The organism is Variovorax sp. Soil_C_39, from assembly GCF_057656815.1.
The window spans coordinates 57,100-114,075 of record NZ_JBDGJQ010000002.1 but is presented as its reverse complement, the minus strand read 5'-3'; the positions used below and the strand labels follow the sequence as shown (position 1 = coordinate 114,075).

The following is a 56,976-nucleotide window of genomic DNA, read 5'->3' as shown; positions in this document are numbered from 1 at the left end:
CGAAACCATCGAGCACCTCTCGGCCGCCTGGGATCTCCAGCCCGGCGACCTGATCTTCACCGGCACGCCCGAAGGCGTGGCGGCGGTGGTGGCGGGCGACACGCTGGTGGGCGAAGTGGCGGGGCTGCCCAAGCTCACGGTCAAGGTCGTCTGAACCCGACGGTCGGCCTCGCATGATCCTGCGCGTACCCATCAAGCACTGCAAGAACTGCGGCACCGCGGTGGTCTACCGCGTCCCCGACGACGGCGACACCAAGGAGCGCGCCGTCTGCCCGGCCTGCAGCACCATCCACTACGAGAACCCGCTCAACGTGGTGGGCACCATTCCCGTGCTCGGCGACAAGGTGCTGCTGTGCAAGCGCAACATCGAGCCGCGCTGGGGCAAGTGGACCCTGCCCGCGGGTTTCATGGAACTCGGCGAGACCACGGCCCAGGGCGCGGCGCGCGAGACCGACGAGGAGGCCGGCGCCCACTACGAGATGGAAGGCTTGTTCGCGGTGATCAGCGTGGTGCGCGTGGGCCAGGTGCACATGTTCTACCGTGCCCGGCTGCTCGACGACCGCTTCGACCCGGGGCACGAGACCATCGAGGCGAAGCTCTTCACCGAGGAAGAGATTCCCTGGGAAGAGATCGCCTTCCGCACGGTGCGCGAGGCGCTCGAACACTATTTCGAGGATCGACGGCGCGGCAGTTTCGACCGCGTCCATGAACTCAGCATCGTCTGAGCCTCGGCATCGTTCAAGGGAGATAAAAAACAAATGTCGAAAAGAACCGTTCGCACCGGCGCCCTCCTCGGGCTCCTGCTCATCGCCGCCTCGGCGCGCGCCGAAGCCATCGGAGAGGTGGACACCGCGTTCAAGCTCATCGGCCCCGACCACAAGATCGTGGTCGAGGCCTACGACGACCCCAAGGTCAACGGCGTGACCTGCTACGTCTCGCGCGCCAAGACCGGCGGGATCTCAGGCGCTTTCGGGCTGGCCGAAGACACCTCCGACGCCTCGATCGCCTGCCGCCAGGTCGGTCCGGTGAGCATGCCGCAGCCCCTGCCCAAGCGCGAGGAAGTCTTCAGCGAGCGGCTGTCGATCCTGTTCAAGCGGCTGCGCGTGGTGCGCATGGTCGACCCGAAGCGCAACACGCTGGTCTATCTCACCTATTCCGAGCTCCTGATCGACGGTTCGCCGAAGAACAGCATCACCGCGGTGCCGATCGATCGCGGCACGCCGATTCCGCTCAAGTAGGCCGTCCCTCGGCGGCGCGTGCCGCCCCCCGCAGCAGGGCGACCAAGGCGGCTGGATCGGCCGGCACACGGTCGCCGCGCCACACCACGTGCTGGTCGGCACGGCACAGCACCAGGCGATGGCGGTAGGCGCGCGGAATTTCCCCGGCCTCGACGTCGAGCACCGACAGCGGCAGCCGCGCGGCATGCGCCGCCTGCGCGAGCGCCTGGACATCCGCGCGGCGGTCGAAGCGCAGCAGCGTGTAGCCGGGGCCGAAGGCGTCGTAAAGCGAGCGCCCGTCGCTCAGCCACAGATGCGGCGCGCGGCAGCCGGGCACGGTCGATGGCGTGAAGTCGCCCATGGTGTACGGGGGAGCCTCCTCGCCGTCCGCCACGATGATGGGCGAGCCCGTGTAGAAATAGCCGAAGTTGAGGCCGGCGCAGCAGAACTGCTGCACATTCAGCGCGTACGCCTCGCGCCCGACCTCCGCCCGCAGCGCGTCGCCTTCGAGGCCCGGCGCCTCGATGTCCGGCGGAACGGCGCGGCGCGCGCGAATCATCTTCTGCGCATGGTCCATCGCGAACTGCGAGACCTGCTCGGTGATCGGCTGGCGCTCGGCTTCGTAGGCGTCGAGGATGCGCTCGTCGGCCCAGCCTTGCACGCAGGCCGCGAGCAACCACGAGAGGTTGATCGCATCGGCGATGCCGGCGTTCATGCCATAGCCCGCATACGGTACCCACAGGTGTGCCGCGTCGCCGGCGATGAACACGCGGCGGTCTCGGAAGCGGTCCGCCACCAGGCGGCGGCCCACCCAGTCTTCCTTGCTGATCACCTCGTAGCGGAAGTCCTCGCCGACGCCGAGGATCTCGCGGATCGAGCGGTCGCGGTCCACCGAATCGAACTCGGGCTCGTCGGCATTCAGATGGTTGTGCACCAGCCAGGTCTCGTGCCCGTCGATCGCGAACATCGTGCCGCAGCGTCGCGGATTGACCGCGTAGCAGGACCAGGCCGGCTTGCCCGGAATCATCGCGCGCAGCTGCGGCGCGCGGATGTAGGTCGATTGCACGCGCTGGATCACGGGCGTGCCTTCCAGCTTGGCGCCCATGCGCTTGCGCACGCCCGAGCTGCCGCCGTCGCAGCCCACCAGGTAGCGGCAGCGGATGCGGCGTGTGTCGCCGCTGTCGAGGTCGGTGGCAAGGGCGGTGACGCCCTCCGCGTCCTGCTCGAAGCCGGTGAGCTGCGTGCGGTTGAGGAGCTTCACGTTCGGCAGCGCGGCCGTGTGCTCGAGCAGGATGGGCTCGAGGAAGAGCTGGTTGATGCGGTGTGGCGGCTCGGGCGTCGGCCACCAGGCGTCGGGCCCCTCGGTCTCCGTATGGCGGTCGCGCCGGCACGGGATGGGAATGCGCGTGAGCTCGATGCCCGTCGCGCTGGTGCGGAACACCACATCGTTCGGGTAGTCGGCCGGCAACCCCGCGTCGCGCAGCTTCTGCGCCACCCCCAGGCGGCGAAACTGCTCCATGGTGCGCGCCGCCACGTGGTTGCACTTGACGCTGGGCGGCTCGGCGTAGCGCCGCGTCTCCACCACGAGCACCTTCACGCCGCGCGAAGCCAGGTCCATGGCCAGCGTCAGGCCCACCGGGCCGGCGCCGACCACGAGCACGTCGGCCTTCAGTTCTTCCTTTTCCTGCATGTCGTGTCTTCAGTCCAGCTTGATGTTCGCGGCCTTGATGACCGCGGCCCATTTCTTCGTCTCCGCGCGGATGTAGTCGTCGAAGGCCTTCACCGTGCCGGGCGCGGGCTCCACGCCCAGGTTGCGCATGGCGGCCTGGATCTGCTCGTCCTTCAGCGCCGCGTTGATCTCCGCATTCAACCGCGCCACGATGGGCGTCGGCGTGTCGGCCGGCGCCACCACGCCGAACCACCCGGTGGAGTCGTAGCCGGGCAGGCCGGCCTCCGCCACCGTCGGCACGTCCGGCAGCATCGGCAGGCGCTGCGCACTGGTGACCGCGAAGGCAAGCAACTTGCCGGCCTTGATCTGCTGCAGCGCCGAAGGCAGGTCCACCACGGCCAGCGGGATCTGGCCCGCCAACGTGTCGACGGCCGCCGGCCCCGAGCCGCGGTAGGGCACCTCGACCAGCTTCACATCCGCCATCTGCGCGAAGAGCGCCGCCGAAAGGTGCATGGCCGTGCCGTTGCCTCCGTGGCCGACCGAGAGCTTGCCCGGCTGTGCGCGCGCCAGCGCGACCAGTTCGGCCTGCGTCTTCACGCCGATGGAGGGATGGCCCACGATCACGAAAGGGATGGCCGCCAGCAGGCCCACCGGCCTGAAGTCCTTCTGCACGTCGAAGGGCATCTGCGCATAGAGGCTGCTGTTGGCCGAGAGCGCACCGGCGGCGCCGACGCCCAGCGTGTAGCCGTCGCCCGGCGCCTTGGCGGCCAGGGTCAGTCCGACGTTGCCGCCCGCCCCGGGGCGGTTGTCCACCACGACCGGCTGCCCCAGCCTGTCGTTGAGCTTCGGCACCAGCATGCGCACCACGGCGTCGGCGCTGCCGCCCGGCGGGAAAGTCACGATCACACGAATGGGTTTCTGGGGGAAATCCGCAGGCGCCTGGGCGCGCGTGGGGCCGGCGAGCAGTGCGGTGGCCCCGGCCAGCAGGACCAGGGCGCGGGAAAGTGTCTTCATCGAGCTTCCTTGTGATGTCTCCGAAAACGGATTGAACGGCAGCGCCATTCATTCGTAAATCAATAAATTACGAACGAAATATGATGTGACCTGATGAATCCCGCGCCCAAGTTCAGCCCGACCATCCGCCAACTGCGCGCCTTCCTCGCGGTGCACCAGCTGCGCAAGCTCAGTGCAGCGGCGGAGAAGCTGTACGTCACGCAGTCAGCCGTCAGCATGCTGATCCGGCAACTCGAAGAGGGATTGGGCACGCGGCTCTTCGACCGCACCACCCGCTCGCTGCAGCCCACCGCCGCGGCCACCGACATGCTGCCGGCCGCCGAGCGCATCCTGCGTGACGTGGACTCGCTCTCGGCCGACTTCCGCGAGCTGGCGCAACTGCAGCGCGGCCGCATCTGCCTGGCGATCACGCCCACCCTCGCCGCCTTCCTGCTGCCGGCGGCGATCCGCGGTTTCGGCCAGGCGCATCCGGGCGTGCGGGTGGTGGTCGACGACTGCGCGCCGGACCAGTTCGTCTCGCGCGTCATCGGCGAGCATGTGGACTTCGGCATCGGCACGCCCGAGCGGCCGGGCGCCGAGGTCGAGACAGAGACGCTGATGCGCGACCACCTGAGCCTGGTGTGCGCTCGCGGCCACCCGCTGGCCGCGAGCGCCAAGCCGGTGCGCTGGGCCGACCTGGCAGGCCATCCAGTCATCACGATGCGCCCTGGCTACGGCATCCGGCCCCTGATCGACCGCACGGCCGCACAGGCCGGCGTCGCGCTCGACGTGGTCAACGAGGTCTCCTTCCTGTCGACTGCGCTTTGGATGACGGCCAGCGGCATGGGGCCGTCGATCATGCCCTCGGCATTCGCCAGGGCCGCAGGCGACGAGGCATTGGTGGTGCGCAGCCTGACGGCACCGCGCGTGTCGCGCGACGTCTTCGTGGTCACGAAGCGGGGCCGCTCGCTGTCGGCGGCGAGCCGCAGCTTCATCGAGACGCTGCGGCATTTACAAGTTTGCTAGCATGGCAACGGTGGCTCGCCCCGCGTGCCGACCGAAGGAACCCTCCGCAACGAACCCGTTCCAAGAGAGCCATGGACATCCAGACCCTTGTTTCCCGTACCGGCGCCGCAGTGCTCGTGGCCGCCGCCCTCGCCGCCTGCACCACGCCGCTGCCGCCGCCGCGCCCGGCCCCGACCACCCCGCCACCGGCTCCGCAGCCCCAGGCGCTGTTCATCCGGCCCGCGAGCGGCGCCATCATTGCGCGCTTCGACGGGGTGCGCAACAAGGGCCTCGACATCGCGGGCAATCTCGGCGACCCGATCGTCGCCTCGCGCGACGGGCGCGTGGTCTATGTGGGCAACGAACTGGCTGGCTACGGCAACATGGTGATCGTCAAGCACGACGAGACCTTCCTCTCGGCCTATGCGCACGTGCAGAACACCCTCGTGAAGGAAAACGCGGTGGTGCGCCAGGGCCAGAGGATCGCCGAAATGGGCAAGAGCGGCAGCGACCGCACCAAGCTGCGTTTCGAGATCCGCCGCAACGGCACGGCGGTCGACCCCGAGCCCTACCTGAGCGGCCGGCTGCAGCAATAGCCGGCGGGCCGGCGCCGCGCTACAGCAGGCTCTCGGGCACCAGTGGCGCAAGCAGCTCCAGCTTCCAGCGCGACCAGAAGTCGGTTTCCGGTTCGGTGTGCAGGATGGTGTCGGCGCCATCGCCCGACGCCGGGCTCACCCATTCGATGCCCCCATCGGGCCCGAGCTGCAGTTGGTAGGCGCCGTCCAGCCGCATGAACCCGATGAGGCTGGTGAGCTGCTGCGCAAGCTGCGGGCTGAAGATGAAGATGCCGATCTCGGTGTTGTGCAGCATCGAGCGCGGATCGAAGTTCATCGACCCGATGAACACCAGGCTGCGGTCGATCACGGCCGACTTGCCGTGCAAGCGCCCGCTCGCCGAGCCGTACATGCCGAAGCGCTTGGTCTCTTCCACCCGCTTGGGGCTCAGTTCGTAGAGCGCCACGCCGAGCTGCAGCATCTCGGGCCGGTAGCGCCGGTAGCCGATGTGAACCAGCGACTCGTCGGTCGCGGCCAGCGAGTTGGTGACGATGGTGTAGCTCACGCCCTTCTGCCGCACGATGCGCATCGTCTCCATGCCGCCGCGCCCCGGGATCAGGTAGGGCGTGGTTTGCAGGATCTCGTGCTCCGCGGCGCGCAGGTAGCGCCGCACGTTGTAGAGCACGCTGTCGGTCGATTCGTCGGCCGGCAGGCCGCGCGTCTCGTCGGTGCGCCCGAGCGCCTTCGCGGGCGCGTCGGCGTAGGCCTCGGCGCGGCCCCACACGAGCGACAGCGCGCCGGCGTCGAGGTCCTTCTCCAACGCGTTGTTGCCGAGCAGGTCGGTCGAGGTCAGCGGCTCGGGGTGCAGCGTGTCGGGCCCTGCGGTCAGCTGCTCGAAGCGCTCGCGCCATTGCGCCGGCGTGGCCACATTGGTCTGGACCAGCGACTCGAGCGGATAGACGTAGGGGCTGTTCCAGTACATGTCGAACAGCGACGACAACCGCGGCACCACCGTGCCGGCCACGAGCGTGTCGACGTCGATGAAGTTCGAGCCGCCGTCCCGCAGAAAGTACTCGTTCGCGATGTTGCGCCCGCCCATCACGGCCATCGTGTTGTCCACCACGAAGAGCTTGTTGTGCATGCGGCGGTGCGCGCGGTCGAAGTCGAGCAGCGACGCGGCCCAGCGCGTGCTCAGGCGGTCGCGGCCGGCCGGGAACGGATTGAACATCCGCACCTCGACGTTGGCATGCGCGGCCAGCCCCGCGAACAGCGGATCGGCACCCGCGGTGTAGAGATCGTCCACCAGCAGGCGCACCCGCACGCCGCGCTCGGCCGCATCGCGCAGCGTGCGCAGCACGTAGCGGCCGGTCTCGTCGTTCTGCACCAGGTAGTACTGCACGTCGATCGAGCGCTGCGCCCGACGCGCCAGCTCGATGCGGGCATGCAGCGAATACTGCGGCATCGGCAGCAACCGAAAGCCGCTGAGCCCGCCTTCCGGCGGCGCCGCCGCCGCTACGAGACGGCCGAGCACGGTGTCCGCGCCATCCGAGATGGCCACCGAGGGCCTGCGTTCCACCCCCGACGGCAAACCGGCGCAGCCCACCAGCAGCAGCAGCAGCAAGGCGGCGCCGACCAGCAGCCAGCGCGCACGCCCGCGCCCGGGGTTTCGGAGAACGAGGTCTTCTGCCATCGGTGGGAGGTGTCGGGGTGCGGGGGGTGCGGCATATGTCATGCGCGCGGCTGGCGGTTTCTACCATGCCAGCGGGCACGCCGCCGCGCCCGGCATCCTCCCGGCCCAGGCGGTTCCTCGTCGACCTTCAGGTCGCGCCTACGGCATGGCCACGGCCGCCCCCAATTCGCGTGCTGGATGGCGATGCAGCGCCAGCGCGCCCACGAAGGCACTCAGCGCGGCCTCGAAGTTCTCGGCGCCGCCCTGCAGCACCCCCGGATCGGCATCGCCCGAGGGCAGCCGGTCGGAAACCTTCGCATCGGCCAGCAGCGAAGCCGACGCGCCGAGCGCGAGGATGGTCTTGCCGTGCTGGTACTGGTCCTTGATGAACTGCTCGGTATGGAAGTCCTTCGAGAGGATCTGCACGGCCTGGGCGCCATCGGGCAGCACGAGCGCGTCGAACAGGAACCCGGGTTCGTTCTCCAGCGACGCGTCGGCCTCCATCGTCTCGCCCTCCGCGGTGCGGAACGGTCCGATGCGCGGCCCCACCAGCCGGCCCACCGCGCCTTCGGCCAGCAGCGCGGCCTGGATCGCCGCGATCTGACCGCCCTGCGCGCCGTCGGCCACGAGCAAGGCCACCTTGCGCGTGCGCACCGACCCGTCGCCCGGGCGCGCCATCAGCGACAACGCAGGCGACCGCGTCACCTCGGGCTTCGGCGGCTGCGGGAGTGCGCGCGGCAGTGCCGGCGGCACGGGAATGCCGAGCCCGTCGGCCACCTGCTGCGCGAGCGCCGGCGAGGCGTTGACGAGGCTCGCCACCACGCGCTCGCGCACGGCCGGCACGGTGCACTTCGACAGCTCGAAGCGGAACGCCGCCGCGATGTGCGCCTGCTCGGCGGGTGTCTGGCTTTCGAAGAACAGCGTCGCCTGCGTGTAGTGGTCGGCGAACTTCTCGGGTTTGCCGCGCACCTTGTCCTGGTCCACGATGCGCTGCGGAAAGGTCATGAAGCCGGCCGATGCCCCGGCCTGGAACGGACAGCCGCCGCCCAGCGAATTGGGCTCGTAGGCGACGCGTCCGCGGTGGATGGCCTGGCGGTGCATGCCGTCGCGCTGGTTGTTGTGCACCGGTGCGATCGGCGCGTTGATCGGCAGCTCGTGGAAGTTCGGTCCACCGAGGCGCGTGATCTGCGTATCGACATACGAATGGATGCGCCCGGCCAGCAGCGGGTCGTTGGAGAAGTCGATGCCGGGCACCACGTGCGCGGTGCAGAAGGCCACCTGCTCGGTCTCGGCAAAGAAATTGTCGGGGTTGCGGTTCAACACCATGCGGCCCACGGGCGTGATCGGCACCAGTTCCTCGGGCACGATCTTGGTGGCATCGAGCACGTCGAAGCTGAAGGCCTCGGCCTCTTCCTCGGTGAAGATCTGCAGGCCCAGCTCCCACTCGGGAAACTCGCCGGCCTCGATGGCCTCCCACAGGTCGCGCCGATGGTAGTCGGGGTCTGCGCCCGAGATCTTCACCGCCTCGTCCCACACCAGCGAATGCGTGCCGAGCACCGGCGTCCAGTGGAACTTGCAGAACACCGAGTTGCCGGCGTCGTTCACGAGCCGGAAGGTGTGCACGCCGAAGCCCTGCATCATGCGGTAGCTGCGCGGGATGGCGCGGTCCGACATCTGCCACATCAGCATGTGCGCCGACTCAGGCATGAGCCCGACGAAGTCCCAGAAGGTGTCGTGCGCGCTCGCGGCCTGCGGCATCTGGTGATGCGGCTCGGGCTTGACCGCGTGGACCAGGTCGGGAAACTTCATCGCGTCCTGAATGAAGAACACGGGCATGTTGTTGCCCACCAGGTCCCAGTTGCCCTCGTCGGTATAGAACTTGACCGCGAAGCCCCGCACGTCGCGCGCGGTGTCCTTGGAGCCGCGCTCGCCCGCCACGGTCGAGAAGCGCACGAACACCGGCGTGATCTTCCCGGCCTCGCGCAGCGGCGCCGCCTTGGTGAACTGCGGAATGCCTTCGTAGCTTTCAAAGTAGCCGTGCGCGCCCGATCCGCGGGCATGCACGATGCGTTCGGGAATGCGTTCGTGGTCGAAGTGCGTGATCTTCTCGCGAAGGATGAAATCTTCCAGCAGGGCCGGGCCGCGCAGGCCCGCCTTGAGCGAGTTCTGGTTGTCCGCGATCGGCACGCCCTGGTTGGTCGTGAGCCGCTGTCCGCCCGAATCCACGCGCACCCGGTCGAGCGACTCGATGGTGGCGTTCAGGCCGGGCATCGCCATGCCGCCGGTCTTCTCGGAGCCGACTTCCTCGGACAGCGTGCTGGCAGTCGCGGCCGGCGACAGCGGCGCGACCGACTGCCCCTGCGGCGGCCGCAGCGCGTTGGCATGGCCATGCTCGAGCGGCTTGCCGACATTGAACGGCATGCTCGCCGCCAGTGCCTGCGCATGTGCCGCTTTCTGCGAAGGCGGATCGCGTGGCTCGCCCGGCGGCAGGTTGGCGGCACCGCTGTCGGTGTTGCGGGCGGCTGCGGCTGCGCTGGTCACGGCGCTGTTGGAGGTAGGGGGCTGTTTGGAACGAGGCATGAAAACTCCGTAGGTAAGAAAAAGCCCGCGGCGCGAACGCAGCGGACAGCAGGAAGCGGTCGACCCCGATGTGCACCGGGGCCGACGCCTGGAGAAGCCAGCGATATCAATGCGGCGCGCTCATGCGCGCGCGTGCCTGCGCAGATGGCCGCTTCGGCGCGCCAGCAACAGGCCGGCCGCCGCCAGCCCGACCACCGCGATGGCGGCGGTATTGCCCGAGGCTGCGCGGCCCATGTCGACCGCGATTTCGCCCGAGCGGGGACCGACCAGCTGCAGGCGACGCTTGGTCATCTGCGCGCCAAGGTCGCCGAGCCGGTCGGCCAGCAGCGTCTCGGCCGCGGGCAGCACGATGGTTTCCTCGTCCGCCACGTGGTGCATCACGTCGCGCATCAGCGCGGCGAGCGTATCGTCGTAGTCGCGCGCTTCGGGCTCCATCGCGCGCAGCAGGCCGATGAGCCGCCGCATCTCGGCATGCTCTTCCATCGACTTGTTGATGCGCTCGTCGTCCGTCACCTTGCGCACCTCGGGATAAAAGATTTCTTCCTCGAGCTGCGCATGGATTTCGAGCGCGGTGCAGATCGTGTTGACCAGGCCCTTCTTCACCCGCGCCGACGCGCTCGGCTTGTACTGGTGATAGGTGGACATCACGTGCGTGTGATCCAGGCGAATCATGTTGGTCGCCGTGGGGAAAAGCCGGGAAACGAGACCGGTCATAGGACCTCCACAGGAAAGTGGGGAGGCACCAAGGGCGCCTCCGGGGGCGTCAAGCCGATGCGGTGAGCTCTTCCATGAGCTCTTCCTTGCGCGCGGTGAGCTGATCGCGCATGGCGACCAGGTCGAGGCCGCGCGCGGCGCGTGCCTTGACGAAGATCTCGTTGCGCTCTTCCTTCACGTGGTGGTCGATGTACTCGCCGAGAACGATGACCTTGGCGTCGAACATGTCGTCGACGTCGGCAGCGCCTTCGATCTGCGCGATCAGGTCCTTGGCGCTCGCGTGCTCGACCTCGGCTTCGTCGAGGAGATCGGTCTCGCTGAGCGCTTCGCGCAGCGCGGGATAAAAGATCTCTTCCTCGATCTGCGCATGAACGGTGAGCTCCATGCAGATCTGGTTGGCGAGCTCGCGCTTCTTCTGCTGCGCGCTGGCGGCGCGCGAATGGGTCAGCTCCTCGTACTCCTTGAACATCTTCTTGACGTTGCGGTGGTCGGTGTCGAGAAGGCTGCAGGCATCGGGTGCCGAGCGCTTGGTGGAAGTGGGCATCGTGGGCTCCGGTTTGGTTGAATGGGAACTCAACGATGGGAGGGCTGCCGGGCGCGCGACGTAGGAAAGCTCCTTGAGTGAACGTACTAGCCGCACTACGAACCGCACTGCGCGGCGGCCGTCAGCGTGCGCGGGCGCCGCGCTGCGCCAGCAGGCAGCCTGCGGCGAGCCCGATCGCGAACAGCCCGTAGACCACGCCCATCGACAGCGTCGAGAGGTGCCGCTCGAAGCCCGGCGTGAGGCGGCGCGGCGTGACGGTGTAGTCGATCGTGCAGGCCACCACGGTGGCCACGCCGGCACCGGCAAGGGCTTGCGACACGGTCCGTGGCGGATGCCGCTCGGCATGCAGCCAGGCATAGAGCACCGCCCAGAACACGGCGCTCGCATGGTGCGTGGCATAGCCGATCCCGGTGTGCCTGAGCGTGGGCCGCCGTGCGGCAAAGGCTTCGTCGTCGCCCCAGAGCCAGTGGCTGGTGGCGTTGGTGGGCGCCACCATGCTGCCGGCCTCGCGACGGCCGCAGAGCATCAGCGCGGCGGTGGAGGCAAGGCTGGCGCAGGTGCCGGCAACAAGGCCGGTGCGCAGCACCGGAAGCAGGCGGGGTGAGTCATTCGTTGCAAAGGTCATGTCGAGCCTCATGCGGGTGATTGGGAAACACGACGAGCCAGGCCGCCGGTCGCGCTTGCGCCGAGGGTCATCTCGGTCATCCACGACACCAGCAGCTGCCCGTAGGCCTGCCGGTGCGACTGCTTCGACAGCGCATGGTCGGCGCCGGACAGCACGCGGTAGGTGGCCGAGCGCACGCGCTTGAAGGCGCCCAGGTAGTTCTCGATCACCGGGTGCGGCACGATCTGGTCGTGCTCCGATTCGACGATCAGCACGTCGCCCGTGAACGCCTCGCAGGCCGCGAGCGCGCGGTTGTCGCGCGGGCCGACGAGCGTGCGCCGGTAGGCCACCAGGTCGGGCCTGCTGAGCTGCCCCTTGGGCGCCAGCCACTCGCGGTCGCGGTAGAGCGCGGGCGCGCGCAGCGCGAGCCAGCGCACCGGACGCATCGCACTGACGAGCGCGGCCAGGTAGCCGCCGTAGCTGCTGCCGACGATCGCGATCGCTTCGGGGTCGACGGTCGGATGGCTGATGAGCGTGTCGTAGGCGGCGAGCACGTCGCGCAGGTTGTCCTCGCGCGTGACCTCCTGGCGCAGCGAGGCATGGCGCGCATGGCCGCGCAGGTCGAAGGTCAGGCAGACGCAGCCGAGCGCGGCGATCTCGTGCGCCCGTGCGATGTACTGCTCCTGGCTGCCGTCCCAGCCATGGACCAGCAGCACGCCGGGCACCATGGTGGAAGCGGCGACGAGGGTGCCAGCGATGTGCTGGCCGTCCACGGAGATGTCGATGAAGTTATGTCGTGTCGCTGTCATAAGGTTGAAACAGGGCGTACTTGGTCAGCGGTCCGACCTGACGGTCTACGCCCTGGTAGTGCACCGTGGCGCCGGCCGGCACGTCGGGTGCGTCGCCATAGGCCTCGAAGCACGAGACGCGCACGCGCTCGAGCACCGGGTCGCGCCAGAAGCATTCGAGCGCGACCATCTCGGCGCCGGTGGCGCCGCCCACGCGCCACGACTGCTCGAGAACGCCCGATCGCCAGTGGCCGTCCGGCGTGGTTCCCTGCGCCACGTCGTAGTTCACGCGCGACGCGAAGAAGCCGGGGTAGCTGTCGACCACCGCCTGGTGGTAGCGCCGCGCCTGGTCGATCGCGAGGCGCAGCGCCGGCATCGGCTGTGTGCTGGCGAGCAGCGCGTCGAAGTTGCCGCGCACCAGCGTCAGGTCGGAGCCGCCATAGACCTGCTGGCCGGCGTTGTCGGCGGTCATGCGCTGCCGGCCGTAGTAGCTCACCAGCATCTGATCGACAAGCACCTGCCCCACGCTGAAGGTTTCGGGCCGCGTGAGGTTCTGCTCGATCACCACGCCATGCAGCCCGATCTCGCTCTCGTCCATGGCCGCAAGGCAGCGGTCGAGCGCTTCGGCATCGGCCGCCACCGACTGGCCGCGCCCGCCGGTGGCGCACACGGGCTTGATGCGCACGGTGCCCCGGTCGAGCAACTGGCGGCCGGCCCAGCGCGCGTCTTCGAGCGTGAAGGCCGAAAAGCCGTCGAGCACCGCATCGGCGACGGCGGCGGCGAAGCCGGGCGCCCAGCCTTCGGGGCAGACTGCCGCCCGGCCCACCAGCGGATGCGTGATCGCCTTGGTGGCCACGAAGGGATACGGCACCACGCCGCCGAACAGGTCGTGCGGCGTGGAGATGCCGAGCGAGCGCGCCAGTTGCGTGCTCGCGATGGTGTCGCTCGGCACGAAGTACAGCGGCGTGCCTTCGTGCGCGCGCGAGGCGTCGAATTCGCCCGTGAACCGAAACTGCTTCAGTGCCGCGAGCCGCTCGGCGAAGTTGCTGCGCGTGGCGCGTTCGTGGTCGCTGGCGTAGGCCTGCGGATCGGCGCTCCACACCACCACGCTGCCACCGGTGCTTTGGAGGACCGTGTCCACGAGGGCAGCTCCCGAACCGAAGAGGGTGTCCATGGCATGCGCCCGTTCGTCAGCGGCTCGCGGCCGTGCCGGGCTCCGCCATCCGGCGGTGCTGCTTGGCCAGCAGCTCCGAGGGCGTGATGTTGGCGACCACCGCCTGGAACTTGTTCTTCCAGCCCGCGACCACGTCGCCCTCGCCCTTCATCATGGCGTCGAAGCCGATCTTCGCCACCTTGGCAGGATCGGCCTTCCTGTCGTCCTGGCCGACCTTGGTGTCGAGCATGTCGGCGCGCTCGAAGAACTCGGTGTCGGTCGGGCCGGGCATCAGGCAGCTCACGGTCACGCCGCTGTCCTTGAGTTCTTCGCGCAGCGCGAACGAGAACGAATCGAGGAACGCCTTGGTACCGTTGTAGACGGCCTGGAAGCTGCCGGGCATGAAGCCCGCAATCGAACCGGTGATGAGAATGCGGCCTTCGCCGCGCGCGCGCATGGCGCCGCCGACACGGTGGACCAGGTAGAGGGTGCCGGTCACGTTGGTGTCGAGCACGTGGCGCGCATCCGCAAAGCTCTGGTCGAGGACCGCATGGCCGAGGCCGCGGCCCGCGTTGGCGAGCAGCGCGTTCACCGGCCGCTGCCCGGCGGCGGCAAGCAGGCGGTCCACGCCCTCGGTGTTGGAAAGATCGGCCTGCACCGGCTGCACCTCGACACCGCGCGTGCGCAGCTGGACGGCTGCGTCTTCGATTTCGGGCTCGTCGGCCGCGATCAGCAGGTCGAAGCCCTCATTGGCGCAGCAGCGCGCGAGTTCCAGGCCGATGCCCGAGGAGGCGCCGGTGACGATCGCAAAAGGTCGATTGAAAGCGGAAGTGTTCATCGGGAAAGCTCCTTGTGAACGGGGACGAAGGACAGACAGCACAAGTCAGGCATCGCTCGGGTCCATGGTTGAGCAGCTTCGGCCCGCGCGGGGCGGGATATCCCGCGAGCTTGTGAAAGCGGCCTCCTACGCGTGCCGCAGCCCCTGGGGGGACGGCCGCAACTTGCGTGATCACGCGCGGCTCTCCTACGGGGCCGCCGCGGCCCGTTGGCCATCGTGCGACCAGCGCCACTATCGACCGACGACCTCGCCAGCCCATGGCTTCCGCTCCACCGCCTGTCCTCGCTTCCGAACCCGCCGCCGGCCAGACCGCCTTGCTGATCATCGACATGATCAGCGTCTGGGATTTTCCCGACGCCGAGAAGCTGCTGCCCGGCGCCCTTTCGATCGCCCGCCCGATCGCAGCGCTCAAGGCGCGCTGCAGCCGTGCCGGCGTGCCCACCATCTACGTCAACGACAACCGCGGGCGCTGGCGTTCGGACCTGCGCAGGCTCGTCGACATGTCGCTCGAGGCGGGCGGCGCGGGCGCCGAGATCACCTCGGCGCTGCTGCCCGGCGAAAGCGACTACTTCGTGCTCAAGCCCAAACAATCGGCGTTCTTCGCGACCCCGCTCGAACTGCTGCTGTCCTACCTGAAGGCCCGGCGGCTCATCGTCACCGGGGTGGCGAGCGACCAGTGCATCTGGGCCACTGTGGCGGATGCCGGCATGCGCGACTTCGACGCCGTGGCGCCGCGCGATTGCGTGGCCACGCAGTCGCGCGAGCGCAACGAACGCTTCCTGCGCCAGGCCGCAGAGGCCTTGCGAGTTCCGACCACGCCCGGCCCACGCATCCGCCTGCCCGCTGCGCGCCGCCGCTGAGCAGCCACGAAGAACCGGAGCTTCCCATCCATGTTCGCGCACATCCAGCTCGGGGTCCACGACCTGCGACGCATGACCGCGTTCTACGACGAGGTGCTGCGCCACGTCGGCATGGTGCGCTTCACCGACCTTTCACGCGTTGGCCCGGCCGGCGTGCTGTGGCGCCACCCGGGCACCCGCTGGCCGCAGTTCGTCATCCACCATCCGTTCAATGGCTTGCCGGCGACCGCGGGCAACGGCTCGCAGGTGAGCTTTCTCGCGCGCTCGCACGAGGCGGTCGATGCGGCATGGCGAGGCGCTTTGTCGCGCGGTGCCACCGATGCAGGTGAACCGGGGCTGCGGCCGCGCTATGCGGCCGACTTCTACGCGGCGTATTGCATCGACCCCGAGGGCCACAAGCTCTGCTTCGTGCATACGCCCTGACAGGCTCCGGGTTCAGCCGCTTCGATGCTCCGCATTCCGCTTCCGCGTGGCGGCGGCCTTCTTCGCCGATGCCGAGCGCTCCGCCGCCGTGCGCGACGCGGTCGCAGGCCCGCCCTTGTGGCCGCCCTTGCGCGACGGTGCATGGTTCTCGGCCTTGCCGCGGCCGCTGCCGCTCTTCTTGCCGCCGCCGGTCTCGGCGTTGACCGTGGACCAGGCACGCCGCTCGGCCTCGCCCTTGCCAACGCCGCGGTGCTCGTAGCTCTCCTCGATGTGCTCGGCCTTGCGTTTCTGCTTGTCCGTGTAGGCCGACTTGTCGCCTTGGGGCATGACTTTGCTCCTTTTGCATGAACAAGGTTTCATCGTGCGCGCCGCACGAGCACGTCGGGTCGGAAGACGCTGGGGACGGGCGTGGGAGAAGTCTGGCGACCGCTCTGCCGCCGCCTGTGGGACTGCGCCGACGGAACCTGGGGCCGGTTGAACGACAGCCACGCGCGCCGCCCGCGCCGAGCATGGACGGCCGACAACATGGAGTGCCAATGATGAAGCAGACGGTCAGCGATTTCGTGGTCCAGCGGCTGCACGACTGGGGCGTGCGGCGCATCTACGGCTACCCCGGTGACGGCATCAACGGTCTCATGGGTGCGCTCGACCGTGCCGATGGCGCGATCGAGTTCGTGCAGAGCCGGCATGAGGAGCTTTCGGCTTTCATGGCGTGCGCGCATGCCAAGTTCTCGGGCGAGGTGGGTGTCTGCCTCGCCACCTCGGGCCCGGGTGCCATCCACCTGCTCAATGGCCTCTACGACGCGAAGCTCGACCACCAGCCGGTGGTCGCCATCGTGGGCCAGCAGAAGCGCAGCGCACTCGGCGGCGACTACCAGCAGGAGGTGGACCTGGTCTCGCTGTTCAAGGACGTGGCGCACGAGTTCGTGCAGATGGCCACCAGCGCCGAACAGGTTCGCCACCTCGTCGACCGCGCGATGCGCATTGCGCGCGACCGCCGCGCCGTGACCTGCGTGATCTTTCCCAACGACGTGCAGGACCTGCCCGCGGTGCCGGTGCCGCCACGCGAACACGGCACGGTGCACAGCGGCATCGGCAGCACGGCCATTGCGCAGGTGCCGAACGCGATCGCACTCGGGCGCGCGGCGGAAATCATCAACGCCGGCCAGAAGGTCGCGATCCTTGCAGGCGCGGGCGCCCTGCACGCCACCGACGAATTGATCCAACTGGCCGAGCACCTCGGCGCCGGCGTTGCGAAAGCGCTGCTCGGCAAGGCCGCGGTGCCCGACGACCTGCCCTTCGTGACCGGCGCGATCGGCGTGCTCGGCACGCGGCCCAGCTCGCGCATGATGGAAGAGTGCGACACCCTGCTGATGATCGGGTCGTCGTTCCCCTATGCCGAGTTCCTGCCGCCCGAAGGCCAGGCGCGTTGCGTGCAGATCGACGCCGATCCGCGCGCCATCGGCCTGCGCTACCCCACCGAGCTGGGCCTGGTCGGCGACAGCCGCGCCACGCTCGCGGCCCTGCTGCCGCTGCTCGATGCGAAACCGCACGGCCCCTGGCGCAGTGGCATCGAGGCCGACGTGGCGAAATGGTGGCGCGTGCTCGAGGCGCGCGCGCACGTCGAGGCCTCGCCGCTGAACCCGCAGCGGGTGTTCTGGGAACTGTCGTCGCGCTTGCCCGAGCGCTGCATGCTCACCTGCGACAGCGGCTCGGCCGCCAATTGGTATGCGCGCGACGTCAAGCTGCGGCGCGGCATGAAGGCCAGCCTCTCTGGCGGACTCGCCACCATGGGCCCGGCGCTGCCCTATGCCATCGCGGCCAAGATGGCGCACCCCGACCGCCCCGCGGTCGCGATGCTCGGCGACGGCGCGATGCAGATGAACGGACTGAATGCGCTCATCACGCTCGCGCGTGTCTGGCGCAATTGGCGCGATCCGCGGCTCGCGATCATGGTGCTCAACAACCGCGACCTCAACCTCGTGACCTGGGAACAGCGTGTGCTCAGTGGCGACCCCAAGTTCGATGCCTCGCAGCAGCTGCCCGACTTTCCTTATGCGCGCTTCGCCGAGATGCTCGGCCTTGCCGCGGTACGCGTCGACACGCCCGAGGCCATCGCCCCCGCATGGGAAGCTGCTTTTTCGGCCGACCGACCGATGCTGCTCGAGATGGTGACCGATGCGGCCGTGCCGCCGCTGCCGCCCGACGTCTCGCTCGCACAGGCCAAGGCCTACTTCTCCGCGCTATGGCAGGGCGACCCGGAAGCGATGCGCACCATCAAGGCGACCGCGCGGGAATACTGGGCCAGCGTCACCGCCTGAACGCCCGCCGGCGGCTCACTGCAGCCTAGGGCCTGTTAACACTACGCAAGGGGATCGCGTTGCTTCGCCAAGGGGCTGGCTGCAAGGCGCCCGCGCGCAGCAAGGCTGGCGCCTTGCAAGCGCGGGCAACGCCGCAGACGGCCCCTTGGCGGAGCAACCCGGAGGGAAGCTCGCCACAGCCCGCCCCTCGGCGTTGCGCTCCTTGTGCGTGCGGACGCACGCACGGCGTCACGCGCCTTGATGGGCGGGCTGTGGCGAGCTTCGCGACCCCTTGCGTAGTGTTAACAGGCCCTAGGCCGGACGCCTTGGCGGCGGGCCCGCTCCGATTCGGAAGCGACGCGCGACAGGCATGCGTTGCGCTCATCGCCTTCGTGTGCATTGCACTTCTCGCGCGCGATCTCGTGGTCCACGCCGGCCTTTGTGTCGGCCAGCCGGCGCTCGTTGGCCTCGCTCGGGTTTCGCTGGTGTGCAAGTTCGGCCAGCGCAATCTTCTCGCGGCCCTCGGCTTCCTTGCGGCACACCGCACGCTGGTTGCCGGCCTGGGTTTCGCACCGCTCCAGCGCGGCCTTGCGCTGGGCATCGATGCGCTGGCGCGCGACGCCGTCGTCGATGGTGGCCGGGTCGATCTCCGCGGGACGCGGCTGAACGTCCTGCTGCGCCACAGCCGGGGGCGCCGCCGCCGAGAGCGTGGCAACGCAGACAAACAGGTGAATTGAAAGCTTCATGACGAACTCCTGTGCGTTGCCCATGGTAGGACGGACGCGCACAGCCCTCACGTCAGCATGTGCTTACGGCTGCTTCGACAGGCGTCCTACCATGGCGGTCATCCCGACTTCTATATTGATTTCGACGGCGGATCCTCGCTTTCAAAAACAAACCCCCGCCGCCAAGGAGATCACCATGAAGAAACTGCTGATGATTTGCACCGCAGCATCCTGCCTGGCAATGGTCCAGGTGCATGCGCAAGTGACCACCGGGCCGGCTGCGGCCACCGATCCCGCCATGGCCGAACACAAGGCCGCACGCGACAAGATCTCGGCCGACGCCAAGGCCGACAAGGCGGCCTGCGACGCCATGAAGGACAACGCCAAGGACGTCTGCATGGCCGAGGCCAAGGGCAAGGAAAAGATCGCCAAGGCCGAACTCGATCAGAAGCAGAGGCCCAGCGATGGCAATGCACGCAAGGTCGCGGAGGCCAAGGTCGACGTAGCCTACGACGTCGCCAAAGAGAAGTGCGACGACCAGAAGGGCGATGCGAAGGATGCCTGCGTGAAGCAGGCCAAGGCCGATCAGTCCAAGGGCAAGGCCGATATCAAGGCCATGAAGAAGTAAGCAGGGGCGCCCTTGCAGTCGCTCGCCATCCCGGAAGCCCTGCGCGCGCAGCTCGCCGCGGACAATCTCCTGGCCATCAATTCGCATGGCCAGGAGGTTCTTCACGGCCTCGACTTCGCGGAGTCGCAGTTGCTCGTCGACTGCCGGGGCCAGCCGCCGGCCGATGCCGTGCTGCGCGATCGCTGCGCCGAACTCGTCGTCAAGCACGAACGCGCCCGGCTGCGCATCGCCACCGTCGACGACGAAAGCACTGCCGGCAAGTTCTGACTCCCTGCCCCCTTTCAGCGCAGCGTGCCCAGGTACGCTGCGATGTCGCGCGCATCCTGCTCGCTCACCCCCATCTCGGGCATCGCTGAACGCGGGTCGACCTCGTGCGTGTGGCGCAGCCAGCGCACCATGTTCTCGGGCGTGTTGGGCAGCTTTCCAGCAATCAGCAGGCGCTCAGCGATGCCTTCGAGCGGCGGTCCCACGTGGGGCGATGAACTCGTGATGCCGGGGATCGTGTGGCAGGCGCTGCAGGCATATTGGTGCAGCGCCTGCGCCCCGCGCCGAACGTCGCCCTCTCCGGTCGGCGGCGCATCCTGCGCACGCCCGCAGGCCAAAGGCGAAGGCGCACCCTGCGCCACCACCGTGGGCGCCGCGCGCACGGCTTCGGCATATTGCTGCGGCGACAGATCGGGCAGCCGTCCGAGGAAAGCGACCACCGCCCAGAGTTCGTCCTCCGTCAACCGGTGCTCCCAGGCCGGCATGCCGCTCATCTTGATGCCGTGCTTGGTGAGCCAGTACAGCTCGCGCGGCTTCCAGCGCGCGGGCGCGTCCACCAGCGGCCCGGGCAGCGGCTGCATGCTCTTGCCGATGTCGTTCTGCGCCACACCGGGTGCACCATGGCACTGCACGCACTTGTCGCGATAGCAGGCCGCGCCGTGCACCAGCAGGCGCTCGTCGTCGAGATTGGGTGGCTCGATGCCGCGCGCGCGCAGCCGCACCGACTGGTGCATGGCGGTCTCGAGCAGGGAGTACACCGGCTGCGTGTGCTGCGAGGTGGCCGAGACGTCGTAGAGCCCGCCGAACACGACCAGCGCGCCCGCCGCGGCGCCGGCGAGGCCCAGCGCGGCCAGGGTGAGGAGAACGGTCTTCGGTGCACGCATCGATCGCGGCATTGTCCGACGCACACGGGCGCCGCCTTGTCGGCGCAAGCCGCGTCTCCGTTTGCACAATGGCGGGCATGTTGGCTGCCCCTTCCTGCCGCGCGGTTCGTGCCTGTGCCCTGCCCGTGCTGGCGCTGCTGGCCTGCGGCTGCACGCTGGCCGCCTCATCGGCGCAGCAGCTCGAGCGCGGCCGATCGCTGCTGGCCCAGTACCAATGCGGCAGCTGCCACGCCATTCCCGAGGTGTCGGCCGCGCGCGGCCGCATGGGCCCGACGCTCGCCGCCTTCGGACGCCGCAGCTACATCGCCGGCGAGGTGCCGAACGGCCCCGCCGCGCTCGCGCGCTGGATCGTCGCCCCGGCCGAACTCGTGCCCGGCACCCTGATGCCCGCCATGGGCGTGTCGCCTGCCGATGCGCGCGACATGGCAGCCTACCTGCTCAGCCTCGAATGAGCGCGATGAACGGTACCGTCGAAGCTCCGACCCAGTCCGCGCTGCGCGCCGCCGGCCCCGTGGCCGACACGCTGCTGCAGGTGAGCGTGGTGCTGGCGGTCGGCGGCACGCTGATCTTCGCGGGCGTCATGCTGCTGCTTGTGCTCGCGGTGCGGCGCCGCGGCGGCGGCCAGGTGAACGCACGCTGGTGGCTCGTGGGCGGCGGGCTGGTGTTTCCGACCACCGTGCTGGTCGCGCTGTTCTTTTACAGCGAGTGGCATCGTCCGCCCTGGCGCCCGGTGCCGCCGGCGGATGCGCTGATCGTCGGCGTCACGGGCCACATGTGGTGGTGGGAGGTGCGCTACCGCGACCCCGCCAGCGGCGCCGAGGTGGTCACCGCCAACGAAATCCGCATCCCGGTCGGACGGCCGGTGTACTTCGGACTCAGTAGCGCCGACGTGATCCACAGCTTCTGGGTGCCCTCACTCGGCGGCAAGATGGACATGCTGCCCGGCCGCGTGCAGCACCTGCTGCTGCAGGCCGACCGGCCCGGCACCTGGCGTGGCCAATGCGCCGAATACTGCGGCGAGCAGCATGCGCGCATGGCGCTGCACGTGGTTGCCGAAGCGCCCGAAGCCTTCGATGCGTGGCTCGCGGCGCAGGCGCGGCCGGCCGCCGCACCCGCTGCGCCTTCGGCCGAGGTCGAGCGCGGGCGCGAGGCCTTCCTCGCGCACCGCTGCAGCGCCTGCCACACCGTGCGCGGCGTGAGCGAGGAGCGCGGCCTCGGCCCCGACCTGACGCATGTGGGCAGCCGTCTCCACCTGGGCGCCGGCACGGTCGCCAATTCGCCCGGCGAACTGGCACGCTGGGTCGCCCACACGCAGCAGCTCAAGCCCGGTGCGCAGATGCCCTCGTCGGGCCAGCGCATCGGCGACGCCGACCTCCACGCCATCGCAGCCTGGCTTGCCCAACTCCAATGACGAACGACGCATCCGCAGCAGCATACGCAGAACCGCCGAACCCGCAGCCGCGCCCCGCGGACGAACGCGAAGCGCTCGAACGCACCTGGGCACCGCCGCGCGGATGGCGCCGGCTCTCGGCGGTCAACAACACGCACATCGGCGTGTACTACATCGCCACGGCCATGTTGTTCTTCGTGCTGGCCGGCATCCTGGCGCTGCTGATGCGCACGCAGCTCGCGGTACCCGACAACGACCTGATCGACGCAGGCACCTACAACCAGCTCTTCACGATGCACGGCACCGTGATGATGTTTTTGTTCGCGGTGCCGATCGTCGAGGCCGTGGCCATCTACCTGTTGCCGGGCATGCTCGGTGCGCGCGACCTGCCCTTTCCGCTGCTGTCGGCCTATGCGTTCTGGGCCTATGCGATCGGCGGCATCGCGTTCTTCTGCACCCTCTTCTTCGGGCAGTCGCCCGATGGCGGCTGGTTCATGTACCCGCCGCTCACGGGCAAGGAATTCTCCCCGGGGCGCGGCGCCGACTGGTGGTTGCTGGGCATCGGCTTCATCGAGATTTCGGCCATTGCGGGCGCCATCGAGCTGATCATCGGCATTCTCTTCACGCGCGCGCCCGGCATGAAGCTGATGCGCATGCCGATCTTCGCCTGGGCCATGCTCGTGAGCGCGCTGATGATCGTCATCGCTTTTCCGGCGGTGATCGCGGCCACCATGCTGCTCGAACTCGAGCGCGCATTCGACTGGCCCTTCTTCATCCCCGCGCGCGGCGGCGATCCGCTGCTGTGGCAGCACCTGTTCTGGTTCTTCGGCCACCCCGAGGTCTACATCATCTTCCTTCCCGCGGCGGGCATGGTCTCGATGATGGCTGCCACGCTCGCGGGCACGCCGCTCGTGGGGCACCGCGCCGTGGTGCTGGCGCTGATCGGCGTCGGCGTGGTGAGTTTTGCGCTGTGGGCGCACCACATGTTCACCGCCGGGCTCGGGGAGCTGTCGCTCATGGTGGTGTCGGCCGCGAGCTTCATCGTCGCCATCCCGAGCGGAGTGCAGGTGTTCGCCTGGATCGCCACGTTCTGGCGCGGCCGCGTCACGCTCAATGCGCCGACGCTGTTCCTGCTCGGCTTCCACTTCATCTTCGTGCTGGGCGGCCTCACGGGCGTGATGGTGGCGGTGCTGCCCTTCGACTGGCAGGCGCACGACAGCTACTTCATCGTGGCGCACCTGCACTACGTGCTGATCGGCGGCATGGTGTTTCCGGTTTTCGCGGGCTTCTACTACTGGGCGCCGCTCTTCAACGGCCACCGCCTTTCGGAGCGCTGGGGCCGCTGGGTGTTCGGCCTCATGTTCGGCGGCTTCAACCTGACCTTCTTTCCCATGCATTTCGCGGGGCTGCTCGGCATGCCGCGACGCGTTTACACCTACGACGCCGGCCTGGGGTGGAACACGCTCAACATGCTCTCGACCGTCGGCGCTTACATCCTGGCCGCAGGGGTCTTGATCTTCATCGTGGACGTGGTGCGCACGCTGCGGCGCCCCGAGCAGGACCATGGCGACCCATGGCGTGCCGGCACGCTCGAATGGCTGCCGCCGCGCGAATACGGCGTGCGCAGCATTCCGCCCGTGGATTCGCGCTATCCGCTCTGGCAGCGGCCGACGCTACCGCAGGAGGCCGAGGCCGGCCGTTTCTGGCTACCCGGCACGGTGTTCGGCGGGCGCGAAACGCTGGTGACCAGCGTGCTCGCGGCGCGCCCGATGCACTTGCTTCGGCTGCCGACCGACAGCTGGTGGCCGCTCCTGGCGGCCGCCGGCACGGCCGGCTTCTTCCTTCTGCTCACCGTTTCGCAGGCGCTGCCTGCCCTCGCCTGCGGCGTGCTCGCGGTGGTGTGCATCATGCGCTGGCTCTGGGATTCCGACCAGCCGCCGCCGGTCGCCACCGCCGACGTCGGCCACGGCGTGCACCTGCCGGTGGGCGCCAGCGGCGCGGCGTCGCATTCGTGGTGGGCGATGGTGGTGCTGATCGCGGTCGACATGACCATCTTCGCTTCGCTGCTCTACACCCATGTGCACCTCGCCATGGCCAGTGACGTGTGTCCGCCCGCAGGCGCGGCGCTGCCGGCTTCACGCTGGCCGGCCGGCGCGGGGCTGCTGCTCGCTGCGGGGTCGGTCCTGATGCTGGTGGCCACGCGCTCGCTCGGCTCCGCGCAAGCTCGCGGCCAGCGCTGGCTGAGGCTCTTCGTCGCGTTGGCGGTCGCCTGCGCGGCAGGCGCATCGGTGCTCGAGATCGTCGGCCATCTGCAGGCCGGGCTCGACCCGCGCGCGCAGGGCTGGAGCGCCTCGGTCGGCATGCTGCTCGGCTACCAGGCCTTCCACGTCGCGGTGCTGGCGCTGATGGGCGGCTATGTGCTGGCGCGCTCATGGACCGGCAGGCTGCAGCCGGTGGCGCGCGCCACGCTCGACAACACCGGCCTCATGTGGCATTGCGTGACCGTGCAGGGCATCCTTGCCGCGGCCGCCGTGCAGTTCGTGCCGCGCTGGCTCGGGTGACGGCCGACAGCCTCCTACACCACGACGATCCACCAGCCGATGCGGCTGGATTCTTTCGCGCGGAGAGTGAAGGGTCTGGGCATTGCAATCAACGCCGGCATTTCCCAGGCATGCTGGCCGGAGACTTCCTTCCATGACAAGCGCGAACCCTGTCATTTCCTCGGAGCGTGTCGAAGGCACCACCGTCTACAACACCGCGGGCGACAAGCTCGGCACCATCGACGAACTCATGATCGACAAGATCTCGGGCCAGGTCTGCTACGCCGTGATGGAGTTCGGCGGCTTCCTCGGCATGGGCACCGACCGCTATCCGATCCCGTGGTCGATGCTGAAGTACGACACAGCCCAGGACGGCTACGTCGTGCCGCTCGACAAGACCCAGATCGAAGGTGCGCCGCGCTATGCGAACGACCGCGTGCCCGAGTACGACGATACGTACAAGGGCACTGTCGACAAGTACTACGGACTGTAGAACACGGCCCAAGGCATGCGCGCGAAAGCCACATCGAGCTGAATCTCGCCACCGTTCGGCGCCAGGGCCTGCCCGGTCAGCACGTTGTCGAGTTCAGGCTTGTCGAAGCCTTCGGGCAGCAACACCCGCGTGCCGCGCCATGCCGCGGCATCGGGGAGCACCGGCGCCGCACCCCCGGTAGCCGGGCGCGCAATGCCGGTGAACAGCCGCCCCGCAAGAACGATCAGTGTGCGGCCCTCGTGTCGGCGCGCGAACGCAACCACGTGCCCGGCGAGCGGCCCCTCGACGGTGAGTCCCTCGTAGCCGCCGAGCTTGAACAGGTCGGGGTCGCCGCGCCGCAGCGACAGCATGCGCCAGATGAACCACAGATTGGCGCGGCCGTCGTGCGGCGCGGCGGCCAGGGCCTGCAGCTGCGCGGGGGCGTCGGGCGTTGCGGCAGCGGCGACCAGCGTGTTCAGGTGGCCGCGGCGCAGGTCGTAGTCGACCGGCCGGCGGTTGTCGGGGTCGACCAGGCTCAGGTCGATGAGCTCGCTGCCCTGGTAGAGATCGGGCACGCCGGGCGAGCCGTACTTCAAGAGGGCCAGCGTGAGCCCGTTCCAGGCGCCGTACCACGACAGCCGATCGGCCAGCCGCTGGATGTCGGCCAGGCATCCACCGTCGGACAAGTCCGAGAGTATCTTGTGCACCAGGCCCTCGAGCGCCTTTTCGTAGGCTTCGTCGGGCTGGGTCCACGCCGTGTGCTGCTTGGCCTCGCGCGCCGCCTTCTGCATGTACTGCTGGATGCGCGCAGTAAAGGCGGGCGCGGTCTCCGCATCGAGCCCACCGAAGGGCAGCGCGCCGAGCAGCGTCTGGTAAAGCAGGTACTCGTGGGCGCGCGACGGTGAATCGGGCCCCTCACCGCACAGCGCATGCCAGCGCGCGAGCGACTCGCGCCATTCGCGCGGCATTTCCGACAGCACGTCGATGCGGTTGCGCACCCCTTCGGAACGCTTGTTGTCGTGCGTCGAAGTGGCCAGCATCGTATGCGGCCAGCGCCGCGCGCGGTCGGCGCTCAGGGCATGGAACTCGTCCACGTCGAAACCGAACTGGTCGGGCTCGCCACCGACTTCGTTGAGCGCGCTGAGCGGGAAGTAGCGGTAGAAGGCAGTGTCCTCCACGCCCTTGGCCGTCACCGGCGCACTGAACTGCTGGAAGCGCACCGCGAAACGGCGCACGCGCTCGGCCAGCGCCGCCGGGGCGCCTTCCACGGCCTCGCCGCGCAGCGACTGGCGCACGAAGGCGAACACCGAGCGGTCGGCATCGCGGCTCTGGCGCTCGGCTTCGCGCGTGGCCACGTCGATGAAGTGCGCATCCTGCTCGGACGGCGCGTCGACGATGTAGGTGCGGTAGACCGGCATGCATTCCGCCACGGCTGCGATCGCGCGGCGCAGTGCATTGAGCGTGTAGTCGCGCGTGCTGCGGTCGGCCCGCGCGATGCGCAGCAGCTCGGTGGAAAGCACGTTGAGCTCGGACGACAGCGCACTGCGCATCACCTCGTGCTTGCCCTCGCGCGCGAGCGAATGGAAATCCTGCGTCTCGCGCGTGAAGTCGTGCCAGGTCTTGCGCAGCGCATCGGCCGCGCCGGTGTCCACCAGCACGCCGTTGGCCACGTTGGCGAAGCGGTAGCCGGTGGTGCCGTGCACATGCCATTCGAGCGGCACCTCTTCCTCGGCGGCGGCGATCTTCTCGGCGACGACGTAGAGCGGGCGCGGGGGGCGCCCATCCGGACCGGTTGGCGGCAGCGCAAACCCGGCGCGGCGCGCATGCCCTTCCTGCAGCTGCAGGAAGTAGCGCGCCGGGTCATAGAGGCCGTCGGGGTGGTCGATGCGCAATCCGTCGACGACGCCGGCGGCGGTGAGTTCGAGCGCGAACGACTGGGTCGCCTCGAACACCTCTTCGCGCTCCATGCGTACGGCCGCAAGGTCGTTGATGTCGAAGAAGCGCCGGTAGTTGATCTCGTCCGACGCGACGCGCCAGTAGGCAAGCCGATACGCCTGAACGTCGATGAGCCGGTGGAGTGCGTCGCGGGCTTCTTCCGAGGCCATGTTGAGCTCCGCCACCGCGGCCAGCACGGCGCGCGCGACGGGTGGATGCGTCTCGGCCAGCGCTGCGAGCCGGGCCTTGAAGAGTGCGCTGTCGCGCACGCGCTCGGTGCGCTCCGCCGGCCCCGACACGCTGCGACCCGGCAGGTGCCCGAAGGCTGTCGACAAACTCGCGAGCTCGGCCGACAGCGTCGCATCCGCCAGGTGCGGCACCGCCCGCGCGAGCACGGCGGGATAGGTCTCGGGCGCCAGCGGGAAGCGGTGGTCGTAGTAGCGCACCGCCAGCGTGCCCTCGGCCACCTCGAAGTGCAGCACCAGTTCGCCGCCCTCGAGGATCTCGCCGTAGTGCCCGCCGAGCACCGGCAGCAGCACCTTGCCGGCGAGCTCGGCGTTGAGCGGCTGCCAGTCGATGTCGAAGTGCTGCGCGAACGGCGAAGCCGGCCCGTTCTCGAGCACGTCCATCCACCAGGCGTTGTCGGCGCCGAGCACGCCCATGTGGTTGGGCACCAGGTCGAGCAGCTGGCCAAGGCCGTTGGCCTTGAGCGCCGAGACGAAGCGTTCGAAGCCTTCGGCACCGCCGAGCTCGGGATTGACCTCGGCATGCGCCACCACGTCGTAGCCGTGCGTGCTGCCGGCGCGGGCGCGCTGGATCGGCGAGCAGTAGACATGGCTCACGCCGAGCTGCGCAAGGTACGGCAGCACTTCGATCGCATGGTCGAAGGTGAAGTCCTTGTGGAACTGCAGCCGGTAGGTCGCGCGCGGCACGCGCGCCTCGGGCAGCGGTGCGGGCTCGTTGGACACCGTGCTGCGCCGCGGCCGCGCGGCGCGCAGGCACTCGGCAAGCCCCTGCATCGCATCGCTCGCGGCGAGTGCCTGCACATTCGACGGAAGCTTGCGCCGCCAGTTGGGATGGGTGTCGATGGTGCCGGGCAGGTTGGCCTGGTCGATCTCGCCCGCCACGTCCTCGAGCTGGAACACCATCAGCGCCGAGGGCGCCTTGGCCAGGAAGGCGTGCACGGCCTGCATGACGCGCAGCGACGGCGTCGGCTGCGCGAGCGCCTGCGCCGCTTCGTCTGCCGTCAGCAGGCCTGCCTCGCGCACCGCGAGCATCAGGCGGATGCGCTCCTGGGCACGGTCGAGCAGCTGCGCGTCGAAGAGGCCCGGTTCGGGGAACAGGTCGAGCGAGAGCCGCAGCCGCAGGTCTTGCCCCGTCCACCAGCCGGCCAGCGTGGCGAGGTCGTGGGTGCTGACCGCCACGAGCGCGGCCGGAAGATAGTCTTCAGGCGGCGTGAAGCTGCCGTCCGGCTGCTTCTCGAAGTACATCAGCCGGTACGAGAGCACGTCGGCGCGCGCGAGCGCCTCGCGCATCGCGTCCTCGACGGTACCGAGGTCTTCGCCCACCACCATGCAGCCGTGCCGGTGGCTTTCGACGGCCACGATGGCGAGCATCTCCTCGACCTGGTAGCGCACGTAGGCGCCGTCGCGGGCCGAGCGGCCGGGCGGAATCCAGAACAGGCGCATCAGCCCCATGGCATGGTCGATGCGCAGCGCGCCCGCATGGCGCATGTTCGCGCGCAGCATCTGGACGAAGGGCGCGTAGTGGTGCGTGCGCAGGCGGTCCGGGCGCATCGGCGGCAGGCCCCAGTTCTGGCCCGCGGGATTGAACTCGTCGGGCGGCGCGCCGATGCTGGCACCGGCCGCGAAGCATTGCTGCGCGGTCCAGACGTCGGAGCCGCCGCGGTCGGCCGACACGGCCAGGTCCAGGTAGAGCCCGATGCCCATGCCGAGCGCGTTGCAGCGCTGGCTGGCCCGGGCCAGCTGGCTGTCGGCCACCCATTGCAGGTACTGGTAGTACTGCACGCGCTTGGCGTTCTGCGTCGCGAAGGCCTGCACCTCGGGCGCGTCGAGCTGCCGGTAGGCCTCGGGCCAGGCCGGCCAGCCCCAGCAGCCGGGGTCGGCCGCGGCAAAGTGCGCCTGCAGCGCCTCGAAGATTGCATGCCGGCGCAGCGCCTGGCCATGCGCGGCGACGAACGCAAGGAAGGACTCGCCGCGCTCGTCGACCGCACCGCCCGCCGTGAGATGCTGCGCGCGGAAATGCTCGAACAGCATCTCCATGACCTCGGCCTTGGCCTCGGCGACGCCGGCGTGGTCGACCAGCGGCTCGGCGCGCAGCGCCGCGAGGCGCGCCTGGAACACCGGCGAGGCCACGCGCTCGCGCGCCACCTCGCAGCCGGCAAATTCCTCGACGGCCTCGACGTCGATGTACATCACGTTGAGCCACTGCCGCGACGACGGGCTGTAGGGGCTCGCGCGCAGCGGGTCGGTCGGGAACAGCGCATGCAGCGGGTTGAGCCCGACGACGTCGGCGCCCTGCTCGGCCATGCTGCCGATCAGCGTCTCGAGATCGCCGAAGTCGCCGATGCCCCAGTTGCGCGGCGAGCGCAGCGCATAGAGCTGGATGGCGGGGCCCCAGACGCGGCCACCGTCCTGCACTGCGGGCGGGCGGTAGCAGCGCCCTGGCGACGCGACGACGAGCATCTCGCCGTCGAGCCCGTCGATCTGCAGCCAGTGGTAGCCCGCGGCGAGCGCGGGCGCCAGTTGCAACTCGCGGCCGCCGCCGGGCGCCGGCTGCGGCTTGGCATCGCCTTCCTGGGTGCGGCCCGCCTCGTCGCGCAGCCGCCAGTGCAGCGGCCCATCGGCCTGCGCCCGGGCGAGCGGCAAGGTCACGCGCCAATCGGACATGTCGGCCGGAACCACCTGCACGGGCGCAATGGCGGCGTCGTCTGCGGGGGCTTCAACGGCCGCCGCATCGGCAACCACACCGAGTTCTGCCAGCAGCGCAGCCAGGCTTTCGGGCGTGGCGTGCTGTTCGATTCCGAATGCGTTGGTATAGCTGGGGTCGATGCCGTAGCGCCGGCACAGCCGTTCGAGCGCAGCACTTGCGCCGTGAGTCAGTTCATCCACCAGCGATATCCTCCAGCGAGGCGTAGACGCCTCCGCGTTCAAGCCTCAGGCGACCGGCGGCCTCTGCCGCGACGCTCATTTTGTAGACTGCCGCGCCGGGTGGCGTGGCGGTTTCCGTGGCTGGCTCCGTGCCCAGGTGCGCGACGAGGTGCAGGCGCTTGGCCGACGCGCCCGCAGCGCCACCTGTGCGGGCGAAGTCCCAGCGGACCTGCACCAGGCCGTCGTCGCAGCTGTAGCTGCCGGCACCCTGCGAGCCCGCGAAGTGCGGCACCAGCAGGCGGTGGCGGGCCTCGAGCAGCTGCTGCATTTCGCACAGCCGCGCAAAGTGCGGCTGCGTGCCGCGCTCGCGCCAACGCAGCTTCGACGCCAGGAAGGTCTGCTCGGCGTTAGGGTCCGGAATGCGGGCGCGCGCCGCTTCGTCGGCAAAGGCCGCGAAGCCGCCGAACTCCGCGCGGCGGCCAGCCGACACGGCGGCGGCCAGCTCGGGCCCGAAATCGCAGAAGTACAGAAACGGCGTGGACGCGGCGAACTCGTCGCCCATGAACAGCATCGGCACGTGCGGCGAGAGCAGCAGGCATGCGAAGGCGCCGCGCAGCAGCACCGGGTCGCCGAAGGCATGGATGCGGTCGCCGAAGGCGCGGTTCCCGACCTGGTCGTGCGTCTGCAGGTACGAGACGAACGCGGTCGACGGCAGCGCGGTGCTCGGCTCGCCGCGCAGTTCGCCGTCGCGGAACGGCGAAGCCTGGCCCTGGTAGATGAAGCCTTCGGCCAGCGAGCGCGCGAAGTCGCGCGCGGGTGCGTCGGCGTAGTCGACGTAGTAGCCGTCGCGCTCGCCGGTGGTCAGCACGTGCGCCGCATGGTGCAGGTCGTCGTTCCACTGGGCGGTGCCGGCCAGCGGATGCCCACCCTTTCCGCGCAAGAGCAAACGGGCCTGGTTGGCGTCGTTCTCGAGCACCAGGTGCACCTGCCGCTCGCGCGCGGGGCCCGCATCGAGCGCCTCGCGAATCTCCTGCACGATGTGCTTGGGCGAACCGTCGCGGATGGCGTGGATCGCATCCATGCGCAGGCCGTCGAACTGGAACTCCTCGATCCAGTAGAGCACGTTGTGCACGAAGAAGTCGCGCACGGTGCGCGAACCCGGCCCGTCGAAATTGATCGCCGCGCCCCAGGGCGTGCGCTCGGCGGCATTGAAGAACTCGGGGCAGCTCGCATGGAGATAGTTGCCCTCGGGCCCGAAGTGGTTGTAGACCACGTCCAGCAGCACCATGATGCCGAGCGCATGCGCGGCGGCGACCAGCCCCTTGAGATCGTCGGGCGAGCCGTAGCTCGCGTCGGGCGCGAACTGCAGCACGCCGTCGTAGCCCCAGTTGCGGGAGCCCGGAAAGTCCGCGAGCGGCATCAGCTCGATCGCGGTGATGCCGAGTTCCGCCAACTCGGTGAGCCGCTCGCGTGCCGCCTGGAAGGTGCCTTCCTCGGTGAAGGTGCCGATGTGGAGCTCGTACACCACGGCCTCGTGCCAGGGCCGGCCGCGCCATGCGGCATCGGGCCAGTCGAAGCTCGTGGGGTCGACCACCCGGCTCGGGCCGTGCACGTCTTCGGGATTGAAGCGCGAGGCCGGGTCGGGCATGGTGGTGCCGTCCGCGAGGCGCCAGGCGTAGCTGTCGCCAGCACGCGCATCGGCCAGTGTGGTGCGGTACCAGCCGTCTGCTCCGCGCGAGAGCGCGTGCGTGGCCGCAGCGCCACCCGCGGGCCTGTGCACCAGCGAAACGCCCTCGGCCGAGGGCGCCCAGAAGGCGAAATCGACACCAGCGGCATGGACCGTGGCACCAAAGGGCATGCGGTGAATTCGTTTCATGGTCGGACGTCCGGACGGCTCAGCACCACGAGCGAGCGGCACTGCAACGGGTAAGCGGGCTCGGACCAGGCCGGCGCATGCGCCGCCACGTCCTCGGTAGCGAGCGGCGGCGAGCCGCTGGCGGTGTCCACCAGCAGGCGCCAACTGCCATGGCGCGACGCGGGCAGCGTGAACGCGATCTCGTCATGGTGCGCATTGAAAAGCACCAGGAAGTCATCGTCGTGCTGCGCCTCGCCGCGGGGACCGCGGTCGACGATGCCACCGCCCGGGATGTACATCGCAATGCAGCGCGCATTGCCATCGTTCCAGTCGTCGGAGCTCATTTCGCCGCCGTCGGGCCGCAGCCACACCACGTCGGTCACGCCGTCGGCTTCCCTGGGCGTGCCCGCGAAGAAGCTGCGCCGGCGGAACGACGGATGCGAGCGCCTGAATGCGATGAGCCGCTCCACGAAAGTGACGAGCGCCTGGCGCTCGGGCGTGGGCGTCCAGTCGATCCAGCCGATCTCGTTGTCCTGGCAATAGACGTTGTTGTTGCCGTTCTGCGTGTTGCCGCGCTCGTCGCCGGCCAGCAGCATCGGCACGCCCTGCGAAAGCAGCAGCGTGGCGAGCAGGTTGCGCTTCTGGCGCTCGCGCAGGGCCACGATCTCGGCGTCGTCGGTGGGGCCCTCGGCACCGCAGTTCCACGAAATGTTGTGGCTGTTGCCGTCGCGGTTGTCCTCGCCGTTCGCCTCGTTGTGCTTCTCGTTGTAAGAGACGAGGTCGTTGAGCGTGAAGCCGTCGTGCGCGGTGATGAAGTTGATGCTCGCGGTCGGCCGCTTGCCCGACCAGCCATAAAGATCTTCGGAGCCGGTGAGCCGCTTTCCGACTTCGCCGATCAGTCCGCCATCGCCCTTCCAGAAGCCGCGCATGCCGTCGCGGTACTGATCGTTCCACTCGGCCCAGCCGGCCGGGAAGTTGCCGACCTGATAACCGCCGTGGCCCAGGTCCCAGGGCTCGGCGATCAGCTTGACGCGGTTGAGCGTCGGGTCCTGGCGAATGGCGTCGAAGAAGCCGCCGAGGTTCTCGACCTTGCCAGCCTCGCGCGCCAGCGCCGAGGCGAGGTCGAAGCGGAAGCCGTCGACGTGCATCTCCTCGACCCAGTAGCGCAGCGAATCCATCACCAGCTGGAGTGCCCGCGGATGCTCGAGGTTGACGGTGTTGCCGCAGCCCGTGAAGTCGTCGTAGTAACGCCGGTTCTCGGCGTTGATCATGTAGTAGGAGGCGTTGTCCACGCCGCGCATCGACAGCGTGGGGCCGAGCTGGTTGCCTTCGCAGGTGTGGTTGTAGACCACGTCGAGGATCACCTCGATGCCTGCCGAGTGCAGGGTCTTGACCATGGTCTTGAACTCCTTCACCTTGCCCGACGCGCTGTAGCGCGTCTCGGGCGCGAAGTACGCGAGCGAGTTGTAGCCCCAGTAGTTCTGCAGCCCCTTCTCGGCCAGATGCCGGTCGTTCAGGAAACTGTGCACCGGCAGCAGCTCGACGGTGGTGACGCCCAGACGCTTGAGGTAGTCGATGACGGGCGCGCAGCACATGCCCGCATAGGTGCCGCGCAGTTCGGACGGCACATCGGGATGGCCCATGGTGAAGCCGCGCACATGCAGTTCGTAGATCACCATGTCCTGCCAGGGCACCGAGGGACGCCGGTCGTCGCCCCAGGTGAAGGCGGTCTCGAGCACGCGGCCCTTAGGCATGAGTGGCGCGCTGTCCCGGCGGTCGAACGACAGGTCTTCGCGCTTGCTGCCCACCGTGTAGCCGTAGAGCGCATCGCCCCAGCGCAGCTCGCCCACCAGGTCCTTGGCGTAGGGATCGACCAGCAGCTTGTGCGGGTTGAACCGGTGGCCCTCCTCGGGCTTGTAGGGGCCGCGCACGCGGTAGCCGTAGGCCTGGCCGGGACGGGCTTCGGGCAGGTAGCAGTGCCACACGCCGTCGGTGCGCTCGCGCAGCGGAATGCGCTGGATTTCATGGCGGCCCTTCTCGTCGAAGAGGCACAGCTCCACGCCTTCGGCGTGCTGCGAGTAGATGGCGAAATTGACGCCCTCCCCGTCCCAGTTGGCGCCCCGGGGATAGGGGCGCCCCGGCCAGACGGCCGTGATCGAGGTGTTTTTGCTGCGAGTCATCGAATGGATTGCGCGAAGAAGTTGGACGAAGAAGATGGATCAGGATGGGGAACGAGGCGAGACGGATCCCGCCTGCCGTCAGCGTGGCGGACGGTCACCCGCCGACTGCGGCGGCACGGGCGGGCCCGGCCGGCGAATTCCTGTGGTCGTGGTGGTGGTGCTGGGAGGCGCAGCCCTGGCGTCGTCCTTGGGCACGCGGGGCCACCAGCGTTCGATCTGCGTGGCAGCCCAGTCCTTGCCTGCGAGGCCGAAGGCCAGCGCCAGCGCGAACACCACGCCCGCAAGCACGACGAGGAAGCTCTCGCGCACGATGTCGCCACCCACCTTGACCTGGTCGAGCGCGATCAGGATCACGAACGCCATCACCGCGTAGCGCGCAATGCGCCCGAGCAGCGCCGCGTCGCGCATCTGCACGCCGCGCAGGTAGCTGGCCACTGCCTCGCCCACGAAGCGGGCAAAGTACGAGCCGAACGCGAGCACCAGCAATGCGACGAAGAGGTTCGGCACGAACCACACCACGCGACCGAGCAGGTCGGCGATGTAGCTGAGCCCCATGCCGTTGAAGGCCAGCAGCAGTGACGCGAAGATCACCATCCAGTAGGCCAGCACCCCGAAGAGGCTGCTGGTGTCGCCGTTCCAGCCACCTTGGCGCAGGAAGTTGTCGAGGCCGGCGCGCTCGGTGAGCACGTTGAAGTTGATGGCCCGCAAGGCCCTGGTGACAGCGAAGCGCACCGTCTTGGCGACGAGCCAGCCGGCGAGTACGACCACGATGGCGATGGCGAGGCGGGGCACGAAGGCCCCGACCTGGTAGAGCATCGCATTCAGTGGTTCGAGTTGAATGCCGAATCGGTCCATGTATTTCTCCCGTGCGTGATGGCGGTGGTAGGCGGATATGAAAATCGAAGCAGTTGCCGCGGGTGCGGCGCGTGCTTCGGGGTGGAGGGTCGACGGGTCAGGCGGCTGGCGGTGGCTGGAGCATGGCGAGCACGCCGTTCAACGGGACCTGCGCCCAGTCGACCCGGTTGTTGAGTTCGTAACGCATTTCGTAGAGCGCCTTCTCGAGCTCGAACAGCGCGAGCAGTTCGGCATCGATCGCCGCGGCCTTGCCGTCCGCGGTGGTGAGCGAACCCATGTAGCCCGCCAGGAAGGCTTCTCGCGCGGCCTGTTCCCAGGCCGCGGCTGGCGTGGCCAGCATGACGGCTTCCTCGGCGCTCTGCGCCACGCGTCGCAGGGCGGACCAACGCGCATAGTTGAAGGAGCGCAGCATGCCCGCCACGTCGCGCAGCGGCGACCCCTTGGTGCGGCGCTCGTCGAAGCTGCGCGCCGGCTCGCCTTCGAAATCGATGATCAGGAAGTCGTTGTCGCGCAGCAGCACCTGCCCCAGGTGGAAGTCGCCGTGGTAGCGGCTCTTGATGGCGCCCTGCGTCTGCGGCCGGCGTGCCGCGATGGTGGCGTGCAGCGCAGCCTCCATGTCGAGCAGCGCCTGCGCATCGGGCTGTGCCACGGCGGGCAGCTGGCCGATGCGTTCGCGCAGCAGCGCGAGCGTGACCTTGGCGTCGGCGTCGGCGCTGGCCGTGTAGCGCGCGACGTCCTCGGGCTGCAGCGCCTCGGGCTCGAAGGCCGCCGCGCCCGTGCGCATCGCGAGTGCGTTGTGCAGTTCGGCCGTGCGCTGCCCCAACGTGGTCATGAGGGCCAGGAAGCCGCCATGCTCGATCAGCGGATCGGGCGCGGTACCGCCGTCGGTGGTGGCGAAGTCGCGCAGGTAGCGCTCGAGATAGCCGAGCGTGTGCTCCCAGCCGTCGCCCTGGTTCGCCACATACGACTGCACCATCGCGAGCGTCATCGTGCGGCCATCGTTGCCGATGTACTCGAGCGCGCCCAGCACCGGCACGCACGACGGGTACTTTGCGTCCTCGGTCAGGAAGCGTCCCATCTCGAGCTCGGGGTTCAAGCCTTCGCGCACGTTGCGGTATCCCTTGAGGAACAGCGTCTCGTCCATCGTGAGCACGGTGTTGCTGCTCACGCCGCTGGGCCGGCCCACCTGCATGGTCGCGATGTCGGCGTCGATGGCCGCGAACGCGGCCGTGGCCTTGAAGCGCAGCCGGCCGTTCGCTGTCGGCAGTTCCATGCCGTCACGGATCGCCTGCACCAGGGCTCGGCAGAAGGCCTCGTCGTAGAAGGCATCGCCCATCACGCCCACCTGCGCCTGCTGGCGGATCTTGGCCAGTGCCGCCTGCGTGAGGCCATTCATGCGCTCCTCGTCGCGCTCTTCCCATGCCAGCGCGAGCGGCATGAAGTAGGTGGCGCCGCCGGGTGGGCTGTCGAGTTCGAGCGTCGGCAGAAGCCAGCTCTGCCCGTCGGTTTCCCACACTGCATAGTCCGCCAGTTGCGCCCGGGCGATCGGGGTTCCCTTGGACGCATACCAGCGTTGGATCTCGATGTGCCGCGGCAGGATGTCGAGTTCGAACTGGTTGCGCATGCGCTCGGACATGCCCATGCGCCACGGCATCACGCGGTCGCGGAAGAAGCTGTTCCAGCCGTCGAACAGCACGAGCGTGGGCCAATCCTGAAGCGCCACGCCCTCCTGGTGCCAGCTCGGCATCTCGGCGTCGGAGGCGAGCTTGAACCAGTAGAAGCCGTACGAAGCGAGCGTCAGCAGGTAAGGCAGCTCGCCGATGGGCGGGAACGGCACGCGCCCGAGCATCTCGATCGGCACCCGCCCCTTGAAGGCGGACAGGTCGAGCTCCACGGGCTGGGCGGCCCGCGAGAGATTGAACACCGTCAGGATGATGTCGTCCTCGTACTCGCTCAGGTAGGCCAGGATCTTGCGGTTGCCGGGCTTGAGAAAGCGCCGCTTGCCGCGGCCGAAGGCGTGGCTGGTCTTGCGCACGGCGAGCATGCGCTTGGTCCAGCTGAGCAGCGAGCTGGCGTCGCGCGCCTGCGCCTCGACGTTGAGCGCCTCGTAGCCGAACATGGGGTCCATGATCGGCTGCAGGTACAGCCGCTGCGGATCGGCGCGCGAGAAGCCGGCGTTGCGGTCGGGGCTCCACTGCATCGGCGTGCGCACGCCGTTGCGGTCGCCGACGAACACGTTGTCGCCCATGCCGATCTCGTCGCCGTAGTAGATGATCGGCGAACCGGGCATCGACAGCAGCATGCCGTTCATGAGCTTGACGCGATCGAGGTCGTTTTCCATCAGCGGCGCAAGGCGGCGCCGGATGCCCAGGTTGATGCGCGCACGCGTGTCGGCGGCATACATGTTGTACATGTAGTCGCGCTCCTTGCTGGTCACCATCTCGAGCGTGAGCTCGTCGTGGTTGCGCAGGAAAATGGCCCACTGGCATCCCTCGGGAATGTCGGGCGTCTGCTGCATGATCTCGACGATCGGATGCCGGTCTTCCTGGGCGATGGCCATGTACATCCGCGGCATGAGCGGAAAGTGGTAGGCCATGTGGCACTCGTCGCCGTCGCCGAAGTATTCGCGCACGTCCTCGGGCCACATGTTGGCCTCGGCCAGCAGGAAGCGGTTCTTGTACTCGGCGTCGATGGCGGCGCGCAGCTTCTTGATGACGTCGTGCGTCTCGGGCAGGTTCTCGTTGCTGGTGCCGTCGCGCTCCACCAGGTAGGGAATGGCGTCGAGCCGGAACCCGTCCACGCCCATGTCGAGCCAGAAGCGCATCACCTTGAAGATCGCCTCGAGCACGGCCGGGTTGTCGAAGTTGAGGTCGGGCTGGTGGCTGAAGAAGCGGTGCCAGTAGTAGGCCTTGGCCACCGGGTCCCAGGCCCAGTTGGAGGTCTCGGTGTCGGTGAAGATGATCCGGGTGCCCTGGTAGATCTGGTCGGTGTCGCTCCAGACATAGAAATCGCGCTCGGGCGATCCGGGCGGCGCGTTGCGCGCGGCCTGGAACCAGGGGTGGTCGATCGAGGTGTGGTTGATGACCAGCTCGGTGATCACGCGCAGGCCCCGCTTGTGCGCCTCGTCCATCATCTCGCGGAAGTCGTCGATCGTGCCGTACTGCGGGTTCACGTCCTCGTAGGCCGAAATGTCGTAGCCGTCGTCGCGCATCGGCGACGGATAGAACGGCATCAGCCAGATCGTGTTGACGCCGAGCTCCTTGACGTAGTCGAGCTTGGCGGTCACGCCCTTGAAGTCGCCGAAGCCGTCGTTGTTGGTGTCGAAGAACGCCTTGACGTTCAGCTGGTAGATCACCGCGTCGCGGTACCAAAGCGGATCGTCGCTCGTGTCGATCTCGACCGTTTCAAGCGCAATATGGGGTACAGGTGCGTTCATCTTGCGCCTTCAAACAAAGTAATCGAAATCGCGGTCGTCGGCATCCCGACGCCGCACGGCGAAGATGTGCGCCGGAACGCGATGCGGGTCGAGCTGCACGTAGTGCCAATCGCCCTGCCACATGAAGCGTTGGCCGCTCAGCAGGTCGTGCATCTGGAACGCCTCGTGCGTCTCGATGCCGAGGCTCTTGGGCGCCAGGTTGACCCAGCCGGACTGCACGTTGTGCGGGTCGAGATTGACCACCGTGACGATCACGTTGCGGCCATCCTCCGACGCCTTGGCATAGGCCAGCAGCTGATCGTTCTCGATCGGCAGGAAGCGCAGCGTGCGGTCCCATTGCAGCGCGGGGTTCTCGCGCCGGATGCGGTTCACGCGCGCGATGAACGGCGCGAGGCTTTCCGGGTCGTCGTGGTTCCAGTGGCGCAGCTGGTACTTTTCGGAGTCGCGGTATTCCTCGCTGCCGGGCTCGCGCGGCTTGTGCTCGCGCAGTTCGTAGGCGGGGCCGTAGATGCCGTAGTTGGCCGCGAGCGTCGCCGCCAGTACCAGCCGGGTCTGGTAGACCGAGGTCTCGCCGCCCTGCAACTGCTCGTGCAGGATGTCGGGCGTGTTGGGCCAGACGTTGGGACGGAAGTAGTCGATCCCCGGTGCGGTGGACAGCTCGGTGAAATACTCGATGAGCTCGGCCTTGGTGTTGCGCCAGGTGAAGTAGGTGTACGACTGCGAGAAGCCGCCCTTCGCGAGGCGGTGCATCACCTTGGGCCGCGTGAAGGCTTCGGCCAGGAAGATCACCTCGGGGTGCTGGCGCCGGATCTCGCCGATGCACCATTCCCAGAACGGGAAAGCCTTGGTGTGCGGATTGTCGACGCGGAAGATGCGCACGCCCTCCCCGATCCAGTGCTCGATCACGCTGCGCAGCTCGGACCACAGGCCGCGCCAGTCCTCGCTCTCGAAGTTGAACGGATAGATGTCCTGGTACTTCTTGGGCGGGTTCTCGGCATACTGCACGGTGCCGTCGGGACGCCAGCGGAACCACTCGGGATGCGCCTTCACGTAGGGATGGTCGGGCGCGCACTGGAACGCGATGTCGAGCGCGAGCTCGATGCCGTGCTTGGCCGCCTCCTCGCGCAGGTGGCGGAAGTCCTCAGGCGTGCCGAGCGCCGGCAGGATCGACTTGTGGCCTCCCTCCTCGGCGCCGATGGCCCACGGGCTGCCCACGTCGTCGGGACCGTGGGTCAGCGCATTGTTCGGCCCCTTGCGCTGCACCCGCCCCACGGGGTGAATCGGCGGGAAATAGAGCACGTCGAAGCCCATCGCGGCAATCGCCGGAAGGCGGCGCTCGACGTCCCTGAAGGTGCCATGCACGCCGGGCGTGGGGCCGGTGGAGCGCGGAAAGAGTTCGTACCAAGTGCTGAAGCGCGCGCGCTCGCGTTCGGCGTCGAGCGGCAACTCGATCGCGAAGCGCACTTCGTGGCGCCGGTCGGGGTAGCGACGGGCCAGCGTGGTCTGTTCCTCGTCGAGCGCCAGCGCCTTCAGCGTGGCGACCTGCGCGTCGGGGTCGCATGCCAGCGCGTCCAGCGCCTTGGCCCAGCCCGCAAGTGCCTTTCGGTCGGTACCGGCGGCGCGCTTCGCGGCCTCGGCGATCTCGAGCGCACCGACCTGCAGCGCGATGCGCACGTCGTCCGCGTCGATACGGCGCGTCAGCTCGTGGCGCCAGGATTCGAACGGATCGACCCAAGCGGCCACGGTGTAGCCGTAGCGTCCGAGGGACGGCGGTGTGATGGAAGCCTCCCACACGTCGTTGACGAGGGGCGTCATCGGCACCTCGCGGAACTCGGCCTCGCCTTCGGCGCGCCAGCACAGGTTGGCACGCAGAACGTCGTGGCCGTCGGTGAAGCAGTGCGCGGTCACGCGAAACTTTTCGCCGACGACGCATTTGACCGGGAACCGGCCGTGGTCCACCGACGGCAGCACGGCATCGATCACGGCACGGCGCGCGCCGTCGGTGATGTCGGGTGAAACGGTGATGGCGGTGGCTTGCGAGGTGGCGGTAGCGGTAGTTTTCTTCTTCATGATGGGCTGTGCTCGAGGATCAGGGTGGAAAGCGGAGGCAGCGTCAGGCTGACCGCCTGCATGCGACCGTGCGAGCGCACGGGGGCGGATTCGACGCCGCCCAGGTTGCCCCATCCGGAGCCGCCGAACTCGACGGCGTCGGTGTTCAGGATTTCCCGCCACACCCCGCCGAGCGGCACGCCCAGCAGGTAGTTGGTGCGCGGCACCGGCGTCATGTTGCTCACCACCAGCAGCGGCGGTGCGCCGTCGCGGGCCTTGCGCAGGAACGCGAACACGCTGGTGTCGGCTTCATCCGCCGCGATCCATTCGAAGCCCGCCGGCGAAAAGTCCTGCTGGTAGAGCGCCGGTGAGGCGCGGTACACGCGGTTGAGCTGCGCCACGAGCCGCTGCAGACCCGAGTGCCCTTCGATGCCGCAGACCCACCATTCGAGTTCGCCGTCGTGCGTCCATTCACGGCGCTGGCCGAACTCGCCCCCCATGAACAGCAGCTTCTTGCCCGGATGCGTCCACATGTAGCCGAACAGCGCGCGCAGGTTCGCGAACTGCTGCCACGGGTCGCCAGGCATCTTGTTGATCAACGATCCCTTGCCATGCACCACCTCGTCATGCGAGAGCGGCAGCACGAAGTTCTCGTGGAAGGCGTACACCAGCGAGAACGTCATCTTGTGATGGTGGTACTTGCGGTAGATCGGCTCTTCCTTCATGTAGTCGAGCACGTCGTGCATCCAACCCATGTTCCATTTTTCGCCGAAGCCCAGGCCATCCATGTCGGTCGGTCGCGACACGCGCGGGTACGAGGTCGATTCCTCGGCCACGGTGACCGTGTCGGGGTGCTCGCGATAGACGGCGCGGTTCAGGGTCTGGAGGAACTCGATGGCCTCCAGGTTCTCGCGCCCACCATGGCGGTTGGGAATCCACTCACCATGCTTGCGCGCATAGTCCAGGTAGAGCATCGAGGCGACCGCGTCCACGCGCAGGCCATCGAGGTGGTAGCGGTCGAGCCAGAACAGGCCCGACGACACCAGGAAGCTGCGCACTTCGTTGCGCCCGTAGTTGAAGATGCTCGAATTCCACTCGGGGTGGAAGCCCTGGCGCGGATCGGCATGTTCGTAGAGGTGTGTCCCGTCGAAGTATCCGAGGCCATGCTCATCGGTCGGAAAGTGCGACGGCACCCAGTCGAGCAGCACGCCGATGCCGTTCTGGTGCAGATGGTCGACCAGGTACATGAAGTCTTGCGGCGAACCGAAGCGCGAGGTCGGGGCGAAATAGCCGGTGGTCTGGTAGCCCCACGATCCATAGAACGGATGCTCCGTCACGGGCATGAGCTCGACGTGGGTAAAACCCATTTCTTTCACGTAGGTCGCGAGGGCGTGCGCCATCTCGCGGTAATCCATGAACTGGCCCTCGCGCCGGCGCCACGATCCCAGGTGCACCTCGTAGACCGACATCGGTGCGTCGAGCGCATTATGAGCGGCGCGGGTCGCCATCCATTCGGCGTCGTTCCACTCGTAGCTCAGGTCGCAGATGCGCGAGCCCGTGGCAGGCGGCAGCTCGGCGCAGAAGGCAAAGGGATCGGCCTTGTCCACCACGTAGCCGTTGACGCGCGAATGGATGCGGAACTTGTAGGCTTGCCCCACGGCTGCCTGCGGCACGTGGCCGTGCCAGATGCCGGTGCCACCCGGGTCCGCAGACAGCGGATCGGCCTCGCCGGACCAGTGATTCCAATCGCCGACGACCGAGACGGACTCCGCATTGGGCGCCCACACGGCGAAGCGTGCGCCTCCTTGTTGGGGGTCGAGATGACAACCCAGGCGGTCGTATAGGCGGGCGTGCGTTCCTTCGCGGAACAGATATGCATCGTGCGGTTCGAGTCCGATGGACGGCTGAGTCAATGGCACCAGCGTTCCTCCCTGAGAATAGGATTGCGAGCCAGCGCACGAAAGAGCGCGCAGACGCTTCACAAATCCTGAACAGAATTTACAGAGCCCATACGATACGGCCCAGGAGGCTTGGCCTCCTCTGCATGTCGGAAAGATGCTCGCACCGCACGCCGTGCAACGTGATTTACATCACGTTGTGACTAATTCTTGATGTATCTTGCTGACGACAGGTGAAGGATCGGCGCTGCGCAGCGAGAAATCGCGCACGGTCAGCACGATGGCCTGGTGCGGATTGGCGCGGTAGCGCCGCTTCGCAGCCCCCCCGATCGCATCGAAGTGCGCCTTGCACGTTTCGAGCAGGCGGTCCCCGAGATTGCGCGTACCAAACACGTCGTGCAGCGTCTCCTCCGATATCTGCGCGACGATCCGCGCGCCATCGGGCCCGTCCGGGTAGATCGCAAAGCGGACGGTGGCGGTGTCAAAGCAGTAGATGCCCTCGAAATCCATGTCTGTCTCCTGTTGATGCCCTCAATGGCGACTGGATTCAGCGCGGGATGGACCTTGGAACGGCATGGATTTCCGCGCGAGTTCAGGAAGGATGCCGCCTACATCCGCTGCGATGGGTGCGCGTCGTGGCTGCGCACCGGCAAGACTTGCCGCAATTTCTGTCCGAATCGCGCGCCCGCGAGCAGATTCTTCCATCCCGCGCGCTGCGACGGGCCGCGCGGCAACTCGCCGGGATAGTGAATGCGCGCGAGCTCCTCGCGCCCCTTCTCTGTGATGGCCAGCACCTGGGCGGCGGGCTCCGCGCCCGACAGCTTCAAGGGATCGGCTGGCGCCGGAACGAAGGCGATCACGAGTCCGGCCTGGCGAAGAATCCGGACTTCGTCGATCTCCTTCGGCGTGCGAAACGACACGGGGAGCCGGGATGCGGCAATCTGCTTGAGCAGGTCCATCGGCATGACAAATCTCCTCTAGGTTCGGGATGACGATTGACGGTTCGACGAGCATCGAAATAGGTCTTCCGGCCAAGCCTTCAAGAGAGTCTGCAGATTGGTTTTTTCTGCCGCGCTGCGCGGCGCAATAGCATGCGCGCGATCGGCCGGAAACGGCTACGAAACCCCTCTTGAAAAGAAGGTCGTGGCACCTACTTCGCAAGACGGAAGCGCCGGGGGTGGCCTCCGGCGCAGCGTCAACCCTTGTTTCTAAATGGAGGTTTCGCCATGTACCGATCCCTGTTTCCACGCGACATGTTCGCCGAGATGGATCGCCTGCAGCGCGAGATGCAGCAGGCCTTCGATCTGTCTCCCACCATCCGCGGCCTCGCCCGCAACGGCTTTCCGGCACTGAACATCGGCGGCACGCCGCAGACCGTGGAGATCTACGCGTTCGCGCCCGGCGTCGATCCGTCCAGCCTCGAGGTCCATCTCGAGCGCGGGCTGCTCTCGATCGCCGGCCAGCGCAGCAATGCGCTGCCCGAAGCCGGCGCCAAGGCGGCCGTTCACATCAACGAGCGCTTCGAGGGGAGCTTCCGCAGGGTGCTGACCCTGCCCGACGATGCCGACCCCGACGCGGTCACCGCCAAGTACCGCGACGGCGTGCTGCACATCAGCGTGCAGCGCCGTGCCTCGTCGCAGCCGCGGCGCATAACCGTTCAATGACGAAGCAGAGAGAACCAGGCAAGAAAGGAGAACGACCATGAACACCACCCCATCGAACCGCGTCGCCGAGCAGAAGGCGCAGCAAACGGCAACACAGGTCGCCCGCGGGGACGACACCCGCTACAGCGATGCGGCCTTGACCCCGCCGGTGGACGTGATCGAGGACAGCGGCGGCATCACGCTCTATGCCGACCTGCCCGGCGTCTCGCGCGACAAGCTCGGCCTGCACGTGGCGGCGGACACGCTGACCATCGACGCCGAGACCGACATCTCGGTGCCCAACGGGCTGTCGTCGAGCCACATCGAAGTGGGCCTGGCACGCTTCCGCCGCGTCTTCACGCTCAGCAAGGAACTCGACACCGCCGCGATCACGGCCGAGCTGTCGCAGGGCGTGCTCAAGCTGCGCATTCCGAAGGCGGAACACGCGCAGCCGCGACGCATCGAGATCCAGGCCGCCTGAGCGCGCAGGCAGCGCAGGCGCCCGTGGCAGCGGGCGCCTACGCCGATGTGCGCTTCGCCCTACACCCGCGGCGGCACGGCAAAATTAAGGTCGTCCGGCAAAGCTCCTCCGGAAGCGCCGGACACATGGCCTTCGAACACTTTCGTGACCGCAGGGACGCCGGCCGCACGCTGGCGCAAAAGCTGGGCGGCCACGCCGGGCAGTCCGGTGTGGTCGTGCTGGCCCTGCCACGCGGCGGCACACCCGTGGCCTATGAAGTGGCCCGGGCGCTCGACGCCCCGCTCGATGTGCTCGTGGTGCGCAAGCTCGGCATTCCCTGGAACGAGGAATACGCCATGGGCGCCATCGCCAGCGGCGGCGAACAGCTGCTCGACGCGCGGGTCGTGCACGAACTCGGCCTCACCCGCAGCGACATCGAAGACGTCGTAGCCCGCGAACAGCGTGAGCTGGCGCGGCGCGAACGCACCTACCGCCGCGACCGTCCGCCGCTGGCGTTGCACGGGCGCACCGTGATCCTGGTCGACGACGGCCTGGCCACCGGATCGACCATGCGCGCCGCCGTGCGCGCGGTGCGCCGGCAGCAGCCTGCACGCACCGTGGTGGCCGTGCCGGTGGCGTCGGCAGAGGCCTGCGAACTGCTGCGCAGCGAGGCCGACGAGATCGTCTGTGCTGAAGTGCCCGAATCCTTCCTCGGCGTCGGGCGCTGGTACATCGACTTTTCGCAGACCAGCGACGAGGAGGTCTGCGCGCTGCTCGATGACGCGGCGAACCGTCACCACGGCGCGCTGTCGGCCTGAAACACTGGCGAACGGAGGACCGTCATCCATGGACCCGTCGAAGATGCGGAAGGACACCGATGCACTGCGCGCCGTCGCGCACCCCATGGACGGCTCGGCGCACGACCACGATGCCCTGCTCGAACTGATCGGCGATGCGCATTACGTGCTGCTCGGCGAAGCTTCCCACGGCACGCACGAGTTCTATGCCGAGCGTGCGGCCATCACCCGGCGCCTGTTTACCGAGAAAGGGTTCAGCGCCGTGGCGGTCGAGGGCGACTGGCCCGACGCCTGGCGCGTGAACCGCTACGTGCGCGGTTTCGGCGGCGACGCAACGGCGCACGAGGCCCTCGCGGGCTTCACGCGCTTTCCTACCTGGATGTGGCGCAACCAGGACGTGGCGCGCTTCGTCGAGTGGCAGCGCGCCTTCAACGAGGCCGGGCCGCCGCAGGGCAAGACCGGCTTCTACGGTCTCGATCTCTACAGCCTGCACGGCTCCATCGAGTCGGTGCTCGACTATTTCGACCGCACCGACCCCGAAGGCGCCCGGCTGGCGCGCGAGCGCTATGGCTGCTTCGACCGCGTGGGCGACGGCGGCCAAGTCTACGGCCTGATGGCCGGGCTCGGCAACACGCCGTCATGCCAGAAAGAAGTGGTCGAAATGCTCGTGCGGCTGCGCAGCGCCGCTGCCGAGGCGTGGAACCTGCGCTACCGGCACATGGTCGAGACGCTCGGCGAGATCGTATCGCCCCGAGACCGAACGCCAGAGCCACTATTTCTTCGCGCGGCTGCCGATGCAGTTCGATGCGCTGCTGCACATCGACCGCACGCGCGCGGTCGATCCGCTCCTGGGCGATGCGGCCGAACCGGAGGGCGAGGTGCCCGATACCTGGCCTTCGGGCCGGTGGCGTCCCTCCCCGCCTGTCGGTGCGCCAGCCTGCCCGACGCACCAAAAGTGAATCCGACTTGTTAGTAGACGTGTATATGGTGGATTGCCAGAAACAACTGAAAATCTCCTTCTGACACACTACGTGCGCGGCGCGGATCACGCGATGCATGTCGGTCGCCCATGAACTCACCCGGTCTAAGAAACATCCGCTTCAGCTTGAACACGCGCCTGAGCCTGGGGGCCGCCCTGGTGGTCCTGCTGGCAACGATCGCGATCGCGACGGTGGCGCTGCAGCTGGTGCGCACCAGCGTGAAGGCGTCGATCGAGAGCGAGGAGCAGGCGCGGCTGTCGGCGATTGCGGACACCGTCGACCAGAAGTTCGTGGGCTGGCGGACCCTGCTGCAGACCTTCGCCGTGGGCGTGGAGGTGGCCGGATTCGAAGATCCGGCCCTGCTGCAGCCGTACCTGGAGCGGCATGCGCCCCTGCGCCGGGCCTTCAGCAACGTTGCGATGTTCACGGCCGAGGGCGACCTGGTCGCCAACCTGAACGGGGCACGGCCCGAGGGGGCGGTCAACATCCTCGACCGGCCCTACTTCCGCCGGACCCTGCAGGCCAAGGCCGGCGTGGTTTCCGAGCCCTACTTCAACCGCCTGACCGGCCTGGCACAGGTCGCCCTCACCCAGCCGGTGTTCGACGAAGCGGGGGCGTTGCGCTTCGTGATCTCGGCCGCCATCGACCTCGGCGGCCGCAACATCCTCGGCGAGATGGCCGGGACCCGGTTCGGCGACACTGGCTACCTGTTCATCACGACCACCGACGGGGTCGTCATCGATCATCCCCGCACCGATCTCATCGCCCGGACGGCCGACCCGACGGGCAACGCCCCGCCCGAGATCGACCTCCCGGCCAAACAGTTCGAAGGCATCGCCGAAGGCTTCAACCATGCCGGGGTGCATGGCATGTATGCCTTCAAGCGCATTCCGCAGACCGATTGGGTGATCGGCGCGATGTACCCGACCTCGGAGGCGTTCGCACATTTCGAATCGATCGAGCGCACGGCCTGGATCGGCGCGGTGCTGCTCGCGGTGATGGCGGGGGCTCTCGCGCTGGCGGTGGTGCACCGCCAACTCGATCCGCTCAGGCACCTGCATCGCCACATGCTCGACGCGGAGAACCTCGCGACCGAAATCGTCGTGCTGCCGGACTATGCGCGCGACGAGATCGGCGACCTCCGGCGCACCTTCGACACGCTGATGCTGCAGCGCCGCGCGAGCGAGAAGTTCCTGCGCGACATCACCGACAACCTGCCCGCGATGATTGCGCACGTCGACGCCGAGGGCCGCTACACCTTCGTCAACGAGGCGCTCAGCCGGAAGCTCGGGCGCAATGCGGTACAGCTGGTCGGCGAGCCCGTGCGCGGGCTGAGTGCCATCGCCGAGGACGAGGCACTCGACGCTGCGGTCCGGCGCGTGCTGGCCGGCCAGGCCGTGCGCATCGAGAGCCGCGGCGAACGGGAGCGCCACTTCCAGACCGAGCTCATTCCCGACCGCGACAAGGCGGGCCGCGTGCGCGGCTACTACGCCATGACCTCCGACGTCACCGAGCGCAAGCAGATCGAGTTCAACCTCGCGCACAGCGAGGCGCAGGTGCGGACCATCGCCGACAACATTCCCGCGCTGGTCTCCCGCGTCGATGCGACGCTGCACTACACCTTCGTGAACGCGCAGGTCCGCATGCTCTACGGCGGCAAGGAGATGCTCGGCCGCTCGATGCCCGAGATGCGCGGCCCCGATGAGTACGCCAGCGTGGCGCCCGCCTATGCCCGCGCGCTGGCCGGCCACGCGGTCGTGCTCGAGAAGAACGGCGACCCGAGGCTGGGGGTGGGCGACCGCACCTTCAAGGCCCACTACATCCCCGACAGCGATGCGAACGGCGTGGTCCAGGGCGTGTTCTCGATGACCTTCGACATCACCGACGAGGTGAACATCCGCCGTGCCCTGACCGAGCAGCAGAAGCGCCTGCGCGACGTGACGGACAACATCCCCGCCCTCGTCGGCTACTTCGACAACGACGAGAACTGCCTGTTCGGCAACGTGCGCGCACGGCAGATGGCGGGCCTGGGCAACGGCCCGCTCGACGGCGTGACGCTGCGCTCGGCGGTGGGCCACGCGGTCTACAGGCAGCTGCAGCCCTACCTGCCGATGGTGCGCGAAGGCAAGGCGGTGCGTTTTCCGGTGCGCGCACCGCTGCACGGCAAGACCGGCTACTTCCAGGTCAACCTGATTCCCGACAGGAACCACGAAGCCGCGGTGACGGGCTTCTACCTCATGACCTTCAACATCACGGCGCTCAAGCGCGCCGAGCTGCGCCAGGCCGAGAGCGAACGGCGGCTGCGCACCATCACCGACAACCTGCCCGCGCTCATCACCTACATCGACCGCGACGAGAAGATCACCTTCGCCAACGCCACCTACCGCGACTGGCTCGGCGTGGAGCCATCGGCCATCCTGGGCAACCATGTGCGCGACGTGGCCGGGCCCGATCTCTACCTGTCGCGCAAGGCCATGATCGCGCGCGCGCTGGCCGGCGAGCGCCTGGAATTCGAGGCCCACACCCGCACCGCGGCCTCCGACCGGCTGACCCGCGTCAGCTACGTGCCCGACGTCGCGCCCGACGGCAGCGTGCGCGGCATCTTCTCGCTGAGCCTGGACATCAGCGCGCTGAAGGACGTGGAACGCAAGCTCACCGAACTGGCGCGCGCCGACACCCTCACCGGGCTCGCGAACCGCCTTGCCTTCAACGAATTCCTCCCGGGCGCGGTCGCGCGGGCGCAGCGCACGGGCCAGGCGTTGGCCGTGATGTTCCTCGACATCGACCACTTCAAGCGCATCAACGACACGCTCGGCCATGCCACCGGCGACGGCGTGCTGGTCGAGTACGCGAAGCGCCTGAAGGGCAGCGTGCGCAGCACCGACACCGTCGCCCGCCTGGCCGGCGACGAGTTCGTGGTGGTACTCGAGAACCTGCACATGCGCGAAGACGCGGTGGCCACCGCGCGCAAGATCGTCCATCAGGTCGGCAGCGCACCGTTCGAACTCGACGGCCGCAGCCTCCAGGTCACCACCAGCATCGGCGTGGCCTTCCACCGCGCCACCGACGCGCCCGTCGAGCCAACGGACCTGCTGGCCCGCGCCGACGCGGCGCTGTACCGCGCCAAGTCGGCGGGGCGCAACACCTTCGGCTTCTCCGATGGCTGATTGCGAACTTTCGTACCCGCGCTTTGTCGCGACCTGCGTGGGAGCGGCCTGCTCCGGCTGACAAGCCACGCCGCCGCCCCCAGAATCGCCTCACACAGGAGAACCCATCCATGTCCCCCCACGAAGTCGTCACGCCGGAGCAGTTGCTGCAGGCCCTCGAAGCCCAGAGCCGCATGCCCATCCTGCGCATCGGCCAGGCGCTGATCGCGAGCGGCGCCGTCACCGAGGCGCAGCTGCGCGCCGGCCTCGAACAGCAGCAGCTCGACCGCAGCGTGCCGCTCGGCGAAACGCTGGTCCGCATGGGGCTCGTCACGCGCGACCAGTTGCAGACCGCGCTGGTGCGCAAGATGGGCTATCCGCTCGTGAACCTGCATGTGTTCCCGGCCGAGGTGGAGGCATTGCGCAGCGTCGGCCTCGCGGTCGCCCGGCGCCTGCAGGTCATGCCGCTGATGGTCCACCAGGGCCGGCTCGTGCTGGCGCTCGACGATCCCGCGGGCCGCCATGCGGCGATCGACGAGGTGGAGTTCATCTCGCAGATGAAGGTGATCCCGGTCGTCGGCCAGTGCCTGGCGCTCGACCCGCTGCTCTTCAAGGCCTATTCGAAGGTGGGCTCGGAGATCCTCGATCCCACGCTCGCGCACCAGCCGGATATGCCGGCCGACCCCTCGCGGCCGCTGGAGTTCGACCTGGGCGTCGGCACCAGTGAACTGCTGGTCACACTCGAGAAGGAACGCCCCTCCGCGCCGAGCGCCGACGAGGACGTCGTCGAGCAGTCGGACAACTCGCTGGTGCGCATGATCAACAGCATGATCATCGACGCGCACCGCGAAGGCGTGTCCGACATCCACATCGAGAGCTATCCCGGCAAGGAAAAGACGCGCATCCGCTTTCGCCGCGACGGCCGCCTGCGCACGCACCTCGAGCTGCCCGCGAGCTACCGCAGCGCGGTGGTCGCGCGCGTGAAGATCATGTGCGACCTCGACATCAGCGAGAAGCGCAAGCCCCAGGACGGCAAGATCAACTTCTCGCGCTATTCGCCGCAGCACCGCATCGAGCTGCGCGTGGCCACCATTCCCACCAGCAACGGCCTGGAGGACGTGGTGATGCGGATCCTGGCGTCGGCAACGCCGATCCCGCTCGACCAGCTCGGCCTCTCGCCGCGCAATCTCGCCGAGCTGACGAAGGCGGTCGAGCGGCCTTACGGCATGGTGCTGTGCGTGGGCCCCACGGGCTCGGGCAAGACCACCACGCTGCATTCGGCGCTCATGCACATCAACACGCCCGAGCGCAAGATCTGGACCGCCGAAGACCCGATCGAGATCACGCAGCCGGGCCTGCGCCAGGTGCAGGTCAACCCGCGCATCGACTGGACCTTCGCCAAGGCGCTGCGCGCCTTCGTGCGCGCCGATCCCGACGTGATCATGGTCGGCGAGATCCGCGACGAGGAAACCGCCAAGACCGCGATCGAGGCCTCGCTGACCGGGCACCTCGTGCTGTCGACGCTGCACACCAACAGCGCCCCCGAAACCGTGACGCGGCTGCTGGACATGGGCATGGACCCGTTCAACTTCGCCGACTCGCTGCTCGCCGTGCTGGCGCAGCGGCTGGTGCGGCGGCTCTGCACCCACTGCCTGCAGAGCCGGCCGCTCAGCCCCGAGGAAGTCGACGAACTGCTCGCCGACTACATGCACGCGTTCGGCAGCGACCACGACACGCCGGCCGAGCGCGAGGCGGTGCGCAGCGGCTGGCTCGGCCGCCACGCGCGTGACGGCCAGCTCCAGCGCTATTCGAGCAAGGGCTGCCCGCGCTGCGACAACACCGGCTTCAAGGGCCGCGTCGGCATCCACGAGCTGATGGTCATCTCCCGGACACTGCGCCGCATGGTGCAGAGCGGCGCCCGCGCTGAGGAACTGCAGGCGGCCGCGCTCCGCGAAGGCATGCGCACGCTGCGCCAGGACGGCATCGACAAGGTGCTTTCGGGGCAGACCACCATCGAGGAAGTGCGCGCGACCAGCAACGTGTAGCGCGCTTCAGCCATCGATCCGGCGTGCCGGCCGCCGAAAATTTCACGACGGAGGCCACCCAGGTGTAACGCACGACCGCGTTCACTCGAACTCGTGTTGTCTGAAATCAGACCCATGAGAGGACCCTGACATGAACAAGCTCACCGCCACCCTGTTGGCCGCCGGCATCGTCGCCGGCACCGGCATGGCCCTTTTCGCCGGCGCCGCCGTGGGGCAAGCCAAGCCCTCCGCGATGGCGGAGGCGGCCGTCGCCATTCCGGCACCGGCGGAGGATCTTGCCGCGGCCCCGGGTGCGGACTCGGAAACGGCCGTGTTCGCAGGCGGTTGCTTCTGGGGCGTGCAGGGCGTCTTCCAGCACGTGAAGGGCGTGAGGAGCGCCGTGTCCGGCTATGCCGGCGGCGATGCCGCCGCTGCCAGCTACAGCGCGATCGGCTCGGGACGGACCGGCCATGCAGAGTCGGTTCGCATCACCTACGATCCGCGCCAGATCAGCTACGGACAACTGCTGCAGATCTACTTTTCGGTGGCGCACGACCCCACCGAGCTGAACCGCCAGGGTCCCGACCGGGGCACGCAATACCGCTCGGCGATCTTCCCCGCGAACGCCGAACAGGCCCGGGTGGCCAAGACCTACATTGCACAGCTGGACAACGCGAAGGTGTTCGGCAAGCCGATCGCCACCACCATCGAGCCGGCAAAGGCCTTCTACCCCGCGGAGGCGTATCACCAGGACTACATGACCCGCAACCCGCGGCAGCCCTACATCGTGATCAACGACCTGCCCAAGGTGGACAATCTGCAACGCGTGTTCCCCGCGCGCTATCGCTCCGAACCGGTGCTGGTGGGTCGCTCCGGCACCCTGTAGGCGGACAGGCATGAAGAAGATCCTTCTCCTCGTCGCTTCGCACGGGATCGTGGCGGGCCTGGGCTTTGGCGCAGGCATCTATGCCTTGCCCATCCTGACGGCGCCGCCCGCACCCACGTCGGCCGAGGTTTCCGCGCTGGCGGCCCAGGCGCAGTTCACCGGCCAATTCAAGCGCGACCTGACCGACAGCGATGCCTTGCACTGGGGTGAAGGCACGGTCACCGTGAGCCGCAGCGCCGTGTCGCTGCAAGGCAAGGTGGCACCCGGGCCGGACTACAAGCTCTACCTCGCGCCGGCGTTCGTCCAGACCGAGGCCGACTTCCTGCGGCTGAAGCCGAAGATGCTGCGCATCGGCGACGTGAAGACCTTCGAGAACTTCATTGTGCCGATGCCCGAATCAGCCGATCCGGCAGCCTACGACACGGTCATCGTCTGGTGCGAATCGTTCGGCCAGTTCATCACCGCGGCGCAATACCGATAGAGCGCAACCGCCGCTCCCCCTCGGCTATCGCGGCAGGTCGAGCTCGACCCAGGCTGGCGCATGGTCGCTCGCGCCCGGGCGCCCGCGCACCTCGCGGTCCACGTTCGCATCGACGAGAAAGGGCGCCAGCTCCGCATTCAGCAGCAAGTGGTCGATGCGCAGGCCCGCATTGCGGGGCCAGCGGTTGCGCCAGTAGTCCCAATAGGTGTAGATCGCCTCGGTGGGATGGCGGGCGCGTATCGCATCGGTCCAGCCCTGCGCGAGCAGGCGTTCGAACGGGGCGCGGCTCTCAGGCTGCAGCAGCGCGTCGTTGCGCCACGAGGCCGGGTTGTAGATGTCGGCGTCGGTGGGCACCACGTTGAAGTCGCCGGCCAGCACCACCGGCAGACCGCAATCGAAGAGACGGCGTGCATGGGCCTGGAGCCGCTCGAACCATTCGAGCTTGTAGTCGAACTTGGGGCCGGGCTGCGGATTGCCGTTGGGCAGGTACAGGCAACCGACCACCACCCCGCCGACCACCGCTTCGAGGTAGCGGCTCTGGTCGTCTTGGGTGTTGCCTTCGAGGCCGCGACCCGTCTCGATGGGTTCGCGCCCGCGCGCCAGGATGGCCACGCCGTTCCATGAGCGCTGGCCGTGGAACACCACGCCGTAGCCGGCCTCACGGATCGCCGCGGCGGGAAAGTTCGCATCCGGCGACTTGAGTTCCTGCAGGCAGGCCACGTCGGGGCGGGATTCGGCCAGCCACTCCAGCAGGCGCGGGAGCCGCCCGTTGACGCCGTTGACATTGAAGGTCGCGATCTTCACGGGTGGATCATGGCGCCAAAGCTGCGCGCCCGGTGTCGGAGAACAGGCATGCAGCGCGAGTTCGCGATCCGCCAACTCGCCGGCCGGCGGCGCTGCAGGGCCGCTGACACCCAAGGACTGAGCCGCCAAGCGCCCGAGCCGCGATGGCCCGACAATCGGCGCCCATGAATTCCTCTTCCCCGGTAGTCCCGGTAGTCCCGGTAGTCCCGGTGGTCCCGGCGATCCCCGCGCGCCCGATCCGCCATGCCGCCACCCTGATCCTCCTGCGCGACGGCCCGGCCGGCATGGAAGTGCTGCTGCTGCGCCGCGCCGAAAAAGCCGACGACCAGAACAGCGGCGCCAGCGTGTTCCCAGGCGGCGTGCTCGATGCCCACGACCGCCGCCTGCACCTGATGTGCCAGGGCCTCGATGACCGCGGCGCGAGCGCGCGCCTCGGCGTGGCCGAGGGCGGCCTCGACTACTACGCCGCCGCGGTGCGCGAGTGCTTCGAGGAAGCGGGCGTGCTGTTCGCCTGCGACGCCGAAGACCGGGTGGTCGAGCTCGACGGGTTCGCGCCCGGCCGGCTCGAGGCGATGCGCCATGCCGCCGAGCAAGGCACCGATGCGCTGCTCGCGATGTGCGACGCCCACGGCTGGCGGCTCGCGATCGACCGGCTCGCCTACTTCAGCCATTGGCTCACGCCGCCCGGCATGCCGCGCCGCTTCGACACGCGCTTCTTCATCGCCCAGATGCCGGCCGGCCAGAGCGTGATTCCCGATGGCCGCGAGACCGTCGCGCACATGTGGCTGCGGCCCGCGGAGGCGGTGGACGCGCGCCGCGGGCTCAAGCTCATGAACGTGACGCGGCGCACGCTCGAAGCGCTCGCGGGTTTTGCAAGCGCCGCGGAATGCATGACGCATGCGCGCGGCCTGGCGCGCCTGCCGCTCAACATGCCGCGCCTGGCCGACGGCCCCGCCGGACGCCGCGCGGTGAACATCGACGAAGCCGCCTACGCGGAGATCGGCCTCGTCGACCCTGATGGCTCGGGCCGCGGCGGCCCCGGGCGCTATGCGCTCTCGCCCGGCGACCTGACGCAGCTCACGGCACGGATCCGCCGCGTGGCGGGCGATGGCGGCGATGCGGGACCGCACAGCTATTTCGTCGGCGCAGCGGAAGGCCCGTTCGCGTTGATCGACCCGATGCCGGGCGCCACGGCCGCCGTGGCACCCGGGCCCGTGGGTTGGCTGCTGTCGACCGCGGCGCGCACGCCGGCGTCGGAAGCCGCACTCGCGCAGCTTGCCTCCTCGTGGCCTGACGCATCGGTGCACTGCCCCGCGCCCGGTGAGCGCCTGTCCCTCGGGGGCGGCACCACGCTGCAGGTGATGCAGGCCGCGCCGGAAGGCAGCAGCACCGCGCTGCAGTTCTTGCTCGCCGAGGAGCGCGTGCTGTTCACGGGCAGCTCGATGGCCGCTGCGGCGGCCGAGGCCGAATGGCTCGCGCCGGCCAGCGGCTTCGTCGTCAGATCTTCCCTATCGCCGCCTTGAGCTCTTCGATCGACGCCGGCTTGGGCAGGTGCGCGCTGAAGCCGGCTTCGAGCGCGCGGCGCGCATCGGAGCGGCGGCCGAAGCCGCTCATCGCGATGGCGCGCAAATCGCTCGTGACGGGCCTGCGGCGCACTTCGGCGATGAACTGGTAGCCGTCCATCTCGGGCATGCCGAGATCGGACACCAGCAGGTCATAGGTGTTCGCCTCGAGCAACTCGAGGCCCCGCTTCGCGCTCTGCGCCACGTCGACGATCGCGCCCTCGAGCCGCAGCACCTCGGCGAACGGCGCCAGGGCGTCGGCATAGTCGTCCACCGCCAGCACGCGCCAGCCGTGCAGGTCGACTTCGGCCGCGGGCGCCTCCGCCGGCGCCGGGATCGACACACCCATGCGCGGCAGCCACACGCTGAACTCGGCGCCCTGCCCCACGCCCGGCGAGGTCACCTCGACGCGGCCGCCATGCGCGCGCGCGAGCTCCTGCACCAGCGCGAGGCCGATGCCCAGCCCGCCGTTCGACGGCGCGGTGTCGCTGTCGGCCTGGTTGAACATGCCGAACACATGCGGCAAGAATTCGGCCGCGATGCCGCAGCCGGTGTCGCTCACCGTCAGCCGGCCGTAGCCGTCGTCGGCCGACACGCGCGCCGAGATGCGTCCGCCCTCGGGCGTGAACTTGACCGCGTTGCTCAGCAGGTTCCAGGCGATCTGCTCGATGCGCACGCGGTCGCCGTCGCAGACCACGCCTTCCTCGCAGTCGACCTGCAGCACGATCTGCTTGCCGCCCGCACTGCTCAGCGCCGCCTGCGCGGCGGCCTGCACCAGCTCGCCGAGGTTCACCGCCACGCGGTTGAGCCGCAGCTTGCCGGTGCGGATGCGCGACAGATCGAGCAGGTCGTTGATGATGCGCGTCTGGCTCGCCACCGCGCGCTTGATCGTGTCGCCCACGCGCTGCACGGCCGGATCGGCGGCGGTCGCGGGCAGGTGCACCAGCAGCTCGGCGCTCATCTGGATCAGGTTCAGCGGCTGCTTGAGCTCGTGCGACATCACGGCCAGGAAGCGGTCCTTGAGCTCGTTGGCCATCTGCGCGCTGAGGCTGGCCTTCTTCTCTTTCAGCAGGCGGTGCTCCTGCGCGAGCTCGTGCTGCTTGGTGCCCGTCATGTCGCGCGCGATCTTGGCGAAGCCGCGCCCCGTTGACAGCTCGAGCGGTGTCGTCACGCCGCTGCAGAAGAAGCGGCTGCCGTCCTTTCGCAGGTGCCAGCGCTCGTCTTCCGCGCGGCCGAGTTCGAGCGCGCGACGCATCTCGCCTTCGGGCACGCCGCGCGCCCGGTCTTCCGCGGTGAAGATCGTCGCCAGGGGCTGGCGCAGCATTTCTTCTTCCGCGTAGCCGAAGATGCGCTGGGCGCCCGCGTTCCAGGTGGTGATCAGGCCGTTCTCGTCGGTGGTGATGATCGCGAAGTCGCGCGTGGTGGCCGCCACCAGCCGCAGCCGCTCTTCGCCCGCGCGCACCCGCTCCTCGGCGGCATGCAGGTCGGTGATGTCGAAGAAATTGAGGATCGCGCCCTCGATCTTGTCTTCGGCGGTGCGGTACGGAAGGATGCGCGCCAGAAAGTGCCGCCCGTCCACGCTCGTGACGTGCCGCTCGGTGGTGCGCAGGTCCTTGAAGGCCGACGCGGTGTCGCTCGCCAGCTCGGGATAATCGAGCCGGCTCGTGATGTCGAACAGCGAGCGCCCGATGTCGGAGGGAATCAGGTTGAACAGGCTGCTCGCATGCGGCGTGTAGCGCTTGATGTGCATGCCGCGGGTCACGAACACAGTCGCGATCTCGGACGAGGCGATCAGGTTCTGCAGGTCGTCGTTGATGTGGCCGCGCTCCTCGACCTTCATCTTGAGCTCGTAGTTGACGGTGACGAGCTCCTCGTTCATCGACTGCAGCTCTTCCTTGCTGGTCTCCAGCTCTTCGGTGGCCGAGCGCAGTTCCTCGTTGATCGCCTGCAGTTCCTCGTTGGACGCCTTGAGCTCCTCGTTGGAGGTTTCGGAGCTTTCGATGGTCTCCTGTAGGTGCATCTTCAGCTGGCGCACCTCGTCCTCCATCTGCCCGATCAGCA

At 68.4% G+C, this 56,976-nt stretch carries 47 protein-coding genes (2 of these 47 cut by a window edge); 23 read left to right on the top strand and 24 right to left on the bottom strand.

The window, feature by feature from the left end; all coding sequences use genetic code 11:
- The 3 genes in view from AC3A6J_RS04565 to AC3A6J_RS04555 are tightly spaced (at most 33 nt apart) and all read left to right on the top strand, a layout consistent with a single transcriptional unit that may run on beyond the window.
- Window positions 1–154, top strand: the 3' portion of a protein-coding gene (locus tag AC3A6J_RS04565) for a fumarylacetoacetate hydrolase family protein (RefSeq protein WP_487858729.1). 548 nt of this gene lie to the left of the window's left edge; 154 of the gene's 702 nt are visible here — the last part of the coding sequence; its start codon lies off the left edge, out of view; the stop codon is at window positions 152–154.
- A gap of 19 nt (window positions 155–173) precedes the next feature.
- Entirely contained in the window at window positions 174–725 is a 552-nt protein-coding gene (locus AC3A6J_RS04560) for an NUDIX hydrolase (protein ID WP_487858728.1), read from the top strand.
- A gap of 33 nt (window positions 726–758) precedes the next feature.
- Window positions 759–1,238, top strand: a complete 480-nt coding sequence (locus tag AC3A6J_RS04555; protein ID WP_487858727.1) for a CreA family protein — start codon at window positions 759–761, stop codon at window positions 1,236–1,238.
- On the opposite strand, the gene AC3A6J_RS04550 is transcribed toward AC3A6J_RS04555, so the two are convergent.
- Both AC3A6J_RS04550 and AC3A6J_RS04545 read right to left on the bottom strand, forming a co-directional pair.
- Window positions 1,231–2,907: an FAD-dependent oxidoreductase gene (locus AC3A6J_RS04550; RefSeq protein WP_487858726.1), complete on the bottom strand. Its 1,677-nt coding sequence runs from the start codon at window positions 2,905–2,907 to the stop codon at window positions 1,231–1,233. The two genes, AC3A6J_RS04555 and AC3A6J_RS04550, sit on opposite strands and share 8 nt — an antisense overlap.
- Window positions 2,908–2,916: 9 nt before the next feature.
- The gene (locus AC3A6J_RS04545; RefSeq protein WP_487858725.1) at window positions 2,917–3,900 is read right to left on the bottom strand and encodes a Bug family tripartite tricarboxylate transporter substrate binding protein; all 984 of its coding nucleotides are present in this window, start codon (window positions 3,898–3,900) and stop codon (window positions 2,917–2,919) included.
- 93 nt (window positions 3,901–3,993) lie between these two features.
- On the opposite strand from AC3A6J_RS04545, the gene AC3A6J_RS04540 reads away from it, so the two are divergent.
- Together AC3A6J_RS04540 and AC3A6J_RS04535 are read left to right on the top strand one after the other, a co-directional pair.
- Window positions 3,994–4,905 carry a LysR family transcriptional regulator gene (locus tag AC3A6J_RS04540; protein WP_487858724.1) on the top strand — a complete coding sequence of 304 codons (912 nt, stop codon included), beginning with the start codon at window positions 3,994–3,996 and terminating at the stop codon, window positions 4,903–4,905.
- A 71-nt stretch (window positions 4,906–4,976) separates the two neighbouring features.
- Window positions 4,977–5,480, top strand: a complete 504-nt coding sequence (locus AC3A6J_RS04535) for a murein hydrolase activator EnvC family protein (RefSeq protein WP_487858723.1) — start codon at window positions 4,977–4,979, stop codon at window positions 5,478–5,480.
- A 19-nt stretch (window positions 5,481–5,499) separates the two neighbouring features.
- Here the strand turns inward: AC3A6J_RS04535 and AC3A6J_RS04530 are convergent, their stop codons facing one another.
- The 8 genes from AC3A6J_RS04530 to AC3A6J_RS04495 form a co-directional block, all read right to left on the bottom strand.
- On the bottom strand, window positions 5,500–7,128 hold the full coding sequence (locus AC3A6J_RS04530) for a phospholipase D family protein (protein ID WP_487858722.1): 1,629 nt from the start codon (window positions 7,126–7,128) through the stop codon (window positions 5,500–5,502).
- A 138-nt stretch (window positions 7,129–7,266) separates the two neighbouring features.
- The gene (locus AC3A6J_RS04525; protein WP_487858721.1) at window positions 7,267–9,687 is read right to left on the bottom strand and encodes a catalase; all 2,421 of its coding nucleotides are present in this window, start codon (window positions 9,685–9,687) and stop codon (window positions 7,267–7,269) included.
- Window positions 9,688–9,807: 120 nt separating this feature from the next.
- The gene (locus tag AC3A6J_RS04520; RefSeq protein WP_487858720.1) at window positions 9,808–10,401 is read right to left on the bottom strand and encodes a hemerythrin domain-containing protein; all 594 of its coding nucleotides are present in this window, start codon (window positions 10,399–10,401) and stop codon (window positions 9,808–9,810) included.
- A gap of 49 nt (window positions 10,402–10,450) precedes the next feature.
- Window positions 10,451–10,945 (bottom strand): hemerythrin domain-containing protein, encoded by a 495-nt coding sequence (locus AC3A6J_RS04515; protein ID WP_487858719.1) that lies wholly within the window; start codon window positions 10,943–10,945, stop codon window positions 10,451–10,453.
- Window positions 10,946–11,066: 121 nt separating this feature from the next.
- On the bottom strand, window positions 11,067–11,570 hold the full coding sequence (locus AC3A6J_RS04510; protein ID WP_487858718.1) for a hypothetical protein: 504 nt from the start codon (window positions 11,568–11,570) through the stop codon (window positions 11,067–11,069).
- Window positions 11,571–11,578: 8 nt separating this feature from the next.
- A complete protein-coding gene (locus AC3A6J_RS04505) occupies window positions 11,579–12,358 on the bottom strand; it encodes an alpha/beta hydrolase family protein (protein WP_487858717.1) in 780 nt (259 codons plus the stop codon).
- Window positions 12,339–13,478: a DUF3182 family protein gene (locus tag AC3A6J_RS04500; protein WP_487858716.1), complete on the bottom strand. Its 1,140-nt coding sequence runs from the start codon at window positions 13,476–13,478 to the stop codon at window positions 12,339–12,341. The genes AC3A6J_RS04505 and AC3A6J_RS04500 overlap by 20 nt, the downstream gene beginning before the upstream one ends.
- 49 nt (window positions 13,479–13,527) lie before the next feature.
- Window positions 13,528–14,328 (bottom strand): SDR family NAD(P)-dependent oxidoreductase, encoded by an 801-nt coding sequence (locus tag AC3A6J_RS04495; protein ID WP_487858715.1) that lies wholly within the window; start codon window positions 14,326–14,328, stop codon window positions 13,528–13,530.
- 257 nt (window positions 14,329–14,585) lie between these two features.
- On the opposite strand from AC3A6J_RS04495, the gene AC3A6J_RS04490 reads away from it, so the two are divergent.
- Both AC3A6J_RS04490 and AC3A6J_RS04485 read left to right on the top strand, forming a co-directional pair.
- Window positions 14,586–15,188 carry a cysteine hydrolase family protein gene (locus tag AC3A6J_RS04490; RefSeq protein ID WP_487858714.1) on the top strand — a complete coding sequence of 201 codons (603 nt, stop codon included), beginning with the start codon at window positions 14,586–14,588 and terminating at the stop codon, window positions 15,186–15,188.
- Between the two features lie 30 nt (window positions 15,189–15,218).
- A complete protein-coding gene (locus tag AC3A6J_RS04485; RefSeq protein WP_487858713.1) occupies window positions 15,219–15,611 on the top strand; it encodes a VOC family protein in 393 nt (130 codons plus the stop codon).
- A 12-nt stretch (window positions 15,612–15,623) separates the two neighbouring features.
- Here the strand turns inward: AC3A6J_RS04485 and AC3A6J_RS04480 are convergent, their stop codons facing one another.
- Window positions 15,624–15,938, bottom strand: coding sequence for a plasmid stabilization protein (locus AC3A6J_RS04480; protein WP_487858712.1), 315 nt, complete (start codon window positions 15,936–15,938; stop codon window positions 15,624–15,626).
- 212 nt (window positions 15,939–16,150) lie between these two features.
- On the opposite strand from AC3A6J_RS04480, the gene AC3A6J_RS04475 reads away from it, so the two are divergent.
- On the top strand, window positions 16,151–17,932 hold the full coding sequence (locus AC3A6J_RS04475) for a thiamine pyrophosphate-requiring protein (RefSeq protein ID WP_487858711.1): 1,782 nt from the start codon (window positions 16,151–16,153) through the stop codon (window positions 17,930–17,932).
- A 281-nt stretch (window positions 17,933–18,213) separates the two neighbouring features.
- Here AC3A6J_RS04475 and AC3A6J_RS04470 read toward each other — a convergent pair whose 3' ends face one another.
- Entirely contained in the window at window positions 18,214–18,657 is a 444-nt protein-coding gene (locus AC3A6J_RS04470) for a hypothetical protein (protein WP_487858710.1), read from the bottom strand.
- 175 nt (window positions 18,658–18,832) lie between these two features.
- Between AC3A6J_RS04470 and AC3A6J_RS04465 the strand changes: the two genes are divergently transcribed.
- Window positions 18,833–19,264: a hypothetical protein gene (locus AC3A6J_RS04465; protein WP_487858709.1), complete on the top strand. Its 432-nt coding sequence runs from the start codon at window positions 18,833–18,835 to the stop codon at window positions 19,262–19,264.
- Window positions 19,265–19,276: 12 nt separating this feature from the next.
- Window positions 19,277–19,531, top strand: a complete 255-nt coding sequence (locus AC3A6J_RS04460) for a hypothetical protein (protein WP_487858708.1) — start codon at window positions 19,277–19,279, stop codon at window positions 19,529–19,531.
- Window positions 19,532–19,545: 14 nt separating this feature from the next.
- Here the strand turns inward: AC3A6J_RS04460 and AC3A6J_RS04455 are convergent, their stop codons facing one another.
- The gene (locus tag AC3A6J_RS04455; RefSeq protein WP_487858707.1) at window positions 19,546–20,412 is read right to left on the bottom strand and encodes a c-type cytochrome; all 867 of its coding nucleotides are present in this window, start codon (window positions 20,410–20,412) and stop codon (window positions 19,546–19,548) included.
- A gap of 77 nt (window positions 20,413–20,489) precedes the next feature.
- On the opposite strand from AC3A6J_RS04455, the gene AC3A6J_RS04450 reads away from it, so the two are divergent.
- From AC3A6J_RS04450 to AC3A6J_RS04435, 4 genes are all read left to right on the top strand, one after another.
- The gene (locus tag AC3A6J_RS04450) at window positions 20,490–20,864 is read left to right on the top strand and encodes a c-type cytochrome (RefSeq protein ID WP_487858706.1); all 375 of its coding nucleotides are present in this window, start codon (window positions 20,490–20,492) and stop codon (window positions 20,862–20,864) included.
- 5 nt (window positions 20,865–20,869) lie between these two features.
- Complete coding sequence (locus AC3A6J_RS04445) at window positions 20,870–21,823, top strand: cytochrome c oxidase subunit II (protein WP_487859337.1); 954 nt, start codon at window positions 20,870–20,872, stop codon at window positions 21,821–21,823.
- A complete protein-coding gene (gene ctaD, locus AC3A6J_RS04440) occupies window positions 21,820–24,363 on the top strand; it encodes a cytochrome c oxidase subunit I (protein ID WP_487858705.1) in 2,544 nt (847 codons plus the stop codon). The genes AC3A6J_RS04445 and ctaD overlap by 4 nt, the downstream gene beginning before the upstream one ends.
- Window positions 24,364–24,496: 133 nt before the next feature.
- Complete coding sequence (locus AC3A6J_RS04435) at window positions 24,497–24,835, top strand: PRC-barrel domain-containing protein (protein WP_487858704.1); 339 nt, start codon at window positions 24,497–24,499, stop codon at window positions 24,833–24,835.
- On the opposite strand, the gene AC3A6J_RS04430 is transcribed toward AC3A6J_RS04435, so the two are convergent.
- The 9 genes from AC3A6J_RS04430 to AC3A6J_RS04390 all read right to left on the bottom strand — a co-directional run bounded on the left by AC3A6J_RS04430 (window position 24,823) and on the right by AC3A6J_RS04390 (window position 43,097).
- Window positions 24,823–29,880 (bottom strand): malto-oligosyltrehalose synthase, encoded by a 5,058-nt coding sequence (locus AC3A6J_RS04430; RefSeq protein WP_487858703.1) that lies wholly within the window; start codon window positions 29,878–29,880, stop codon window positions 24,823–24,825. The genes AC3A6J_RS04435 and AC3A6J_RS04430 overlap by 13 nt on opposite strands.
- Complete coding sequence (gene treZ, locus AC3A6J_RS04425) at window positions 29,873–31,735, bottom strand: malto-oligosyltrehalose trehalohydrolase (RefSeq protein WP_487858702.1); 1,863 nt, start codon at window positions 31,733–31,735, stop codon at window positions 29,873–29,875. Before treZ ends, AC3A6J_RS04430 begins: the two co-directional genes overlap by 8 nt.
- A complete protein-coding gene (gene glgX, locus AC3A6J_RS04420) occupies window positions 31,732–33,894 on the bottom strand; it encodes a glycogen debranching protein GlgX (protein WP_487858701.1) in 2,163 nt (720 codons plus the stop codon). The genes treZ and glgX overlap by 4 nt, the downstream gene beginning before the upstream one ends.
- A 78-nt stretch (window positions 33,895–33,972) precedes the next feature.
- On the bottom strand, window positions 33,973–34,749 hold the full coding sequence (locus tag AC3A6J_RS04415; protein WP_487858700.1) for a mechanosensitive ion channel family protein: 777 nt from the start codon (window positions 34,747–34,749) through the stop codon (window positions 33,973–33,975).
- 97 nt (window positions 34,750–34,846) lie between these two features.
- Complete coding sequence (treS, locus tag AC3A6J_RS04410) at window positions 34,847–38,185, bottom strand: maltose alpha-D-glucosyltransferase (RefSeq protein ID WP_487858699.1); 3,339 nt, start codon at window positions 38,183–38,185, stop codon at window positions 34,847–34,849.
- Between the two features lie 9 nt (window positions 38,186–38,194).
- Window positions 38,195–40,255, bottom strand: coding sequence for an alpha-1,4-glucan--maltose-1-phosphate maltosyltransferase (locus AC3A6J_RS04405; RefSeq protein WP_487858698.1), 2,061 nt, complete (start codon window positions 40,253–40,255; stop codon window positions 38,195–38,197).
- Window positions 40,252–42,153, bottom strand: coding sequence for a 1,4-alpha-glucan branching protein GlgB (gene glgB / locus AC3A6J_RS04400; RefSeq protein WP_487858697.1), 1,902 nt, complete (start codon window positions 42,151–42,153; stop codon window positions 40,252–40,254). The genes AC3A6J_RS04405 and glgB overlap by 4 nt, the downstream gene beginning before the upstream one ends.
- Before the next feature lie 171 nt (window positions 42,154–42,324).
- Window positions 42,325–42,642, bottom strand: a complete 318-nt coding sequence (locus AC3A6J_RS04395) for a hypothetical protein (RefSeq protein WP_487858696.1) — start codon at window positions 42,640–42,642, stop codon at window positions 42,325–42,327.
- Between the two features lie 98 nt (window positions 42,643–42,740).
- Entirely contained in the window at window positions 42,741–43,097 is a 357-nt protein-coding gene (locus AC3A6J_RS04390; RefSeq protein ID WP_487858695.1) for a hypothetical protein, read from the bottom strand.
- 261 nt (window positions 43,098–43,358) lie between these two features.
- On the opposite strand from AC3A6J_RS04390, the gene AC3A6J_RS04385 reads away from it, so the two are divergent.
- From AC3A6J_RS04385 to AC3A6J_RS04350, 8 genes are all read left to right on the top strand, one after another.
- On the top strand, window positions 43,359–43,796 hold the full coding sequence (locus AC3A6J_RS04385) for an Hsp20/alpha crystallin family protein (protein ID WP_487858694.1): 438 nt from the start codon (window positions 43,359–43,361) through the stop codon (window positions 43,794–43,796).
- Window positions 43,797–43,833: 37 nt separating this feature from the next.
- Window positions 43,834–44,256: an Hsp20/alpha crystallin family protein gene (locus tag AC3A6J_RS04380; RefSeq protein WP_487858693.1), complete on the top strand. Its 423-nt coding sequence runs from the start codon at window positions 43,834–43,836 to the stop codon at window positions 44,254–44,256.
- Between the two features lie 125 nt (window positions 44,257–44,381).
- The gene (locus AC3A6J_RS04375) at window positions 44,382–45,053 is read left to right on the top strand and encodes a phosphoribosyltransferase (RefSeq protein WP_487858692.1); all 672 of its coding nucleotides are present in this window, start codon (window positions 44,382–44,384) and stop codon (window positions 45,051–45,053) included.
- A gap of 28 nt (window positions 45,054–45,081) precedes the next feature.
- The gene (locus tag AC3A6J_RS04370) at window positions 45,082–46,005 is read left to right on the top strand and encodes an erythromycin esterase family protein (RefSeq protein ID WP_487858691.1); all 924 of its coding nucleotides are present in this window, start codon (window positions 45,082–45,084) and stop codon (window positions 46,003–46,005) included.
- A gap of 132 nt (window positions 46,006–46,137) precedes the next feature.
- Complete coding sequence (locus tag AC3A6J_RS04365; RefSeq protein ID WP_487858690.1) at window positions 46,138–49,179, top strand: sensor domain-containing diguanylate cyclase; 3,042 nt, start codon at window positions 46,138–46,140, stop codon at window positions 49,177–49,179.
- Window positions 49,180–49,289: 110 nt separating this feature from the next.
- A complete protein-coding gene (locus tag AC3A6J_RS04360) occupies window positions 49,290–51,203 on the top strand; it encodes a GspE/PulE family protein (protein WP_487858689.1) in 1,914 nt (637 codons plus the stop codon).
- Between the two features lie 130 nt (window positions 51,204–51,333).
- Window positions 51,334–52,068, top strand: coding sequence for a peptide-methionine (S)-S-oxide reductase MsrA (gene msrA / locus AC3A6J_RS04355; protein ID WP_487858688.1), 735 nt, complete (start codon window positions 51,334–51,336; stop codon window positions 52,066–52,068).
- Between the two features lie 10 nt (window positions 52,069–52,078).
- The gene (locus AC3A6J_RS04350; protein ID WP_487858687.1) at window positions 52,079–52,549 is read left to right on the top strand and encodes a DM13 domain-containing protein; all 471 of its coding nucleotides are present in this window, start codon (window positions 52,079–52,081) and stop codon (window positions 52,547–52,549) included.
- Window positions 52,550–52,573: 24 nt separating this feature from the next.
- Here AC3A6J_RS04350 and AC3A6J_RS04345 read toward each other — a convergent pair whose 3' ends face one another.
- Window positions 52,574–53,353, bottom strand: coding sequence for an exodeoxyribonuclease III (locus AC3A6J_RS04345; RefSeq protein ID WP_487858686.1), 780 nt, complete (start codon window positions 53,351–53,353; stop codon window positions 52,574–52,576).
- A 164-nt stretch (window positions 53,354–53,517) separates the two neighbouring features.
- Here AC3A6J_RS04345 and AC3A6J_RS04340 point away from each other — a divergent pair, with 164 nt between their 5' ends.
- Window positions 53,518–54,876, top strand: a complete 1,359-nt coding sequence (locus AC3A6J_RS04340) for an NUDIX hydrolase (RefSeq protein WP_487858685.1) — start codon at window positions 53,518–53,520, stop codon at window positions 54,874–54,876.
- Here the strand turns inward: AC3A6J_RS04340 and AC3A6J_RS04335 are convergent.
- Window positions 54,851–56,976: the 3' portion of a CheR family methyltransferase gene (locus tag AC3A6J_RS04335; protein WP_487858684.1), read on the bottom strand. The gene runs 2,008 nt beyond the window's last position; 2,126 of the gene's 4,134 nt are visible here — the last part of the coding sequence; the start codon falls outside the window, past its right edge; its stop codon occupies window positions 54,851–54,853. The two genes, AC3A6J_RS04340 and AC3A6J_RS04335, sit on opposite strands and share 26 nt — an antisense overlap.

Bases quoted from the DNA above. Each gene is read 5' to 3' on its own strand.
- AC3A6J_RS04470 (WP_487858710.1), bottom strand. From the start codon at position 18,657: ATGAAGCTTTCAATTCACCTGTTTGTCTGCGTTGCCACGCTCTCGGCG.
- treZ (WP_487858702.1), bottom strand. From the start codon at position 31,735: ATGAAACGAATTCACCGCATGCCCTTTGGTGCCACGGTCCATGCCGCT.
- AC3A6J_RS04525 (WP_487858721.1), bottom strand. From the start codon at position 9,687: ATGCCTCGTTCCAAACAGCCCCCTACCTCCAACAGCGCCGTGACCAGC.
- AC3A6J_RS04495 (WP_487858715.1), bottom strand. From the start codon at position 14,328: ATGAACACTTCCGCTTTCAATCGACCTTTTGCGATCGTCACCGGCGCC.
- AC3A6J_RS04560 (WP_487858728.1), top strand. From the start codon at position 174: ATGATCCTGCGCGTACCCATCAAGCACTGCAAGAACTGCGGCACCGCG.
- AC3A6J_RS04340 (WP_487858685.1), top strand. From the start codon at position 53,518: ATGAATTCCTCTTCCCCGGTAGTCCCGGTAGTCCCGGTAGTCCCGGTG.
- AC3A6J_RS04540 (WP_487858724.1), top strand. From the start codon at position 3,994: ATGAATCCCGCGCCCAAGTTCAGCCCGACCATCCGCCAACTGCGCGCC.
- AC3A6J_RS04555 (WP_487858727.1), top strand. From the start codon at position 759: ATGTCGAAAAGAACCGTTCGCACCGGCGCCCTCCTCGGGCTCCTGCTC.
- AC3A6J_RS04395 (WP_487858696.1), bottom strand. From the start codon at position 42,642: ATGGATTTCGAGGGCATCTACTGCTTTGACACCGCCACCGTCCGCTTT.
- AC3A6J_RS04435 (WP_487858704.1), top strand. From the start codon at position 24,497: ATGACAAGCGCGAACCCTGTCATTTCCTCGGAGCGTGTCGAAGGCACC.
- AC3A6J_RS04370 (WP_487858691.1), top strand. From the start codon at position 45,082: ATGGACCCGTCGAAGATGCGGAAGGACACCGATGCACTGCGCGCCGTC.
- AC3A6J_RS04535 (WP_487858723.1), top strand. From the start codon at position 4,977: ATGGACATCCAGACCCTTGTTTCCCGTACCGGCGCCGCAGTGCTCGTG.
- AC3A6J_RS04360 (WP_487858689.1), top strand. From the start codon at position 49,290: ATGTCCCCCCACGAAGTCGTCACGCCGGAGCAGTTGCTGCAGGCCCTC.
- AC3A6J_RS04485 (WP_487858713.1), top strand. From the start codon at position 15,219: ATGTTCGCGCACATCCAGCTCGGGGTCCACGACCTGCGACGCATGACC.
- AC3A6J_RS04455 (WP_487858707.1), bottom strand. From the start codon at position 20,412: ATGCGTGCACCGAAGACCGTTCTCCTCACCCTGGCCGCGCTGGGCCTC.
- glgX (WP_487858701.1), bottom strand. From the start codon at position 33,894: ATGACTCGCAGCAAAAACACCTCGATCACGGCCGTCTGGCCGGGGCGC.
- AC3A6J_RS04465 (WP_487858709.1), top strand. From the start codon at position 18,833: ATGAAGAAACTGCTGATGATTTGCACCGCAGCATCCTGCCTGGCAATG.
- AC3A6J_RS04505 (WP_487858717.1), bottom strand. From the start codon at position 12,358: ATGACAGCGACACGACATAACTTCATCGACATCTCCGTGGACGGCCAG.
- AC3A6J_RS04475 (WP_487858711.1), top strand. From the start codon at position 16,151: ATGAAGCAGACGGTCAGCGATTTCGTGGTCCAGCGGCTGCACGACTGG.
- AC3A6J_RS04545 (WP_487858725.1), bottom strand. From the start codon at position 3,900: ATGAAGACACTTTCCCGCGCCCTGGTCCTGCTGGCCGGGGCCACCGCA.
- ctaD (WP_487858705.1), top strand. From the start codon at position 21,820: ATGACGAACGACGCATCCGCAGCAGCATACGCAGAACCGCCGAACCCG.
- AC3A6J_RS04450 (WP_487858706.1), top strand. From the start codon at position 20,490: ATGTTGGCTGCCCCTTCCTGCCGCGCGGTTCGTGCCTGTGCCCTGCCC.
- AC3A6J_RS04490 (WP_487858714.1), top strand. From the start codon at position 14,586: ATGGCTTCCGCTCCACCGCCTGTCCTCGCTTCCGAACCCGCCGCCGGC.
- AC3A6J_RS04350 (WP_487858687.1), top strand. From the start codon at position 52,079: ATGAAGAAGATCCTTCTCCTCGTCGCTTCGCACGGGATCGTGGCGGGC.
- AC3A6J_RS04415 (WP_487858700.1), bottom strand. From the start codon at position 34,749: ATGGACCGATTCGGCATTCAACTCGAACCACTGAATGCGATGCTCTAC.
- AC3A6J_RS04385 (WP_487858694.1), top strand. From the start codon at position 43,359: ATGTACCGATCCCTGTTTCCACGCGACATGTTCGCCGAGATGGATCGC.
- treS (WP_487858699.1), bottom strand. From the start codon at position 38,185: ATGAACGCACCTGTACCCCATATTGCGCTTGAAACGGTCGAGATCGAC.
- AC3A6J_RS04405 (WP_487858698.1), bottom strand. From the start codon at position 40,255: ATGAAGAAGAAAACTACCGCTACCGCCACCTCGCAAGCCACCGCCATC.
- msrA (WP_487858688.1), top strand. From the start codon at position 51,334: ATGAACAAGCTCACCGCCACCCTGTTGGCCGCCGGCATCGTCGCCGGC.
- AC3A6J_RS04530 (WP_487858722.1), bottom strand. From the start codon at position 7,128: ATGGCAGAAGACCTCGTTCTCCGAAACCCCGGGCGCGGGCGTGCGCGC.
- AC3A6J_RS04390 (WP_487858695.1), bottom strand. From the start codon at position 43,097: ATGCCGATGGACCTGCTCAAGCAGATTGCCGCATCCCGGCTCCCCGTG.
- AC3A6J_RS04550 (WP_487858726.1), bottom strand. From the start codon at position 2,907: ATGCAGGAAAAGGAAGAACTGAAGGCCGACGTGCTCGTGGTCGGCGCC.
- AC3A6J_RS04375 (WP_487858692.1), top strand. From the start codon at position 44,382: ATGGCCTTCGAACACTTTCGTGACCGCAGGGACGCCGGCCGCACGCTG.
- AC3A6J_RS04480 (WP_487858712.1), bottom strand. From the start codon at position 15,938: ATGCCCCAAGGCGACAAGTCGGCCTACACGGACAAGCAGAAACGCAAG.
- AC3A6J_RS04380 (WP_487858693.1), top strand. From the start codon at position 43,834: ATGAACACCACCCCATCGAACCGCGTCGCCGAGCAGAAGGCGCAGCAA.
- AC3A6J_RS04445 (WP_487859337.1), top strand. From the start codon at position 20,870: ATGAACGGTACCGTCGAAGCTCCGACCCAGTCCGCGCTGCGCGCCGCC.
- AC3A6J_RS04515 (WP_487858719.1), bottom strand. From the start codon at position 10,945: ATGCCCACTTCCACCAAGCGCTCGGCACCCGATGCCTGCAGCCTTCTC.
- AC3A6J_RS04510 (WP_487858718.1), bottom strand. From the start codon at position 11,570: ATGACCTTTGCAACGAATGACTCACCCCGCCTGCTTCCGGTGCTGCGC.
- AC3A6J_RS04520 (WP_487858720.1), bottom strand. From the start codon at position 10,401: ATGACCGGTCTCGTTTCCCGGCTTTTCCCCACGGCGACCAACATGATT.